The 57,671-nt window shown below is 56.0% G+C and carries 52 protein-coding genes (2 of these 52 cut by a window edge); 5 read left to right on the forward strand and 47 right to left on the reverse strand.

Translation table 11 applies throughout. The features are described 5' to 3' along the window. Positions 1-1,112 carry the 3' portion of an iron-containing alcohol dehydrogenase gene (locus AC0YNU_RS02945; protein WP_475752945.1) on the forward strand. The gene continues 55 nt to the left of window position 1, outside the view, so only the last 1,112 of its 1,167 coding nucleotides appear in the window; the start codon falls outside the window, past its left edge; it ends in the stop codon at positions 1,110-1,112. Positions 1,113-1,224: 112 nt separating this feature from the next. On the opposite strand, the gene murA is transcribed toward AC0YNU_RS02945, so the two are convergent. From murA to AC0YNU_RS03005, 12 genes are all read right to left on the reverse strand, one after another. Continuing rightward, positions 1,225-2,520, reverse strand: coding sequence for a UDP-N-acetylglucosamine 1-carboxyvinyltransferase (gene murA, locus AC0YNU_RS02950; RefSeq protein ID WP_475752947.1), 1,296 nt, complete (start codon positions 2,518-2,520; stop codon positions 1,225-1,227). Beyond that, on the reverse strand, positions 2,507-3,316 hold the full coding sequence (locus AC0YNU_RS02955) for a DeoR/GlpR family DNA-binding transcription regulator (RefSeq protein WP_475752949.1): 810 nt from the start codon (positions 3,314-3,316) through the stop codon (positions 2,507-2,509). The genes murA and AC0YNU_RS02955 overlap by 14 nt, the downstream gene beginning before the upstream one ends. 333 nt (positions 3,317-3,649) lie before the next feature. Beyond that, positions 3,650-4,690, reverse strand: coding sequence for a stalk domain-containing protein (locus AC0YNU_RS02960; RefSeq protein WP_475752950.1), 1,041 nt, complete (start codon positions 4,688-4,690; stop codon positions 3,650-3,652). 278 nt (positions 4,691-4,968) lie between these two features. After that, positions 4,969-5,880, reverse strand: a complete 912-nt coding sequence (locus AC0YNU_RS02965; RefSeq protein ID WP_475752953.1) for a sugar phosphate isomerase/epimerase family protein — start codon at positions 5,878-5,880, stop codon at positions 4,969-4,971. Beyond that, positions 5,877-6,647: a Cof-type HAD-IIB family hydrolase gene (locus AC0YNU_RS02970; RefSeq protein ID WP_475752955.1), complete on the reverse strand. Its 771-nt coding sequence runs from the start codon at positions 6,645-6,647 to the stop codon at positions 5,877-5,879. Before AC0YNU_RS02970 ends, AC0YNU_RS02965 begins: the two co-directional genes overlap by 4 nt. Positions 6,648-6,710: 63 nt before the next feature. Further along, positions 6,711-8,213 carry a hypothetical protein gene (locus AC0YNU_RS02975; protein ID WP_475752957.1) on the reverse strand — a complete coding sequence of 501 codons (1,503 nt, stop codon included), beginning with the start codon at positions 8,211-8,213 and terminating at the stop codon, positions 6,711-6,713. A 64-nt stretch (positions 8,214-8,277) separates the two neighbouring features. Then, the gene (locus AC0YNU_RS02980) at positions 8,278-9,891 is read right to left on the reverse strand and encodes a type 2 periplasmic-binding domain-containing protein (RefSeq protein WP_475752959.1); all 1,614 of its coding nucleotides are present in this window, start codon (positions 9,889-9,891) and stop codon (positions 8,278-8,280) included. 85 nt (positions 9,892-9,976) lie between these two features. Then, positions 9,977-10,852 (reverse strand): carbohydrate ABC transporter permease, encoded by an 876-nt coding sequence (locus AC0YNU_RS02985; protein ID WP_475752961.1) that lies wholly within the window; start codon positions 10,850-10,852, stop codon positions 9,977-9,979. A gap of 60 nt (positions 10,853-10,912) precedes the next feature. Further along, positions 10,913-11,875 (reverse strand): ABC transporter permease, encoded by a 963-nt coding sequence (locus AC0YNU_RS02990; RefSeq protein ID WP_475752963.1) that lies wholly within the window; start codon positions 11,873-11,875, stop codon positions 10,913-10,915. Positions 11,876-12,052: 177 nt separating this feature from the next. Beyond that, complete coding sequence (locus tag AC0YNU_RS02995; protein ID WP_475752965.1) at positions 12,053-14,380, reverse strand: helix-turn-helix domain-containing protein; 2,328 nt, start codon at positions 14,378-14,380, stop codon at positions 12,053-12,055. A 205-nt stretch (positions 14,381-14,585) separates the two neighbouring features. After that, entirely contained in the window at positions 14,586-15,566 is a 981-nt protein-coding gene (locus AC0YNU_RS03000) for an Ldh family oxidoreductase (RefSeq protein WP_475752968.1), read from the reverse strand. 270 nt (positions 15,567-15,836) lie between these two features. Beyond that, positions 15,837-16,727: a helix-turn-helix transcriptional regulator gene (locus AC0YNU_RS03005; protein WP_475752970.1), complete on the reverse strand. Its 891-nt coding sequence runs from the start codon at positions 16,725-16,727 to the stop codon at positions 15,837-15,839. A gap of 243 nt (positions 16,728-16,970) precedes the next feature. Here AC0YNU_RS03005 and cysC point away from each other — a divergent pair, with 243 nt between their 5' ends. After that, complete coding sequence (gene cysC / locus AC0YNU_RS03010) at positions 16,971-17,582, forward strand: adenylyl-sulfate kinase (protein ID WP_475752972.1); 612 nt, start codon at positions 16,971-16,973, stop codon at positions 17,580-17,582. A gap of 46 nt (positions 17,583-17,628) precedes the next feature. Here the strand turns inward: cysC and AC0YNU_RS03015 are convergent, their stop codons facing one another. From AC0YNU_RS03015 to AC0YNU_RS03165, 31 genes are all read right to left on the reverse strand, one after another. Next, positions 17,629-19,431, reverse strand: a complete 1,803-nt coding sequence (locus AC0YNU_RS03015; protein WP_475752974.1) for an ABC transporter ATP-binding protein — start codon at positions 19,429-19,431, stop codon at positions 17,629-17,631. Positions 19,432-19,443: 12 nt separating this feature from the next. Beyond that, positions 19,444-20,385, reverse strand: a complete 942-nt coding sequence (locus AC0YNU_RS03020; protein WP_475752976.1) for an aldolase — start codon at positions 20,383-20,385, stop codon at positions 19,444-19,446. Positions 20,386-20,486: 101 nt separating this feature from the next. Then, on the reverse strand, positions 20,487-20,627 hold the full coding sequence (locus AC0YNU_RS03025; RefSeq protein ID WP_161700761.1) for a paeninodin family lasso peptide: 141 nt from the start codon (positions 20,625-20,627) through the stop codon (positions 20,487-20,489). Between the two features lie 29 nt (positions 20,628-20,656). Next, a complete protein-coding gene (locus AC0YNU_RS03030) occupies positions 20,657-22,597 on the reverse strand; it encodes an asparagine synthase-related protein (protein ID WP_475752978.1) in 1,941 nt (646 codons plus the stop codon). 151 nt (positions 22,598-22,748) lie between these two features. Continuing rightward, positions 22,749-23,861: a nucleotidyltransferase domain-containing protein gene (locus AC0YNU_RS03035; protein WP_475752981.1), complete on the reverse strand. Its 1,113-nt coding sequence runs from the start codon at positions 23,859-23,861 to the stop codon at positions 22,749-22,751. A gap of 56 nt (positions 23,862-23,917) precedes the next feature. Next, positions 23,918-24,331 carry a lasso peptide biosynthesis B2 protein gene (locus tag AC0YNU_RS03040; protein WP_475753945.1) on the reverse strand — a complete coding sequence of 138 codons (414 nt, stop codon included), beginning with the start codon at positions 24,329-24,331 and terminating at the stop codon, positions 23,918-23,920. Between the two features lie 43 nt (positions 24,332-24,374). Beyond that, positions 24,375-24,671 carry a lasso peptide biosynthesis PqqD family chaperone gene (locus tag AC0YNU_RS03045; RefSeq protein WP_475752983.1) on the reverse strand — a complete coding sequence of 99 codons (297 nt, stop codon included), beginning with the start codon at positions 24,669-24,671 and terminating at the stop codon, positions 24,375-24,377. Beyond that, positions 24,668-25,618, reverse strand: coding sequence for an HPr kinase/phosphorylase (locus AC0YNU_RS03050; RefSeq protein WP_475752985.1), 951 nt, complete (start codon positions 25,616-25,618; stop codon positions 24,668-24,670). Before AC0YNU_RS03050 ends, AC0YNU_RS03045 begins: the two co-directional genes overlap by 4 nt. A 110-nt stretch (positions 25,619-25,728) precedes the next feature. Then, complete coding sequence (locus tag AC0YNU_RS03055) at positions 25,729-25,863, reverse strand: paeninodin family lasso peptide (protein ID WP_475752987.1); 135 nt, start codon at positions 25,861-25,863, stop codon at positions 25,729-25,731. A 31-nt stretch (positions 25,864-25,894) separates the two neighbouring features. Next, entirely contained in the window at positions 25,895-27,823 is a 1,929-nt protein-coding gene (locus AC0YNU_RS03060) for an asparagine synthase-related protein (protein WP_475752989.1), read from the reverse strand. Beyond that, positions 27,820-29,067 carry a sulfotransferase family protein gene (locus tag AC0YNU_RS03065; RefSeq protein WP_475752991.1) on the reverse strand — a complete coding sequence of 416 codons (1,248 nt, stop codon included), beginning with the start codon at positions 29,065-29,067 and terminating at the stop codon, positions 27,820-27,822. Before AC0YNU_RS03065 ends, AC0YNU_RS03060 begins: the two co-directional genes overlap by 4 nt. 6 nt (positions 29,068-29,073) lie before the next feature. Then, the gene (locus AC0YNU_RS03070; protein ID WP_475752993.1) at positions 29,074-32,010 is read right to left on the reverse strand and encodes a chitobiase/beta-hexosaminidase C-terminal domain-containing protein; all 2,937 of its coding nucleotides are present in this window, start codon (positions 32,008-32,010) and stop codon (positions 29,074-29,076) included. A gap of 22 nt (positions 32,011-32,032) precedes the next feature. Beyond that, positions 32,033-33,373 carry a UDP-glucose dehydrogenase family protein gene (locus AC0YNU_RS03075; RefSeq protein WP_475752995.1) on the reverse strand — a complete coding sequence of 447 codons (1,341 nt, stop codon included), beginning with the start codon at positions 33,371-33,373 and terminating at the stop codon, positions 32,033-32,035. 176 nt (positions 33,374-33,549) lie between these two features. After that, complete coding sequence (locus tag AC0YNU_RS03080; protein WP_475752997.1) at positions 33,550-34,920, reverse strand: sugar phosphate nucleotidyltransferase; 1,371 nt, start codon at positions 34,918-34,920, stop codon at positions 33,550-33,552. A 14-nt stretch (positions 34,921-34,934) separates the two neighbouring features. After that, positions 34,935-35,891 carry a polysaccharide pyruvyl transferase family protein gene (locus AC0YNU_RS03085; protein WP_475752999.1) on the reverse strand — a complete coding sequence of 319 codons (957 nt, stop codon included), beginning with the start codon at positions 35,889-35,891 and terminating at the stop codon, positions 34,935-34,937. Positions 35,892-35,945: 54 nt separating this feature from the next. Next, the gene (locus AC0YNU_RS03090) at positions 35,946-36,521 is read right to left on the reverse strand and encodes an acyltransferase (RefSeq protein ID WP_475753947.1); all 576 of its coding nucleotides are present in this window, start codon (positions 36,519-36,521) and stop codon (positions 35,946-35,948) included. A gap of 27 nt (positions 36,522-36,548) precedes the next feature. Next, positions 36,549-37,889: an oligosaccharide flippase family protein gene (locus AC0YNU_RS03095; protein ID WP_475753001.1), complete on the reverse strand. Its 1,341-nt coding sequence runs from the start codon at positions 37,887-37,889 to the stop codon at positions 36,549-36,551. A 31-nt stretch (positions 37,890-37,920) separates the two neighbouring features. Beyond that, entirely contained in the window at positions 37,921-38,808 is an 888-nt protein-coding gene (locus AC0YNU_RS03100) for a glycosyltransferase (RefSeq protein WP_475753003.1), read from the reverse strand. Then, positions 38,805-39,848, reverse strand: coding sequence for a glycosyltransferase family 4 protein (locus AC0YNU_RS03105; RefSeq protein ID WP_475753005.1), 1,044 nt, complete (start codon positions 39,846-39,848; stop codon positions 38,805-38,807). The genes AC0YNU_RS03100 and AC0YNU_RS03105 overlap by 4 nt, the downstream gene beginning before the upstream one ends. Positions 39,849-39,850: 2 nt before the next feature. Beyond that, entirely contained in the window at positions 39,851-41,071 is a 1,221-nt protein-coding gene (locus tag AC0YNU_RS03110) for a glycosyltransferase family 4 protein (RefSeq protein WP_475753007.1), read from the reverse strand. Next, positions 41,068-42,378 carry an O-antigen ligase family protein gene (locus AC0YNU_RS03115; RefSeq protein ID WP_475753009.1) on the reverse strand — a complete coding sequence of 437 codons (1,311 nt, stop codon included), beginning with the start codon at positions 42,376-42,378 and terminating at the stop codon, positions 41,068-41,070. Before AC0YNU_RS03115 ends, AC0YNU_RS03110 begins: the two co-directional genes overlap by 4 nt. A gap of 32 nt (positions 42,379-42,410) precedes the next feature. Next, the gene (locus AC0YNU_RS03120; protein ID WP_475753011.1) at positions 42,411-43,667 is read right to left on the reverse strand and encodes a glycosyltransferase family 4 protein; all 1,257 of its coding nucleotides are present in this window, start codon (positions 43,665-43,667) and stop codon (positions 42,411-42,413) included. 20 nt (positions 43,668-43,687) lie between these two features. After that, positions 43,688-44,344: a sugar transferase gene (locus tag AC0YNU_RS03125; RefSeq protein ID WP_475753949.1), complete on the reverse strand. Its 657-nt coding sequence runs from the start codon at positions 44,342-44,344 to the stop codon at positions 43,688-43,690. 19 nt (positions 44,345-44,363) lie between these two features. Continuing rightward, positions 44,364-45,263 carry a UTP--glucose-1-phosphate uridylyltransferase GalU gene (gene galU / locus AC0YNU_RS03130; RefSeq protein WP_475753013.1) on the reverse strand — a complete coding sequence of 300 codons (900 nt, stop codon included), beginning with the start codon at positions 45,261-45,263 and terminating at the stop codon, positions 44,364-44,366. A gap of 267 nt (positions 45,264-45,530) precedes the next feature. Then, positions 45,531-46,178: a CpsD/CapB family tyrosine-protein kinase gene (locus tag AC0YNU_RS03135; protein ID WP_475753015.1), complete on the reverse strand. Its 648-nt coding sequence runs from the start codon at positions 46,176-46,178 to the stop codon at positions 45,531-45,533. Further along, entirely contained in the window at positions 46,159-46,908 is a 750-nt protein-coding gene (locus AC0YNU_RS03140) for a YveK family protein (protein ID WP_475753017.1), read from the reverse strand. Before AC0YNU_RS03140 ends, AC0YNU_RS03135 begins: the two co-directional genes overlap by 20 nt. 274 nt (positions 46,909-47,182) lie before the next feature. After that, on the reverse strand, positions 47,183-47,851 hold the full coding sequence (locus AC0YNU_RS03145) for a response regulator (RefSeq protein WP_475753019.1): 669 nt from the start codon (positions 47,849-47,851) through the stop codon (positions 47,183-47,185). Positions 47,852-47,856: 5 nt separating this feature from the next. Beyond that, positions 47,857-48,555, reverse strand: coding sequence for a sensor histidine kinase (locus tag AC0YNU_RS03150; protein ID WP_475753021.1), 699 nt, complete (start codon positions 48,553-48,555; stop codon positions 47,857-47,859). A gap of 740 nt (positions 48,556-49,295) precedes the next feature. Beyond that, a complete protein-coding gene (locus AC0YNU_RS03155) occupies positions 49,296-49,841 on the reverse strand; it encodes an acyltransferase (RefSeq protein ID WP_475753023.1) in 546 nt (181 codons plus the stop codon). Between the two features lie 354 nt (positions 49,842-50,195). Further along, positions 50,196-51,410 carry a lysophospholipid transporter LplT gene (gene lplT / locus AC0YNU_RS03160; RefSeq protein ID WP_475753025.1) on the reverse strand — a complete coding sequence of 405 codons (1,215 nt, stop codon included), beginning with the start codon at positions 51,408-51,410 and terminating at the stop codon, positions 50,196-50,198. Between the two features lie 178 nt (positions 51,411-51,588). Further along, positions 51,589-52,500, reverse strand: coding sequence for a helix-turn-helix transcriptional regulator (locus AC0YNU_RS03165; RefSeq protein ID WP_475753027.1), 912 nt, complete (start codon positions 52,498-52,500; stop codon positions 51,589-51,591). 102 nt (positions 52,501-52,602) lie between these two features. Here AC0YNU_RS03165 and AC0YNU_RS03170 point away from each other — a divergent pair, with 102 nt between their 5' ends. The 3 genes from AC0YNU_RS03170 (at position 52,603) to AC0YNU_RS03180 (ending at position 55,120) form a co-directional block, all read left to right on the forward strand. After that, positions 52,603-53,067: a VOC family protein gene (locus AC0YNU_RS03170; RefSeq protein ID WP_475753029.1), complete on the forward strand. Its 465-nt coding sequence runs from the start codon at positions 52,603-52,605 to the stop codon at positions 53,065-53,067. Between the two features lie 132 nt (positions 53,068-53,199). Then, the gene (locus AC0YNU_RS03175; RefSeq protein ID WP_475753031.1) at positions 53,200-53,904 is read left to right on the forward strand and encodes a FadR/GntR family transcriptional regulator; all 705 of its coding nucleotides are present in this window, start codon (positions 53,200-53,202) and stop codon (positions 53,902-53,904) included. Next, positions 53,885-55,120, forward strand: coding sequence for a CynX/NimT family MFS transporter (locus tag AC0YNU_RS03180; protein WP_475753033.1), 1,236 nt, complete (start codon positions 53,885-53,887; stop codon positions 55,118-55,120). The genes AC0YNU_RS03175 and AC0YNU_RS03180 overlap by 20 nt, the downstream gene beginning before the upstream one ends. Positions 55,121-55,294: 174 nt before the next feature. Here the strand turns inward: AC0YNU_RS03180 and AC0YNU_RS03185 are convergent, their stop codons facing one another. From AC0YNU_RS03185 to AC0YNU_RS03200, 4 genes are all read right to left on the reverse strand, one after another. After that, the gene (locus AC0YNU_RS03185) at positions 55,295-56,032 is read right to left on the reverse strand and encodes a DUF4247 domain-containing protein (protein WP_475753035.1); all 738 of its coding nucleotides are present in this window, start codon (positions 56,030-56,032) and stop codon (positions 55,295-55,297) included. Between the two features lie 15 nt (positions 56,033-56,047). After that, on the reverse strand, positions 56,048-56,554 hold the full coding sequence (locus tag AC0YNU_RS03190) for a DUF4178 domain-containing protein (protein WP_475753037.1): 507 nt from the start codon (positions 56,552-56,554) through the stop codon (positions 56,048-56,050). Positions 56,555-56,581: 27 nt separating this feature from the next. Beyond that, positions 56,582-56,986, reverse strand: coding sequence for a DUF350 domain-containing protein (locus AC0YNU_RS03195; RefSeq protein ID WP_475753039.1), 405 nt, complete (start codon positions 56,984-56,986; stop codon positions 56,582-56,584). Between the two features lie 200 nt (positions 56,987-57,186). Further along, positions 57,187-57,671, reverse strand: the 3' portion of a protein-coding gene (locus AC0YNU_RS03200) for a PspA/IM30 family protein (RefSeq protein WP_475753041.1). 187 nt of this gene lie beyond the right edge of the window; 485 of the gene's 672 nt are visible here — the last part of the coding sequence; the start codon falls outside the window, past its right edge; its stop codon occupies positions 57,187-57,189.

The raw sequence follows: 57,671 nt of genomic DNA on the forward strand, positions 1-57,671 counted from the left end.
CCGCGCAGTTAGGCGAACTGGTCGAGCCTTATGGAAAGACGGTTTTACTTGTATATGGGTCAGGCAGCATAAAAAGAACCGGCTTGTATGACCAAGTCATGAGCCAGCTCGATTCCATCGATGCGAAAGTCGTAGAATTGTCAGGCATAGAACCCAATCCTCGGCTGACCTCCGTCAAACGTGGGATTGAGCTTTGCCGCAGCGAAGGCGTCGATTTCATTCTGGCCGTCGGCGGCGGAAGCGTGCTGGACGCTGCCAAAGCCATCGCGGCAGGCGTGCGGTATGACGGCGACGTATGGGATTTCTTCATGCAGAAAGCGACGATCGCGGACGCGCTTCCGATGGGCGCGGTCCTGACGTTGTCGGCGACCGGTTCCGAGATGAACGGCAATTCCGTCGTCTCGAATTGGGAGACGAAGCAGAAGCGCTCCTTCGGCAGCATACATACTTACCCCCGTTTCTCCATTCTTGACCCAACCTTGACGTTTTCCGTTCCGCGCGACCAGACGGTCAACGGAATCGTGGATATCATGTCGCATGTGTTCGAGCAATACTTCTCGCTGACGGAGGATGTACCGCTGCAGGAGAGACTGTGCGAATCCATCCTGCAGACGGTAATCGAGAATGCGGAGCTGGCCTTGGAGAAGCCGGACAGTTACGAAGCGCGCGCCAATCTGATGCTCTGCGGCACCTTGGCGCTTAATGGCGGCTTGATCAGCGTCGGCATGGCCAACGACTGGGCATCCCACGGAATCGAGCATGAGATCAGCGCGATCTACGATATTCCGCATGGCGCGGGACTGTCCATCGTATTCCCGAACTGGATGAAGTACGTGTACACGGAACGCGTCGGCCGATTCGCGCAATACGCGGAGCGCGTATGGGGCATCGAGCGCGGAAGCAAATCCGACGAGGATCTGGCGCTTGCTGGCATTTCCGCGACGCGCGCTTTCTTTACCCGAATCGGCGCGCCGGCGACGCTGTCGTTCTACGACATCGACGAAGAGCATTTGGACGTCATGGCGCGGGAAGCGGTGCTGTTCGGGCCGATCGGCAATTTCAAGAAGCTGCATGAGCAAGACGTGAAGGAAATACTGGTCATGGCGCTGTAACAGTAACAACGGCCGGACCTGAAGAAGCCAATATTCTGCCCGGCTATTGCCGGTGGAATATTGGCTTCTTTCATTGTTGCGTCTATCATGACTATGGATGCAGCCTTATTCGTTAATTGCTTTGTTGAAGCGCGCCGCCGATGACGACTTCCTCGGAATCAAACAATTCGATATTCGCTCCCAGCAACCGGAAGGCGCCTACGGCATCCTCATAGCCCCTGTCGATATGCTGAACGCCGGCGATCGTCGTCGTTCCTTCGGCGCATAAGCCCGCAAGAATCAAACAGATGCCCGCCCGTACGTCCGAGGCATGCACGAGCGAACCGCGCAGCGGGGCTCCGCCGTTCACGAACGCGACGCCGGAGCGTACCTTGATGTTCGCCCCCATGCGGTTGAGCTGATAGGCATGATTGAACCGTGCCGGATAGATGCGCTCGCCGATGATGCTTTTACCCTGCGCCTGCGTCAGAAGAGCGGTCAACGGCTGCTGCAAATCGGTCGCGAAACCGGGATACATCGCCGTCCGAACGCGAGTCGCGCGAAGCGGTCCCGCGGCATGCGCCGTGATCGAATGACCGTCCGCTTCGATTTCCATGCCGATTTCGCGAAGCTTGAACATGCAGGAGGACAGATGCTCCGGAATGACGTCACGCACGGTAATGCTACCGCCCGTCGCGCCTGCCGCCATCAGAAAGGCGCCTGCAATTAGCCGGTCCGGGATAACGGTATACTCGCAGCCCGAAAGCGCCGTCACGCCTTCAATCCGAATATGATCCGTACCTGCTCCGACGATTCTGGCTCCCATCCGGTTCAGCAGATTCGCCGTATCCGTAACCTCGGGATCGCGGGCGGCGTTCATCAATACCGTCGTCCCCTTAGCCCGGACAGCTGCCAACATCGCATTGATCGTCGCACCGCTCGTAATCATATCGAAATACACGACCGCGCCTTTAAGCTCTGCCGCTTCCACCGTATAGTGCCGGTCGAAGAACGAGAACGAGGCTCCCATATGCTTCAGCGCTTTGATATGCTGATCCATCGGGCGGCTGACGAAATCATCGCCGCCGGGATAGCCGACGGACACAGAGCCGAATTTCGCCAGCAATGCCCCGACGAAATAGTATGCCGCCCGGAAAGACGAGGATTTAGCAGGATCCAGCGCCGTCCTGTCGATGAAGCGGGGATCGATAATGACGGTGCCTTTTGCAGGACGTTCGAATTTCAGTCCGATTTCGCTTCCCAATTCGTAGATGACTCTCAAGTCCGCAATCTCGGGAATGCCGTGCAGCGTAACCGGCTCATCAGCCAAGCAAGTGGCCGCCAGCAGAGCGAGTGCGCTGTTCTTGGAGCCCGGTATCGTAACGCTGCCTTGCAGTGGCGCGGATCGTTCAACTTTAATCGCTCTCATGGCCAGCCCCTTCGCTCGGATCTTCATCCGCAACTATTACTTTGACGTTTCTGCTTTCGATTTCACGAATCACTTTATCGGATGCGCCCTGGTCGGTTATCATCAGATCGATCTCTGACAGCTGGACGGATGTCGCGAACATCCGGATGCCGATCTTCTCGTGCGGTGCCAAGCATACCGTTCGCCTGGACGCCTCCGCGACGGCGCGCGCAAAAGCCGCTCCCTCCGGCGTAGACGTACTGACTCCGTTCGGAGCGATTCCGCCGCCTGTGATGAAGCCGATATCGAAATTGAACTTGCCGAGCATCTCGAATGCGATCGTATCGATCATGCTGTCCCCGTTTGACCGAAGCTTGCCGCCGATGAGATACGATTCGATATGATTCTCGCCACGAACGGCTTCCGCGATGGTCAGGGAGTTCGTAATGATCGTAAACGGGAATTCCGCGGGCAAATACTTCAGCATGCCGAAGTGAATGCCCGCACTGCCGATAAATACGGTATCGTTCTTCTGGATAAGCGATGCCGCGTATTTGGAAATCGCGTTCTGATGCGGCGCCCCTTCTCCGTACCGGGCGGCGCGCGGCTGAGCCAGCGTGCGCACCTTAGGCAGCGGCGCAAGCGGAATGGCTCCGCCATATGTTTTCTGCAGCAAGCCCTGCTCCTCCATGATCGTCAGGTCCCGCCTGATCGAATCGATGGACAGCTGGAACTGGCCGGCAAGTTCTTTGGCGACGATTCTGCCGTCCTTCGCAAGCAGCTCCAAAATATGCTGCCTTCGTTCCTCGGCTAACATATCCAACCTCCATGTCGTTCTGTTCATTGGTTAATCTTTCATGGCCTATTCACATCCTATTCCGTATTATTCATGATTGTCAACGTATTATTCGTATTCTTTAACGTTTCTTCATTGTTTCATGATTATTAACCCTGCCTTGGGCGGACGAAACAAAAAGCCGCAATCCCCTCACGTTGAATGATCGTGCTTGAGACGTCGGATTTCACGGTCATTCGTTTTACGGTTACTCTATATGGTCTCGACTTGCTTGCGCAGCGGTAACACTTCGAGATTTGGGGTGGTACTACGTTTGTCAGGCTTTAAAAACTCCAGCGCAGCAAGGCTTTGAATCTATGAAAACACCCGTCTAGCCGTCACGAACCGGTCCTTCCACTGCCCGTCGAACGTCTCGATATGGACCCCGAGCTTGTCCGAATACGTGTGCAGGATTTTGCCGTCTCCGGCATAAATGCCGACGTGTCCGATATCGAGACCGCGCGCGCCGAAGAACAGCAAGTCCCCTTTTCGCAGGTCTTCGAGCTTGACTTCCCGGCCTTCCTTCGCCTGATCGTAAGAGACGCGGGGAAGATCGATCCCGAGCACTTCGCCGAATACGCGCTTGACGAACGACGAACAATCGAAGGCATCGGTCTGATCGGAATCCGCGCCGAATTCATAATGCGTGCCGATAAACGACGAGCCGAACGCGATCAGCGCATCCGCTTGCTTCATAACCAAGTCCGCGCTCGTATAATTCGAATACTTGGGCTTCGCCGACATAAACCCGATCTTCCCGTCCTCCGTCTGCACCTCGAGCCAATTCGCGTCGACGGCGCGGATCACGTGGATCCGCTGGCCTTTCGCGAGCATCCGGACGAGCGATGCATCCGCCTCGGAATTCGGCTCGGTTCTCAGGTTAACGCCGTATGTAATCTCCGTCTCGAACGTATGGGCGGACGATATGCTGATCGAGCGGGCGTATGCATGCCATTGGACGACATTGCCCAACATCTCGCTTACGAACCGCAGCGGTACCATGGAGAAACCGCCGATCAATTTCCCCGGCACCGGAAGCGTCAGCTTCTCTTGGTTCTTATAAGCGACGCTTTCGCCCAACCGATAGGTGATGACCGCGCCGTCCTTCAGCGCCGTCACCGACTGCGTGCGCTCGTCCCATTTTACTTGGGCCCCTTCCGCTTCGAAAACCGGACGCAAAGGCACGTAGCTGACGCCGTTCTCGATGACGGGCGGCGCGGAAAATGCCAACGGGCGACCGTCCAACAGCATCGTGGGCGGCTGCTCGCTCGCCGCATGCGCGTTCTTGGCTTGGACCGTCGTGATGGTCAGGGCCAGCAAGGCGACCGTTGCGTATTTAATTGTGCTTTGTTGCATTCCTTGGACATCCTTTCCAACCGAGATAATAGTTAGACGCGAATGCGGGCCGGTTTGTTTTGGTCTTTTTTGCATTGGATGCTTTTACCACATTCGGCGCATATGACTGGGAGCGGGAACCTATATAACGAAGAAAGCCTATGAATTCCGCCGCGATGGCCGATCATAGGCTTTCGATGCTGACGACTATGCGGTGATGTCGCTGCCTTTCGGCGTCTCGTGCCTTAGCGTGTCGAGGTGCGGCCGCGATGCTGCCCTCGATCCGCCGGCCTTTCTCTCTACCCGATCAGCAGCCCGCCCTCCGCCGACTCGCGCGGGAATGCGCCGGTCAGCTGCTTGGCCGTCGATACCGCGAACTTCAAGGCCTCATCCATGAGCGCTAACGGCACGGGACGGAAGAATCCATGTATTTCGTAGGTAAAGTCGCCTTGGTAGCCGGCATCCGCCAGCCCCGCCATCACATCGTCCCACTGAACCGTGCCTTGGTGCGGAAGCAGATGCGCGTCGGTCAGCCCATGATTGTCCTGAACATGGATGGTTTTGAGCAGTGCGCCCAGCACGCGAATCGAATCGCCTTGGCGCAAGCCTTCAATATGCGCATGTCCCGTATCCCAGCAGGCGCCGAACAGCGGATGATTCAGACTGCCGACCAGCTCGGCCAATTCTTCAGGCGCGGCGCAATAGCTGCGCAGCGGCCGTCCGCCGCCTCTTGGACGGTCGAACATGTTTTCGAGCGCCACGCCGACGCCCGTCTCTTCCATGACAGGCAGCAGCCGCAAATACGTGCTGCGGTTAAATTCCAATTGCTTTGCATACGACTCCGCGCCAACAAGCGTCATATTCCCCGGATGCAGGACGACCCACGGCGCGCCCAATATCGCGGCCGTACGCAGCGCCCGCTCCGAATAAGCCAGATAGGAATCGAGATCAAGCCCCAGCTGCATGCTGTCGAAGGCTGCGCCGTGAATAGGTCCGTGCGTTTGCGTGAACGCCGCGCCATGAAGCTCTGCCGCCTCGCGGATCCCCTGCGCCCAACGTTCTTCCTCCGTCCAGGTCATGCCGAGCAGGCGGGATACATAATCGGTATAATTGAAATCCAGCGCCTCGAAGCCTGCCGCCTTGCATCTGCGAATCGCATCTCCGATCGGGTAGTCCGTATCGAACATATGAATGGATGTGGAAATTTTCATTTCGCCAACTCCTCCTTATGATGGTCTTGCAGTAAATACCGCCGCACAATCCAGGCTACCCCGTCTTCCTCGTTGGTCGGTCCGATCAGTTTGGCCAGGCGCTTCAACTCGTCCTCTGCATTGCCCATGGCAATCCCAAGGCCGGCGGCTTGAATCATCGCCGCGTCGTTCATGCCGTCTCCCACCGCAATGACCTTCTCCATGGGAATACCCCATTGTCCGGCCAGCTCGGCGATGCCCGACGCCTTGCTCACGCCTCTGGCGTTGATCTCGCATTGGTATGGATTAGCCCGGCTGACCTCCACCTGATCCTGCCATTCCTGCACGCTTTGCCGGATGCGTGTCATTATCGCATGGTCCCGGGACTCGACCGCGAACGAGAACCATGCAGCTTCCTCCGGCTCCGGAAACGGAAGCCCGGCGTTGCTGTAATAGCTTCCCTCTCTGGCATGGCCCCAGTGCAGGACGCCATGCTCCTCCGCCGCAACGCGCAGCCGGCGGACCCAAGGCGCCTCCAGACTGCGCTCGCTCAAGAGCTTCCCCGGCGCAAGCCAGTTCTGGGCGCCGTTGGCGCAAACCATTGGCGTGCTCAGGTCGAGCTCCTTCATGACCGGAAGCAGTTGATCCACCGGCCGGCCGGAGGCCAAGATCACGAGGCAGCCGAGCTCCGAGGCTTGGTGCAGCGCTTCGCGGGTCGCAGGGGCCAGCTCCCCCCGGGGGTTAAGCAGCGTGCCGTCGATATCGAGCGCGATGCAGGTATAGGTCATGGAATCGCCTCCTAGCCCGTTCGCATGGATGCGCAGCGTTCTTCGCCGCATGCCGATGCGCGGTTAATTTTTGGTCAACGAGAAATCATCGTATTGTGCCCAGGCGCCTGCATTGCCGCTGGCCGAGATCGCCAGCTTGACCGAAGCGCCTTCCGGAACGCTGATCCCGCCGATGCTGTATTCCGTCCAGGTTGTGGTGGTTGGCAAATTCAACTCTTTGCTCAACGTGCCGTTCACGTAGACCTGCAGCTTTTTGGACGTGAACGTGTTGCCGCCCCGGTGCCAGACTTTGGCCGTGTACGTTCCCGAGCTCAGCCCGGAAGCGGAGGCGTTCTCCAGCAGCGTCGTATAAGCGCTATCGCTCCAGGACTTGGCCGCCTTGGAACCGGAATGCACTTCCGCCGGTTCCGTAGCGATGCTGATATTTCCGGCATACGTCCAATTGCTCCACTCCGACTCGAAGCCCGGGTTCAACAGACCGCCGGCCGCCGCCCATGTCCCTTGCGCCGCATCGATATTCCAATTGGCATAGCCGTTGATCGTAGGCGACCCGTCAGCCGCGAAGATGAGCGGGTACCAGGCGTACGCGCCCTTGCTCATGTCGCCGCCGGAATAATTGCTCCACCGATCGCCGCAGTAGACGTACGTGGTTCCTTGCGTTCCCTGAACCTCCAGCACGAAATCATGCTGCGTGTTGAACGAATCGGACGAGGAGGGAGACGTCGCCACCACCTTGCGCGCCGACCAGGGCCCCGCCATGCTGTCCGCGGTTCGATACGCCGTATCGCTGGATTTCCAGCCCCGGGTATTGGAGGTGAAATAATAATACTTGCCGCCTCGCTTGAAGATGGCGGCCGCCTCGCGAATATCGCCGTTATCCCACGTACCGCCGGAGAATTCGCTGTAATTGCCCGCATTTGGCGCCAGCGGCGTCAGAAAATCTTCGGACAGCTTTAGGATCGCCTGCCCTCCGTTGGTTTGTCCCTTATCGAAGGTATACAGCAGATATGCGTTGGTTCCGTCCTGATAGGCGCCCAGATCACCCATGCTGTAGAGCGTGCCCGACGCGTCCGGCAGCTTCTTGATCAGACTGGCGCTTTGATAGGTCCAAGCATTCCCGGCCCCAAGGTCCGTCGCCGTCAGGAAGGCAAATTGGTTGCGCACTCCCGTCTCGTGGCCGCCCCATTCCAGCACCATCACGTATTTGCTCGTCGCCGCGTTCCACATGACGTACGGACGTCCCACCCAATCGCCGGATTGGAACGGAATACTCGGCATGCCCGGCGTGATCCGTCCGCCGCTTTGCTTGGTCCACGACTGCAGGTCCGTCGAGGTATAGTGGTTGATCGCATAGAAACGATAATCTCCCGCGCTCCCGAAATCCGGTCCGAACCAATGATACAAGCCGCCGGCTTTAATAATGCCGCCGCCCTGGGCTTTGATCGGATTACCGTCGGTATCCACCCACTGCGTATCGTTATGAATCGCGGCCGAAGCCGCGTATGCGGAAGGCATTCCCTCGAACATGAAGCACAACATGAGCAGCACCGCCATTGCTTTTTTCATTTTCGACCATTCCTCCATCGAATAAGGTTCGTTATTCGTCCGTCGGTCTCATGGCGTAAAGGTTCTATTGGATGCCCTTGAATTCCTGATACTGCTTGGTCCATACTTCCGTCAATATGTCGCCTTCGATCTTCATGTAGTCCTCGACGGCCTTGTCCCAGCCGGCCTCGTCGATCGCTCCGATGATGTACTGAATTTGCGATTCGGCGATCTTCGTAGCGCCGTCGCCGGTCAGATTCTCTGCCGGCGTTCCCGTCAGCGTGAACGGAATGGCGGCATCGAAGGGCTCGACGAACTTATAATCCTTGTAAATGTCTCTCATTCTATACTCGATCTGGCCGGGCTTGTCGTAATCCGCGGGCACGTAGGTCGGCCAAATCGCCGGGTCGAAGAAGTCCGCCAGGTTGTAATAGCCGGCATAGCGTTCCGAGGCGTTTTCCAGCAGCGTGAACGTATTTTTGCTCTTGTCCACCCACTCCCAGTTCTCGCCCTCGACGCCGTTCCAGGTCAGCATGACATTCTCCGGCGAAGCCAAGGTCCAATCCAAATATTTGATCAAGAAGGCTGCGTTCTTGCTCGTGCTCGGAATGAGCAGCGTGGAGGAATATTTCGGATTGCTTCCCCATGCCGGCGTTCCCGTCGCCGGCGCGTCCTCGAGCGGCGGCAGCGGATCGTAGGACACGTTCGGGTTGGTCTCGTTCATCGTGATCTGATTGCCGACCATGGAATTGAACCAGCCCGAGTAGGCGCCGACTCTGTCCGCCAGCACGAGATCCTTGATCTGATTGGTGTTGATGGTCGCGAAGTCCTTCAGGATATACCCTTTGGCATACCAATTCCGGAACGTGGTCAGCATCTCCTTATAACCCGGGGCGCTTACGGCCGGAATGACTTCGTCGCCTTTCAGGTATCGGGTGGATTCGTCCCCCATGAAGTAGGGCTGGAAGATCTGGATGAGCCCGTTCAGGTTCCAGGAGTGCAGCAGCGGAATCTCGTCATGCTTGCCGTTTTTGTTCAAATCCGTCTTCTTCACGGCATCCATGTAGGCTTCGAATTCGGCCATCGTGTGCGGCATTTCCATGCCCAGCGCATCCAGCCAGTCCTTCCGGATCGTCGGCGCGTAGCCGGTCGGGAAAGACTCTTGTCTCGGAATGCCCCAGATGACCCCGTCCTTGTCCTTCATCACCTCGAGCGCGTCCTTCATGTATTTCTGGATATTGGGCCCGTATTGGTCGATCAGATCGTTCAGCGGCATGAGGGAGCCTTTATCCTTCAGCGCCGTCCAGCTGACCAGCTGTCCTTCGATGAAATCGAATTTCTCTCCCGAGGCGAGCAGCAGATTGATCTTGTCCGGATAGACATCCCGCGGAATGACCTCCGCATCCAGCTTGATTCCGGATTGTTTCTCGATGATGTCCAGCACCTTCTGGTTGTCGGTCCCGTTCTCGCGGGTGCCCAAGCTTCTTCTGACGATTTTCAGCGGTTCGGTTTGCACCGGCTGCTCGGCTGGAGCGGCATTAGCACCCTGCGGAGCATTCGCCGCATTCGACGCATTCGACGTATCGGTTTCTTCGGCACTGCTGCTGCTGCTGCTGCAGCCGCCCAGTACGGCTAAGGCCACCATGGAAGTCAATACCAGCGTGATCATACGCGTCTTCTTTGGCAAGGTCCTCTTCATATGTTCTCTCCCACTCCCAAATCGATTGTATTGTTGCTGCCTGCAGGCGATACCGGCCGGATCAAGGCGTTCTGCCGCAATCCATTCAGCCCTTGATCGAACCTACGGTGATTCCTTTGACGAAATAGCGCTGCAAAAACGGGTACACGCACAAGATCGGCAGCGTCGTTACGACGATGGTCGCCATGATGACGGACTGCGCCGGCGGATTGACTTCCACGACGGCATCCGACCGGATCATATCGTTCAAATTCGTATTGTGGATGATTTCCCTCAGAAACACCTGAACGGGCCATAAACCACGGTCATTGATGTAGATCATGGCGTCGAACCACGAATTCCAATGGCCTACCGCGTAGAACAGCGAAATGGTCGCGAGCGCGGCGGTAGACAAGGGAAGAATGATTCGCAGGAAAATGACCAGCTCGCTCGCGCCGTCCATTTTGGCCGATTCGATCACGCCCTGGGGAATCTGCATGAAGAAATTACGCAGAATCAACATGTTCCATGCGCTGATCAGTCCGGGCAGAATGAGCACGGCAAAATGGTTGTACAATCCCATCGATTTAACCAGCAGGAACAGCGGAATCAGGCCGCCGCCGAACCACATCGTAAAGGCGATAAGCATGGTGAACGCATAGCGCAGCGGATAGTCCCGGTTGGACAGCACGAAAGCCAGCGCCGCCGTGAACAGCATGTTGCAAAACGTTCCTACGAGCGTCCGCAGAATCGTGATCGAGTAGGCATTTACGATATAAGAACCGGATGAAAAGACATACTTGTAGCCGGAAATATCCCAAACCGTCGGCCAGATGGCGAACGGATGAGCCGCCCTGTCCAGATCGGTCATCACCGAACGTCCGAATACGAACAACACCGGGTAAAGCATGACGAGGCACACGAGAATCAGCATAATCGTGTTGCACGCGTCGAACAGTTTCTCACCTAACGTCTGCTTCAAGACACGCCTCCTGTACACTGAAGCCTTGCGGCAAAGTCGGCTCGCCGCCAGCTTGGGCGACTACCATAAGCCATCGGAGCCGAGCCGCTTGGCGGCCCGATTGGCCAGCACGACCAACGCCAGCGCCACCACCGATTTGAATAAGCCAACCGCGGCCGAATACGCAAACTTCGCCTCTACCAACCCTTGTCGATAGACGTAGGTATCAAAGTTGTCTGCAACGTCATAGACCGCCGGGCTGTAAAGATTGAAGACTTGCTCGAAATGGCCGTCCAGAATGTCGCCCATGCCGAGAATCAGCATAATCGCCACGATTTCCTTAATGCCTGGCAGCGTAATATAAACCATCTTGTGCCATTTTCGCGCCCCGTCCATAGCAGCCGCTTCATAGAGCTCCGGATCGATGCTGGCCATGGCCGCCAAATAGATGATCGTTCCCCAGCCGACTTCCTTCCAAATATTCGTCAGCACCAGGATGATTCGGAAGTATGCCGGATCGCTCGTGAAGGCCACCGGCTCTTTGCCCATCAGCTCCATCAACGCATTGACGGGCCCGCCGGTCGGAGTCAGCAGCTGCAGCACCAGTCCTGCGCATACGACCCATGACAGGAAGTGCGGCATATAGCTGATGCTCTGAACCACTTTCTTGAACCATAACCCCCGCGCTTCGTTAATCAGCAAGGCCAGAATAATCGGGGCGGGGAAAGCAAAGATCAGCAGATACAGGCTGAGCACCAGCGTATTGCGCAGCAGCCGCCAGAAATAGATGGAGTGGAAAAACAGATTGAAATTTTTCATCCCCGCCCAATCGCTATGGACGATGCCCTCGAAGCCGCCCATGCCCTTGTAATCCTTAAAGGCAATGACGATGCCATACATCGGCAGATACTTGAAGATCAGAAAGTAAAGCATGCAGGGCAGAGCCAGCGCGTGCAAATACCGGTATTTCCAAATCCAGGTCGCTGCCTTCCTTCTGGCTGTGCCGATCGAACGTTTCCTGCTTGGTGCGGCGATCGTGTTCATTCTTGGTTTCTATCCTCCTTTCCGTTTCGTTGTCCGACCCCGTCTATCGTAGCCACCGCGCAGTCCGAACGTAAATCGGAATATCTGACACTGCGTACCAAATTCTCGTAATCCGCGTCCCACAATCGCAAACAATGTGCCACCGGACGTTCCGCCAACAGAAAAATCCTTGATTGCTCAAGGATTTTCGATCCAATCGATATGATAGCCTTTGACGTATTTGCCCGGGGTAATCCCCTTGATCTCCTTGAAGATCTTGATAAAATACTTCGAGCTGCTGAAGCCTACCCATTGCGCAATGTCCTTGATCTTGAGATCCTCCTCCTGCAGCATGGAGCAGGCTTGCTCGATCCTCGTATTGTTGAGGAGCTGGACGAAGGTGCTGCCCGTATGCGCTTTAAGGATTTGATTAATGTACGTCGGACTCAAATTCACCTGCTCGCTTACCGACTCCAGCGTAATGTCCTGCATATAATGGTCCTTGATGTAATTGGCGATCCGTTGATAATACTTGCTGGATCGGGTCGTTTTATTGGCTTCGATCACATCGATGATCGTTTGAATCAGGCCGCTAAAGAAGATTTCCACCCGCTCCTTGCCGTTCAGGTTGCTGAGCCTGTCGATGCTGTATTCCTCGCCGTAAATTTCGTCGACGGGCAAGCCGAGCTCGTTGATGAGCGCCATGAACGTGCTGTTCAGATGGAACACGAACTGGTACATGTTCTGGTAGCGTCGGTCCTTGCTTATGCCGCCCGCCATCTCCATGAACAACCCGAGCGCCTCGTCCTTATTGCAGGCGCGAATATTGTTTTTGAGCAGCTCCTCTTTGTCGTAGGGATAATTGTACGCCGTCTTGTCGTCGTTTCGGATGTCGCTGGTCAGCATAATGTCCGTTCGGCTGTACAAAATTTTGTATTTCAGCAGCTCCCGCACTTCGCGGTAGTTCCTGGAGATGTGCAGCAGATCCGTAGGCTCGTCGCTCACGATCGCGGTGAAGGATACCTGCAGGCGGTGAAGCAGCTGCTGCTGCAATTCTCTGATTTTGGCCAGCAGCTCGCCCGCTCCCGCCGAAGGGCTCTCGAGCGCCACGACGAGTTGATTGCTGTGGTTAACCAGACTGAAGCTTGCGATGCCCTGTCTGGAGCCGAAGTAGTCCGTGACCGCATCGAGCACGGAATAGAGCAAGATGCTGTCATTGCGCGCCTTGTAGCCGCCGGTCCCCTCGTCCACGTCCAGCTCGAGCAGCATCAGTGTCAGATTCCGCCGGGGAATATCCAGGGCGAATAACCTTAGGTTATCCTCGATTTCCTCCCAGCTCGTATATACACCCCAGATGAGATTGTTCAGAATCTTCTCTTGGAATACAGGAACCGTCAGCTCCAGCTTCTCCTCCAGCTGATCGTGATTGTCCAGCAAATCCAGCACCGCATCGCGAATCACGCCGAGCTCGTTGCCCTTGCCGAGGATGCGGCGCGTCCTTGCGCGGATATGCTTGCGCAGCTCGTCCACCGGCTTCACCGCGCGCATCGTGAACAGCAAGGAGACGATGAGGCTGAAGGCGAGCAGGACGAAGCTCATCAGCAGAATGATATTGCGGATCATATGGATGCTGCCGGTGATGCCGCCGAACGGATACATCGCCACGTAGGTCCAGCCCCTGTTTTCCGCGGTGTTGTACACGACGAGCTGCTCCTTGTCCCCGACATTCGAAACGAAGCTGCCGCTCTTGCCGTCAAATGCGTTCTGAAAGCTCGGCCGGGTGCGGATATCCGTATACAAGTCCTCCTTAAGCCCGGATACGATGACCTCCTTCTTGCTGTTGAGCACAAGGAAAGGCGTCTCTCCGCCTTTGGGAATTTGGGCATGCAGCTCCCGGTATACCAAGGATTGGTCGATATTGATAATCAGCGCACCGTTGTAATTGTTCGCCCTATCGAGCGGCAGATGAGCGTACACCGAGAATACGTCCAGCGTCAGCGGGCTGTTGTTCCAGAATTTGACGGGATGCGTGTCCGACACGATCAGCGTGCGGCTGTCATTTTTGTACCAGTTCATAAAGTCCAGATCGGGAAAATTGGCCGCGTCGGATATCCCGTACTCGGTCGAGATCACTTTATCGTTCTTGGCCAGATACAAATAAACGGAATGCACATAGCGATTGGAAGCTTTGATCTGATTGATCTTCTGATTAATATAGTCCCAGTCGGCGTATTGTTCGTCCTTATCGGCGCTGGCCATAATCTGGTTCAGGCGGCTGTCATTGTACGACTGCTTGGAAATATCGATGATATTATTGACGACCAGCTCCACGGAGGCGGCGAATTGATCCAACGCCTGCTGGTTGGACTCGCCGAAATCCTTGATCACCATGCCCTTGGCTTCCCGGTAGTAGACCGTACCCAGAATTGCAATCGGTACCAGAATCAACACCGTAATAAACAGCTGAATTTTCAACATCAGGATCCGATCTTGAATCAATCGGCCGACGGCTTTGAAGCTTCTCACGCGATGCCTCCACCCTGAAAAGAAATACATTGCACAGCGTCATTTTACTTGTCCAACATTTGCCTTGCGTTAAAGGAATGACAAGTTATTGTTAAGCATCATGCGCTGCCGCCTTTGTACGTCAGGTGAATGCCAATAAAAAAAGCCTCCCGGCAGCATACCGGGAAGCGTCGTTGCGAAGCAATTTATCTAGCTTCACTACCTATTAAAGCGGAAGCTCCATACCGAATTCACGCGCGGCCTGCTCCAGTACGCTCCTGTGCTCCTCGCCGACCGGAATACCGTTTTGCTCCCATTCCCGTTCACGCTCCGCCTCCAGCACACCAGGCAGGACGGCCCGGTCAAAGCCAGGGAGCGGCTGCATCTCTGCCGTCAGCTGCATATACCGGTCCATCTCGTATTTAAACGCATCCACTGAGCCGAACTTGGCGGCATCCAATGCGATAATGAGCGATCCCTGGTTGGCGCCTTCGTATTTATAGGCCGCCCGCTCGCGTTCCACTGGCACGCCAGCCAGAAAACCGCCCAATGCCTGACACATGAAGCCGAGCCCCATGCTCCGGAATACCAAGCCCGGGGTCTGACGGATCGCATCCGCCCGGTGGGGAGAATCTGCATACAGATCGTGCATCGCACCGAAATCGAGCACCATAGCTGGCGCATCGCCTGCCGGCACGGCGAACGACATCGGCGATCCGCCTGCCGCCTGCATGATGGAATCCTCCGGATTCAACTTCAGTTGATGACCGGAGGTCACGTACCCGACTAGATCATGCTCGGCCAGCACGCGGGAATAAATGCCAGCCGCTCCGATATGTCCATGATTCCGGGTGACCGCGGCGGCGATTCCGCATGCCCGGCACTTCTCGACCAGCAGCTCGGCCGCTCGGTAAGCGGGAAAATAGCCCAAGCCTCCGTCGCCATCGACCAGCAGCGTGGCGGGCGTCTCGCTGATCACCTTGACCTCGGGATTCGGATTAATCAGCCCGTCGCGCATGATGCGCGCATATGTCGCAACCTGCCGCGATCCGTGGCTGAAAACGCCGCGCAAATCGTTCTGAACAAGCAGTTCCGCAAGAAACCGGCTTTTCTCTTCCGGCATTCCGGTCTTCTGGGCTAAGGAAGCAACGGCATTCTTCATTTCCTCAGAGGGTACCCTATCGTAATGATTAGGCAAGATATTCATTGTATTCGCTCCTTTGGTAGTAGGAACAGCGCAGATAAGGGCTGTCTATTGAATGCTACACTTACGATATTACCCTTTGTGTAAACGGACGACAATGAAACGCTACTAAAAGGCGATTGCAGCCTAAGGTTGACTCTTGCGAGGTAGCGAGCAGCTGCGTTAAGCGGCACGACAAACAGGCACGGATGCGCGCATCCGTGCCTCGTCACTTCTAACAACCCCTTGACAGGTAATGCGATAACCTGGCATTCCTATAATCACGACCGTCGGCTAAGCTTCAGGCTCATCCCGTAATCCGGACCTCGTCGAAGTGCCGGTAAACCGCTTCCTGTAAGACAGCGGCGTTATGCCGACATGCTCGGCGAAGGAACGCGAGAAGTGTGGCGTCTGCTTGAAGCCGGTCTCGTCCGCGATTTTGGAAATCGGCCAATTCGTCTTCATCAGCATCAGCTTCGCTTGGTCCATTCGGTAGGAAAGCAAATATTGCTGCGGCGTGCAGTCGAATACTTCGCCCATGCAGCGCGCGATATAATTGGGATGCAGCCCCATGGCTTCGCCCAGCTTGCCGTTCGTTACGGTTGTACGGAAATTCATTTTCAAATAGGCGGCCGCTTCTTCCGCGACGGCGATCGGCGCTTTGGCCGCGTCGCTTCGCCAGCCCTCGTCGAACAGCTGCAGCAGATGAAGGAACCATTGCTGGCGCTGCCAGAATGCGGCATGCGAGGTTCCGAGCGCCGCGTCGTGCAGCTTGCTGAATAAGGAGATCGCTTCCTCCGGATAAGCAACCGTCATCGTCTTCGGCAGCCGGATCGCATACGAATAATAATCGCCGCGGAGCGTGCCGCAGCTGGTCCCTTCGTGCTCTTCCCAAGGTCCGGCCGTCTGGAAATGCACCCAGTCGAATACCGTATCTTCCGAGCAGGGCCGCGTCGGGTAATGCCACAAATCCGGCCGCAAAATCAACATCTGACCGGGACCGACTTCCCAGGTGTTCGATTCCTCGCCGACATGCAAGGTACCGCTATGTACAAAAAGCAAATCGAATACGCCGATATTCCGGCGATTCGGATGCTCGCCGCCTTTCGGATATGTTCCGCGATTGGACTCGATGAAGTAAGGCAGCGGCGGAGATAGAAAGGTAAGCAGCGGTTCGGACGACAAGAGTAAAGCCTCCCTGTGATGGTTTACGCCCGTTTATTTTATCAGACATAACCGGCGCGAGGAATACTCTAATCCAAAAAAGAAGCATCTTCCTTCAAATTTCCGGGCGCGACCTCGGAACGGCGTTTCAAAATGATTCGGAAGCCTCATTATTGCCGGCGGCGGTAACATGGCGGACACTCTATGATAAAATAAATCGAATCGTAGAGAGAGACATCGAAGCAAAGCAGAGGAGATGAAATCATGCAGCACAAGAGCAGCAATATTTCGTGGCAGCATTCCATGATCGCGAGACAGGACCGCCGCGAGAGAAACGGACACAGCAGCTGCGCGCTCTGGTTCACGGGCTTGTCCGGCTCAGGCAAATCGACGCTGGCCTTCGCGCTCGAGCAAGCGCTTCATGCCAGGAATATCGCCTCCTACGTCTTGGACGGGGACAATATCCGGCACGGCCTCAACCGCGACCTCGGCTTTTCGGACGAGGACCGCAAAGAAAACATTCGACGGATCGGGGAAGTTTCGAAGCTGTTCGCGGACGCCGGCCTGTTCGTCCTGTCGGCGTTCATCTCGCCGGACGAGAAGGACCGCCAAATGGTCAAGGAGATGTTTCAGCCTGGGGATTTTATCGAAATCTACGTGAAATGCTCGCTCGAGGAATGCGAGAAGAGGGATCCGAAAGGATTGTACAAAAAGGCAAGAAGCGGACAGATCAGTAACTTTACGGGCATCGACGGAAAATACGACGTCCCCGGGAATCCCGATCTGATCATGGATACGGAGAAGATGACGATCGACCAGTCGCTGGCCGCCTTGCTAGCCTATCTCGAAGAACGGAACTTACTCGCAAGCCGGTGAGCACCCTTCTGCCCCAGCTTGCGGGTCGCCATGTGTGTAGATCGGATTATGCGTGTACCCCCGCTTGAAACTCCAGCAGTTTGCTGAACGTCCCCTTGGTATCCGCGGAGAGCTGCTGATAGCCGCCCCGCTGGATCACCTGTCCGTTATCCAAGACGAGGACTTGATCCGCGTTGCGAATCGTCGACAGCCGGTGGGCAATGACGATGATGGTCGTTCTCCCCTTCAACCGATCGAGCGCGTACTGGATTTTCGCTTCGTTCTCGCTGTCCAGCGCGCTGGTCGCCTCGTCCAGAATCAAAATCGAAGGCTTTCTCAGAATCGCCCGCGCCAGCACGATCCGCTGCCGTTCCCCTCCCGAAAGCCGCACGCCGCGGTCGCCGAGGACCGTATCCAGCCCTTGAGGCAATTGCCGCACGAATTCCTCCGAAGCCGAGAAACGCAAAGCTTCCCACATTTGTTCCTCTCCGGCTTCCGGAGCCGCAATGAGCAGGTTTTCCCTGATGCTGGCATGGAACAGGAACGGATCCTGCGAAACGTAGCTCACGGACCGTCGCAGCGAGAAACCGTCGTCGTTCGATAGGCGCATTCCGTCTACCAGGACTTCGCCTTCTTCCGGCTTGATGAGCCCGATCAGCATATCAATCAAGGTGCTCTTGCCGGCGCCGGATTTGCCGACGATCGCCGTCATGGTATTCACCGGGACCGACAGGCTGATATTATGCAGGGCGTAGGACGAACCGCCGTTGTCGTACCGGTAAGAAATGCCGCGGCATTCGATTCCTTCTGCCATGCGCAATGGTTTGACGTTAGCTACGGCGTCGAAGGAATCCAGCTCCTTGGCAGCCGCGCATTCCCGCTCCAAATCCGCCAGGCTCTTGAACGCCGGCAGCGATTGGGCGATCTGCTCCCAATTAGCCTGCAGCGCCGAAAATTTCGGCCAAAGCCGGGAGAAAATGACGATGATCAGGACGAGACTTTCGGCCGGCACGTGGAACGCTTCCAAGGACAGATAAACGAACAGGGAAATGAGCACGACGGAGGCGACCTTATAGACGAACTGGGAGGCCGACTGCGTTTTGCCGAATTGGACCAGATTATGCTCCATCCGGCCGCACAGCGCGCCGAACCAAGACAGATGCTGCGCTTCGGTCATGTTGCTCTTGATGTCCTTCATGCCATTAAAATGATCGGTCATCCCGCCCATGTACTGCTGCGCCAGCTCCGTGGTCTTATCGCCGATGTTCTTCGACCGCTTGATGAACTTGCTGGAATAGACCGCCACCGCCAGGCCGCAAATCAGGACCATGGCCGTCAGCTTCGCCGAGAGCCACAACGCGAAGCCGATCTGTACGGCGGTAAAGAGAAGCGTCGTCGTTAATCGCAGCGCGAGATACGTGCTCATGCTGACGCGCAGCAGCTCGTTCGTCATGACGTGCGTGAAATCCGATCTGCGGTTCTTCAGGAAGAACGCCCAGTTGGCCTGCAGCAAGCCCCGATAGATATCCTCCCGCAGGTAGCGGATGAATCCGTGCTGAATCTCCAAATTCAAATTCGTTTGCTTGCGCTGCATCAGCGCCTGACCCGTAATCAGCAGCGTGAATCCGCCGAGCAGCACGGCGAGTCGCGCCTCTTCCGGAATCGCCTTCAGCGGCTCGACCAAACCGGAAACGAACGGGATGCCGCCGGTGTCCATGCGGAAAATGCCGATCAGGCCGAGCGCGGGAACGAGCAGGAAAATGCCGATGCCCTCCAGGAAGCTGATGACCGTCATGCCGATCAGATTGACATAGAGCTTGACCCCGGCATATTCGCGCAGTTTGTTGATGTATCTCAGCAGATGCTTCACTACGATCTCTCCTTATCCATGCGAAATCTTCGTGTCTTCATTCACCGCGGCCAGAATGCGGCAGACCAGCTCGTCAACGTTAAATCCCGCGGCCGGCCTGCGCAATTGGTACATGCCGATGCGCTCGACGAGCGATACGGAGGTCGAGAAATGCCGATGGTCCAATCCCAGCTCGGAAATCAGAAACTGCCGGTAGGTATGGTAACGTACGGTCGGCAGCCGCTCCAATCCCCGCAGACGACGAAGCTCCGTTACGTCCTCGTCCGTTATCACGAGTTCGAAGATGCCTGCCAGCGGCACGGGTTCCTTCCAGAACTGCGACGGCACGGGGATCGCGAATTTGGTCTGGTAGAGCGGCAGATAGCGGCCGGATTGCATGCCGAGCTTATCGATGCTTTCCTGCCATAGCTTTTGCTGCGGGTAGGCGGGAATGACGAAGGGCATGCGGTCGCGGTTAAGCGTAACCGCGATGACGTCATCGGTCAGGAGAGGGTAGCCGAGCTTCAGAAAAGCGGCGGCCAGCGTCGATTTGCCCGCGCCGGAATCGCCTACGAACGCATAGGCCTTGCCGTCGATGACGACGGCGCTCCCGTGCAGCGGCAGCAGCTGGCGCTGGAACAGCAGCGCGCCCATGCAGGTGCCGAGCAGGTACAGCCGAATGGCGGTTTCCGCTGCCCCGGCCGCGGGAGAAACGCCGATCCGGTTTCCTCGGCGCACGCGGTAAATGCCCGTGCCTTCGATGTTCAGCATGAATTCGCCGTCGCCGAACGCATAGCAATCGTCGTTGCCGCTTCGCTCGTTCCAGGCGGCCGACAAGTCTTCCAGCTCGATACATACATCCGCTTCGCCGGTATGTTCGTCCTGCCGGAGCAGCTCCGGCAGGACGATTTCGCTTGCGATCGTCAGCCCGAATGCCTTATAAACCGTTCGCGACGCAGCAGGGTTTGGATTCAATTTGCTCACCTTTTCTTCAAGTAAGAGTCGTTGCAAACGATGAAACGGCCCTTATACGCATGGTTCCGCATAAGGGCCGTTTCATCGTTTAACGCGGGCATTTACGATTCATGGGCATGTCCGTTATTGCTGCCTTTACCGTTCTTGTCCGGAAATACGCCGTTCGGTCCGCCCATCGTCTCGTTGACGTCGAGCACTTCCAGCATCGGCTGCTGCCATGCTTTCAAAGTCTGCTTTTCCATTGGTGTTCACCTCCCCTCAGTGCGGCTCCTCACGCCAATTGCCGCAGGAACCGCCAGGCGATCAAAGCCCGCATCAAGAGCCTGGCATCGGCATCGTAAGCGAATTCCGGCTTGGGGGCCGGGCCGATTTTCTCGAGCGAAGCCTTGATCTGATCCACGTTCAAATAATGCGCGGCGGCGGGATCGCGGCATAGCTTCCGCAGCTCCTCGGTAAAACAGCTCCACGCGGGCAGCATGCGGTGGATCCAATCCGCCCCTTGGACGCCGCGGACGCGCTGGTTCAGCCGCACGTCGTCCGGCAAATACGAGGCGGTCGCCCTGCGGACGAGCGAACGGTCCATGCCGTTCTGGACGTACTGCTCGATCGGCACGGACAGGCAGAAGCGGACCACCCGCGGATCGGCGGTCGGATCCCTTTCCCACACGCCGTAGCGCAGGGAAAATTTGGTGACGGAAGTTCCTTGGTGATTGGAGGTCGCCAAGTTTCCGAACTGATAGTCCCTCGCCTCGAACTCGTCGAACGCGCAGCCGTCCAAGCCGACGTCGTGCTGCTTCAGCTTCTCGAACACGCCCGTTCTTGCCGCGAAGTCCGGATGGATGACTTGCGGCGTTGCGTCCGCCGGATTCGCGGCGTTCGCGGATCTCGCCGCGAAGGGAAAGGCCTGTTTGCCGAGAATGGGCAGCAGCCGAGACCGGCCGATATTCATGCGCCGCCCGTAGTGCTTGAGCTCGCGGTAGAACCGGACCCAGCGCAGCTTCCTAAGCAGCCGGGCATAATAATCCATCGCCGGTCCCCAAGAAATGGTGTAATTCCCGCGCGCGCCCGTCAGCAGCACGGAAACGCCGTCCTGCTGCGCCCGTTCGAGAATCCCTTTGATCCAGAACGAGTTCTCGAAGAACTTATAGGGCGCTTCCAGGAGACCGATCAGATCGTCGATCTCCCCGAACGAATCCCGGTCGCCGAAATTCAGACCGTTGTGCGCGATATTCCCGACATGCCGGACGGTGGCTTGAATGTATGGACTTTCGTCGGCCACCATCCTTCTCGGCGTCCAATCCACGAAGTCGGCCGATGGCACGTAACTGTAAGTATGTAAGGTTTTGCCTTCCTTCCGCAACGGGTCCGCGGCAAAGCCGATGACCGCGCCGGAGTCCAAGCCGCCGCTCAAGCTCGCGCCGACTTGGCGGAACGTCCTGAGCCGCGAGGAGACGGCTTCCCGAAACACGTCCCGAAACGCTTCCTCGTATTCGCCGTTCGACTTCAGCCGCAGCGTCTCCCGGGGCGTTTCGAGCTTGTCGTACTGCCCAAGCGTCAGCTTCCCGTCTTCCACCGCAAGCCAGTGCGCGGGAGGAAGCTGCCCGATATCGCGGTACGCCGTGGCGTTCACGTCGACGGTATCCAGAATGACGGGGATCGCGAGAAATTCCGAGAACCAGGATTCGTTCACCTTCTTCTTGGCGCCCGACAGCTCGAACAACGGGTTGATCACCGTGCAAAAGGCAATCCGCCGTTCCTGCCGCTGATAATACAACGTCCGGTTGCCCAATAAATCGCGGGCGCCGAACAGGAGCCGCTTCCGCTCGTCCCAGATGACAAAGGCATAGTCGCCGATCAAGTAACGGGGGGCTTCCCTGCCCCACTTCAGATAAGCGGCGACGATCAGCTCGCTGTCCGTCATCCCTTTCCGCAAGGCGTAATCGATCTGCAGCCGGTCGAACAATTCCGCCCGGTTATCGATGATCGCGTCGGCGGTAATAGCCAGCCGGCTGCTCCCGTCATAATACGGCAGCCGCTCATGAACCGATTCCGGCGTAATCCATTGGGCGTGACAGCCCAGAAATACGCTCCCGCCATGCCAGGTTCGCGCGTCGTCGGCCGGGTACCGCTGCAGGGCTTGCATCAGCTTCGCGCCGTCTTCCGTCGGTACGCGTTCGTCGTCATAGCATAGAATGCCGGCTATTGCGCTCATGATTTCCTCCGATGGTGCCGGATCTCGCCGTCGCGGAATCCGGTTATCCGGTCCGGCAGCCAAGACCGCGATCTTCTGCTTTTCGTAATAACAGTTCGAATATTCGCTCTATTATATGGGGGTCATCCAATCTTCGCCCTCTCCGCGCGCCTTACGCTTCCTGCTTCATCTGCCGCCATATCCAGACGAACGGCCGTAAGGGGAAGTACAGAAAATGCAGCGATTTCGGAAGCGGTAGCGCCTCCGTATCCCTAAAGCTGGGGTACAGCTGGCTGATGATGTAAACCGACTTTTGCCGCTTCGTCTTCAAAGCCAGCAAGTAGCGCTTGTACACTCTGTCCAGCTCCTTGTCGCCGGGAGAGAACGAGACGATGTCCCGGATGAAATAGAGCGATCGTTCCGCCAGTTCCCGCCGATGGGAGCCAGAGAGCATCGGCCCCGCTTCGGTCGGAATCGGCGTCCGGAACAAGCCGGCGACCAATGTGAGCGCCTGCCCGCCCAACTGAAGGCACTGGTAGCGGCGCATAAGCGGAATAAGGGTGCCCCAATCCAGGCTTCGGCGCGCCAGCCTGTCGATGTCCGCCAGCCAGCGCAGCCGAAACCAGCCGTGGCGGGCGCCGTGCGAAACCAGGTACATGAAGAGATCCTCGCTACCCAGCAGGCAAATGTCCCGCTTGGAAAGCGGGCTGCGCCTTCTCCGGCTCCAGAGCTCCTCGAACGACGGCTCCTTCCCCATGTCGGAATTGAGCCGCCAATGGATCTCCACCTGAATGCCCGTCTCCGGGTGCGTAAAAGAAATATGGTGCATCTTCCACTTCCAGTTGAACAGACGCGGACCATGGTCGTCGCTCCGATAGCCGAGTCGCAGCAGCTCCTTCTCGGCGGCCTCCACGCTCTTCATCGGAACGAGAATATCGAGATCCTTGGACGTGCGGAGCGAGAGATCGCCGTACAAATCCATGGCGAGCACCGGTCCCTTCAAGACCAGCGGCAATATGCCGTTCTCATGAAGGGATACGCAAACCCGTTCCATTTCCCCGCAAAGCCGCAGCATTCGAAACGTATTCCGCGTGAAATCGCGATGAAGGGCTTGCAGAACATCGGCAGGAATCAATTGGCTGGTCTTCAGCCGGGCGTACAGCTGCGGATAAACCCGGTGATGCCGGATCAGCTCCAGAAATTGATTCCAATCGATGTGCGGCAGCGATGGCATAACCGATTGATCCGCTTGTAAATCGGCATCCGACCGCATGAACGCCAGCATGATGTTTAATTCCTCCGGAAAAGCACTTATATCAAGCGTGCAATCGTAATCCATATTCAGGCACCTTCCATCCTCTCCGCGGGTTTGTCCGATCCGAATGCGGCCACCGCCGTGAACATCCGCATTTCCTCGGCTCCGGTCACATAGAAGGGCCCGCTTCGAAGCCAAGCGTGCGCGATCATCTTCCCTTCGCCGTCCCTTGCCGTTCCCAAATAAAGCGTGCATTCGATCCTTCGCCGTTCCAGCATTTTTTTGGCGGCGATGGCTCTCACCATGCATTGGCTTTCCCATAACGTGTGGCGGCTCATGACCCGGACCGCCTGCGCGACGCGGCGGATCGTCGTTTCGTCCGCCGGGTCGTGAACCAGCGGCGTTTCCAGCGCGCGTCTCCCCAAGGATGGCGCGATCCGGGAGAAAGGCAGCGCTTTCATGACGCGTGCCAGGGCCAAATAAGCGAGCGCCTCCAGCATAAGCCGTTTTTTCTCGCCGGGCAGCGACAAAAACTTGGCCAGCTTACGCTTCACCTTTCCGGACCTCGATCAACGCTTCCGCATGCAGGTTCTTCAGAAAAGCCCCCACCTGTTCCTCGCAAGACTCGCGCTCGACGTCGTATTCGTCCATAAGCGCGTCGACAAGCTGCTTGACCGGGATCGGCGAAGCGATCAGCTCCCATACCCTGCCTCCGATCGCGCCAAGATTGTAATACTTGCCGGAGCTTACGCTGAACATGACCTTCTCTCCGCTCATATCGCTGACGACGCTGCCTGCCGATTGCACGACCGTTTGTTCCACTAGTGTTAAATTCGTCATATGCCTATCTCTCCTTCTCTGATGGTTTGGATGATTGCGGATACGAGCCGACGGGCCGTGAAGCCTTCCTGCGGCCTGCTTAATTGGTACATCTTCGCCTGCCCGGCGATGCCCGCCGCTGCTTTGAAATGCCACGCCTCCAGCCCGAGCCGATGAATCAGCCTGTTCCGGTACGTATGCTGCATCGTAACGCGCAGCCGTTCGAGCTTCGGCAAGGGTCTGACGATAATCGTCTCCCCTTGCGGCTTCGCGAGCTCGAACGCGCCCGCAAACGGAATCGGTCCCTCGCAAAACCGCGCGGCGGCCGGCACGGCGAATTTCGCCGTTTCCCGGTAAATCGTGCGATAGCTCCCGCTTTCCTTGCCTAGGCCCAGCCCTTCGATGCTTTCCTGCCACAGCTTCTGCTGCGGGTAGGCTGGCGCAACGACGGGCAATCCGCCGTCTTCCGACCAGGCAGCCGCAATGACGTCGTCGCTTACGAGCCGGTACCCCTCGTCGATGAAAGCCGCCGCGAGCGTCGATTTTCCGGCTCCCGAATCGCCGATGAAGGCATAAGCCTTGCCGTCGATCTCGACCGCGCTTCCGTGCAGCGGCAGCACGCCCCGGAGCATCAGCAGCGCTCCCATGCAGGTGCCGAGCAGGTAAACGCGCACTTTCTCCGGATCGGCTCCCGCAAGAGGCGACACCGTTATGCGTTGTCCATCCTCGATGCAGTAGAAGGCCGTCTCCGGAATCAGAAACAGAAACCGGTTCCCGATGCGCGCGAAATTGCTGCCGGCAGCTTCCAGCTCGTCCCCCAATCCGTCCGCGACGCCCATTGCAATGACGATATCCGCGCCTGCGCGATCATCGCCGACGGCGGATAAGGGCAGCTCGGGCAGCGGGATTTCGCTGGAAATTCGCAAGCCGAACGCTTGATAAACCGTTTGCCTCACCGCAGAAATCATAACATTCACTCCTTTCGCCGTAATGTCGTAATGAAGAAGTGTCCTTGTACGATCCTTCTTGGATCATACAAGGACAATTGGAAGGAATTATTATATGGAGGAGAAGAGGCCTAGCTAGGGTTGTAGATGTCCATATCGTCCGTCGTAACGAAGTCGATTGTCGTATTGCCTTTGCCATACATCGTTTCGCTTACTTCGAGGGATTCCAGCGTCGGAACCGCCCATTCTTTTTTCGCGTTTGTCATGTTTTTTCACCTCCCTTCAGTAATTTACGTTTCAAGGCAGCCGTTTCAGGAACCGGTAAATGATCAGGCTCCGCATCAGCATGCGCAGCTCCGGACGGAACGCATGCTCCGGACGAGGTTCCCCGCCGAACTGCGCCACGGCTTCCTTGATCCGGCCGACATGGAGATACTGCTCCGCGACGGGGTCCGCGCAAAGCTGCAGCAGCTCGTGCTCGAGCGGTTTCCAGACCGGGATGATGCGGTGTACCCAATCGGCTCCCTGGATGCCCCGAACGCGTTGGTTCAGCCGCACTTCGTCGGGCAGATAATGCTTCGTCGCCCTTCGGATCAGCGCGCGGTCGAGGCCGCCCCCGACATACTGCTCCACCGGCACCGAGAAGCAGAAGCGGACGACCCTGGGGTCGCAGGTGGGATCGCGCTCCCATACGCCGTAGCGCAAGGACAGTTTCGTCGCCGAGGCGCCGTTCTTGTTCGCGACCGCCAAGCTTTGCAGCTTCTCCTTCCGGACCTCCAGCGGATCGTGGATCGAAGCGCCGATCCCGCTGTCCCGAAGCTTGGCGAACACGTCGGTCCTCCTGGCAAAATCGGGATGGATCAGCATCGTCGGAATGTCCGGTCCGTTGTCCGCGGCAGCGGCCGATCGCTTCGCAAGGACGGGGAAAGCTTCCTTGCAGATGATGGACAGCAGCCGCGAGCCCGCAATTCCTTTGTTGGCCCTGTATTGCCGGAACTCCCGCATGAACTGCAGCCATTTCATCTTGCGGAGCAGCAGCGCGTAATAGTAGATCGCCGGTCCCCACGAGACCGTGAAGTTTCCTCGCGCCCCGGTGAGCAGGACGCCCGCGCCCTGTTGTCCGGCTTGCTCGTGCATCCCTTTCAGCCAGAACGAATTCTCGAAAAACTTATACGGCGTCTCGAGGATATCCAGCCACTCGTCCACCTGGGACATCGGGGTCACGCCCGCGAAATCCATGTACGCTTCCGAGATGTTTCCGGCATGGAGGGCCGTCGCTTTCATGAACCGGCTTTCGTCGGCCGTCGAGCTCGCGGGCGTCCAGTCGGTAAAATCGCCTGTCGGGACGTAACTGTACGTATGCAGCTGCTTCCCCTCTTCCCGCAGCGCGCGGGCCGCGAAGCTGGCCACGGCTCCCGAGTCGAGTCCGCCGCTTAACGTCGCCGCCACTTGGCGGTGCGTTCGGATCCGCGACTTCACCGCTTCCCCGAACACGTCCCGGAACGCCTCCTCGTACTCGCCGTCCGATTTCAACCGCAGCATCTCCTTCGGTTCGAGCGAGCCGTAACCGACAAGCGATAGTCGGCCTTCCGAGACGACGAACGCGTGCGCCGGAGGTACTTGATGAATATTCCGGTACGGCGTGGAACCGGCGTCCGTCGATTCGTACATTTCCGGAATCGCCATGAATTCCGCGAGCCAGGATTCGTTCAGCTCCTTCGCCACGCCCGGCAGCGCGAACAGCGGGGCCATCGTCGTGCCGAAGGCAAACCGCCGGTCATCGCTGAGATAATACAGGCAGCGATGACCGAACAGGTCCCTTGCGCCGAAGAGCTGTCGATTCGCTTCGTCCCAAATGACGAAGGCGAAATCGCCGATCAGGTATTCCGGCGCCCCGCGTCCCCATTTGCGGTATGCGAGCAGAATGAGCTCGCTGTCGGTCATGCCGGCGCGGCTGGCGGGCTGAACCTGCAGCAGGGCGAACAACTCCGCGCGGTTGTCGAGCATCGCGTCCGAAGCGATCGCGAGCCGGCGTTCCGCATCGTAATAGGGCAGCCGTTCGTGCACGGACTCGGGCGTGATCCATTTGGAACGGCAGCCCAGAAACACGGGGCCGTCCGTCCATGTCCGAGCGTCGTCGGCATCATAGCGTTCCATCGCCTTCATCATGCCGCCGCCTTCCGCAGGCTGCCCGTCGAAACGGAGCATGCCGGCGATGGCGCTCATTTCTTCCTCCCGTCGCCGGTCAACAAGGCCGACGCCAAGGAAGACAGCCGGCTGCCGAAGGGGACGAGCGACTTCAAGCGATCGATTTTTCTGTTCGTGGCGTCAAGCTGCGCTTTCAGCCGCCGCTGCTCCATGGCGCCGAGCTCCAGGCGCTTCTCGAGCGCGCGCACGGTCATCTGCAGCCGAATCGCATCCCCGTGCTGCCCGTCAGACCCCGCGGCCGGTGCCGCCGCTGGCGCGGCCCCGCTTCCCGGAGCGGCGGCGGACTTCAGCGCGTACCCGTCTTCCCATCTGCAGCCGGTCGCCTCTGCCAATTGCTTGGTCCGCAGCGCGATCAGCTCCGCGTCCGGCTCATTCTCGAAACGCACGCCCGTCAGCTTCTCGGCTTCCTCCAGCTCTTCGGCGTAGCCGAGCTCGCGGAAGATCCGCGCCCCGAGCGTGCGGCCGTACAGTTCGATCTCCGGCTTGTCCAGCACGTCCTTCCAGATGTGGAGGGATTCCCGATTGGGCTCCTTATGGTTCGCCACGAAAGGATCGCCTACGCCCATGCTGAAGTAGAGGTCGGACTTGGCGGAGTTCATGAAATTGCCGTACGTCTCCATGCCCTCTTCGTACGCGATGCCGAGAAACCGGCAAACCTCGGTTAATTCCGTTCTCGGATCCGCCACCAGTTTCTCGTAATGAAGCCGATGCGCGTACGGGTTGTCTCCGGCAAAGTAATGATAATACCGGAACAGCCCGACGGTCAGGTCCGCGATTTTCATATCGAAGTCCGGGTGGCGGAGGCTTCCCCCCAGATTGAAGCCCGAACCCCTCTGCTGGTTCACTTTCTTGTTCGAGGCGAGGACCGCGAACGGGTTCCGGATGAGCCAGATTCGTCTGGATTGCGGGAACAGCGCGTCCAGGAATTCAAGCAGATAATAGTACCGGGGCGACTTGTCGATGACCAGCTCCGCTCCTGAGCTGCTCTGCAGCAAGCCGTTGTAAGCCTGAAGCGCGAACATCCGGCTCGCTTCCTCGAAGGTGTCCTGCGGCAGGATGCCGTTGTAGAACTGGCTGAGAATGCCGGTTCCCCCGTAAGCCCTGCGCTGCGGCGACCGCAGATCGTAGAGGCTCATCAGAAACCACATTTCCTGCGTGGCGAACATTTTGCTGTGATTTTGCAGCATCACCGTCGCCAAGGAGCTTCCGCTTCTGGGCGTGCAGAGCAGAAACACAAGATTGTTGCCGTTCGAATCGACCAAAGCAGTTCACCCTTTGTTGAAGTCGTAGTAGAATTTAGGCCGTTCCTTGAGCATCAGCTTGTAAATATCGTCGTTCGTAGCCTTGATGCCCGTCAAGTAATCCTTGTATGGCCGGTCGGCGACGTTGACGAGCCCGGAGTTGTAATGCTCGCCCCATTCTCCCTGCCAATACCTGCCGAGGCCGGCCTGGTCGACGTAATTGAACAGGTGCGCGCCGACGACGTAAGGCAGCGTGGCGACGCCTTCCACGTAATTCCGGTAACGCATCCCTCGCTGGAATTGATTCGACGCCGAATTCGGAAGTAGCGGATTCAATCCCTGTTCGGAGGTGCCGTAACCGAACTCGCTGAACAGGATCGGTTTGCCGCCCGACTTGTCGTAGACATCCTGCAGCAGGTCCGTCTCGATTTTGTAGCTGTAATAATTGATGCTGATGACGTCCACGTATTTGCCTTCCGTCTCGGCAAGCGGCTCCCGGTACTTCTCGTTGTGGAGGGTCGTCGTGATCCAGCGGTCGCCGAGAAGCAGATGATTGGGATCGTATTTGCGGTAGATTCGCGAGACGGTCCCGAAGAACGTATCCAGGTAGTACGCGTAGAAGTCGTCCATGTCGCGCCAGGACGCCGACGTTTTGACAGGCATATCGGCCTCGTTCAAATCGTCGAACGAGTCGAACTTCGTGCCCCAGGCGGCGTTATATTTGTCGATGGTCTGATACTTGTCGCGCATCCGCTGGACCAGCTTCCCTTTGATGGCAGCCGAGCTCGCCTTCAGCTTCGGCACGTTGGTGTAGAACTTGTGAAAATCGTACTCGTTGTCGATGAAGTACCCGATCAGCATCCGGTCATCCTTATTCGGCGTCAGCGCCTTCCGGAACGCGTCGTCGATCTTCGCTTCGGCATTCGGCGCGAAGATGTCGAAGATCGAGATGCCGTTCAGCTTGGCCCAGCTCATCGAACTCAGCGGGAGCATCCGCACGTACGGCATTTTGCCCTCTTCGCCGTACTTCACGGGCGAATAGCTGCCGACGCCGTTGAACCCCCACTTCTTTAACCTCTCGACCGCTTCCATGTAGATGGAGTGCTCGGTCGGGAACGTGCCGGTCTTACGGTAGACGTTGGCCATGTAGAAGGAGAAATTGTCCTTCCCGATGAAGGCTTTCTTGTACTCGCCATCGAACGAAGGAATGGATTCGAACTTCTGCTCCCGTCCCGCTACCTTCGTATACGTTTCGTTGGCCGTAACGCCGTTCACCGCAAGGCTGAAATAGAGATCGCCGTTCGGCGCGGTCATGACTTTGCGTCCGTCCAGCTGCTGGACCGCGAAATATCCTGTCGCCTTCAGGCCGTATTTTGCCGCGCTGCCGGCAAGTCCGCCGTAATCGTCGCGGTCGGAAGGCGCGCTGACGTTGTCGTAATACGCTTCGTCACTGCTAGCGACATCGGCCAATTGCTTGTCGCTCAATACCTTATCGGCGAAGCTCGCTTTCTTCATCTGGCCGTATTTGTCGACTACGATTTCGAAGCCGGCGTTAAGCGAGAATTTCCGAATCGGGCTTGGGAACAAACCGTCCTTCACCGCGTACGCCTCCACGACGTTGTAACCGGCGAGATCGAGCGGCGCCTGGTAAGGCAGGAAATCGGGTCCCTTGTTCAACCGGTAATAGATTCGCGCTCCTTGCGTCTCGGTCGACAGCTCGGCCTTGGACGTACCGCCGCTCTGCGTCGAAGCCAGCTTGACGGAGGCCGTGTTTTGATTGATCACGACCTTCGACACTTGAGGCGACCAGGAATTAGCCGATCCGTTCAGCATGATTTTCAAATACCGCGTTCGCGCGGGCAATGCCGAAGCCTCGAAGGCATAGGGCTGCCAATTGCTTTGCGAGTAGCCGGCCGTTTCCGCGGAAGCGGAAATCTCCTTATACTGCTTGCCGTCCGTCGAAGCGAAAAACCGCTGGTCCTCGACCGGTACGCCCGTAAAGAAGCTGCCGTAGACCGTGAAGGAACGAATATCGTAATCCGTCCGGTAAACGATATAGCCCGGTCCCATCGCGGTGCGCGCGATTCGGCCGCCGTCGTTATCGAAGTATCCGGGGTCGTTCTTCGCCAAATACATATTGGAACGGCTGGCAGCCTCATTGAAGTTATCAAGGTTGTCGATCATGCCGACAGGCGCCGCGGCCGATTCTACCGGCGTATACCGATAGGTCGAGACGATGCTGGCCGCCGACTTTCCCGTTCCCGAATGGTTGACGGCGGTGGTCTTCAGCGTCATATTGCCGAGAACCGGTATCGGCGAGAAGTAGTGCTTGCGCGTCTTCGAGCTGCGCGGGTCGCTGCCGTCGGTCGTGTAATAGACCGTCTCGCCCGCTTCCGCCCGGTTCAGCATGATCATCCGGCCGTAGGGCACCGTTCCCGACGGGACGCTCGCGTCCACGGTCGTTGGTCCGTTCAGCACGACTTTCCCGATGGACGAAGAAGGGTTCGCGCCCCCTCCCGGGAAGGTGATTTTCAAGTATTTCGTGCTTCCCGGAAAGCTTCTTGACACGTATTCGACGGTATTCCCGCCGCTCTCGTGAATGTCCGGCGTGATCTCCCTGTATGCCTTGCCGTCGCTTGAAACCGAAAAGGTCGGATGGCTGTATTTCTGTCCGGTTGCGTAATACGCGTAAATCGAGAACGAGCGAAGGAAGCTTTTGTCCGCCGTCCGGTAGATCGCGTATTCCCCGGCAGCGCCGCTTGGCATCATCCGCGTCGAATCGAGCTTATCGCCCGGAAGGCTTTGCAGCTTAAGCGTATCCGAATGCCGGTACACCCCGTTCCAATTGGCGAGCGAATCGACTTCGATTTCATAGGCGGGCGGAATGGCGTCTCCGAGCACATGCGCCGGTATGATCCCGGCGATGATGCCCAATGCCGACAGGCACACCAATTTCTTTTTCACGATTTTTTCTCCTTTTGCCCCTCTAATCGATCAGGGCCGACATTTCCTCCTTGACCCCCTGGTTCAAGCGCGGGCGGCCGATCGAATAGTAAACGAAAGATGTTTCAGCCAAATCGGCTTCTTTGAAAACGTTCCGTCCGTCGATCAGTATCGGCTTTCTCAGAATCGATTGCAGCTGCTTAAGGTCCGCATGCACGAATTCGTCCCACTCGGTCAGCAGGCACAGCGCGTCCGCGCCGGTCGCGGCCTCCAAGGCATCGTCGCACCACATCACGCCGTTGTCCCCGTAGATGCTGCGGAAGTTTCGCATCGCGATCGGATCGTACGCTTTCACGTGCGCGCCGGTGCGGATCAAATATTGGATGATTTCCAAAGCCGGCGATTCCCGGACGTCGTCGGTATTCGGCTTGAAGGCCAATCCCCAGACGGCAATCGTCTTCCCCTGCAGCTCCCCGTCGAAGATCGACTCCAGCTTCCGAATGACGCTCATCCGCTGATCCTGGTTGACTTCGACGACAGCGCGCAGCAGTTTGAACTCGTAATCGACGTGGCCCGCGATTTGGATCAGCGCCCGCGTGTCCTTCGGGAAGCAGGAACCGCCGTAGCCGATCCCCGCTTTCAGAAACGCGTGGCCGATCCGTTTGTCGTAGCCCATGCCTTCCGCGACAAGGGTGACGTCGGCGCCGACCTTCTCGCAAATGTTCGCGATCTCGTTGATGAACGAGATTTTCGTCGCCAGGAACGCGTTCGACGCGTATTTCAGCATCTCCGCGCTGCGGATGTCCGTCACGACGATGTGCTCCGTCAACGGACGGTGCAGCTGCACGAGGATCTCGGCGGCGCTCTCGGAATCGGCGCCGATCACGATCCGGTCGGGGTGCATCGTATCCTGCACGGCAGATCCTTCCCGCAGAAACTCCGGCAGCGAAATGCTGTCGAACCGCTCGCTCGTCCGGCTCCGGATCAGATTGCCCACGCGCTCGTTCGTGCCCACGGGCACGGTGCTTTTAACGGCGATGATTTTATGCCCGTTCATCGCCTGCGCGATTTCGATGGCCGCCTGGTCGATATAGGACAGGTTCGCTTCGCCGTTCGGGAGCGAAGGCGTGCCGACCGCGATGATGACGATCTCCGACTGCTCGACCGCTTCGCGCAGATCGACCGTATAGCGCAGCCTTCCGGCAGCCGAATTCTTGACCGAAAGCTCCTGCAAGCCGGGTTCGTAAATCGGAATGCCCCCGTTCTGCAAGGTCTCGACTTTCGCCCGGTCTTTATCGACGCAGACGACCCGATGGCCGAGCTCCGCGTAGCAGATTCCCGACACGAGACCGACATAACCGGTGCCGATGACTGTGATGTTCATTCTCTTCAGCTCCTAAAGCGTTTTGCGGAGCAAAACGCGGCATCGTAAGCATAAGCTTGGCGTTTTGCGGAGCAAAACGCGGCATCGTAAGCATTAGCTTGGCGTTTTGCGGAGCAAAACGCGGCATCGTAAGCATTAGCTTGGCGTTTTTCAGAAAACGCCGTAAGCCTTGTTCTCTATACACGGCACAATTGAACGATTTCGCTCCAATCCAGCTCGAGCCGGACGATGTCCTCTTCGATGAGCTGCGATCCGGTTTGGACCTCGATGATCTCGATATCCGCTTCCGCCCGAATGCTGTGCTTGTTCTCTTTCGGAATCGAGATAACGTCGCCTACCTTGACGGAGAAGCGGTGCTCGTTCAAGATCATGTCCCCGTTTCCGGCGACGACGGTCCAGACCTCGTCCCTCAGGCTGTGGTACTGGTAGCTCAGGTTTTTGCCGGACGTGATGAAGATCCGTTTCGTAAGCACCTCCCGGCCGTCCGGGAAGCGCATGTAATCCAGCACGCGGTATCGGCCCCAGCGCCGCTCTTCGTACATCGGGCGCTGATCCGAATGCTTCATGACTTCCTTGATTTGCGGGCTCGCCGCTTTGTCCGCGACCAGAATGCCGTCGGGGCTCGCCGCCACGATGACGTCGGACAGGCCCATCAGCGTAATCGGAATATCCAGCTCGTTGATGACATGCGTATTGAGCGAGCCTTCCGTAATGATGCCTTTGCCGATCAGCGGAGTCTCGATTTCTTCGGTCAGCGTGTTCCACGTGCCCAAGTCCTTCCAAGGCCCGTCGTATTGGACGGCCGCGACGCGGTTCGCGCGTTCCACCACTTCGTAATCGAAGCTGATTTTAGGAAGTTTATCGTATTGTTTCAACATTTCTTCGTATTGGATCGGCAGTTCGTTCGCGATCAGGATCGTAATGAGAAAATCCAGCTTGAACGCGAACACGCCGCAGTTCCATAGCGCGGATTGGCGAATCATCGCTTCCGCTTCTTCCTTGACGGGCTTCTCTCGGAAGCTGTGCACGTCGACGAAAGGCCGATCGGCTCCGGCTTCCTCTTTCGGAATGATGTAACCGTATTTCTCCGACGGATAAGTCGGCTTCACGCCCATGAGCGCGAGATCGGCATCGGAATGGTCCAGCACGTGCTCCAGCCGCTTCAGCGCTTGGAAGAACGAGATCTCGACGTACGGATCGACAGGCATGACGACGATCGTTTCGTTCAAATTCACGCTTTCGATCGAATACAAGTACGTGGCCGCGAGCGCGATGGCGGGAAACGTGTCCCTTCGTTCCGGTTCGACGATCAGGTTGATGTCGCTGCCCAGCTGACTGTAGATCATTTCGACCTGCGACTTGCTGGTGGCCACGTAAGCATGATTTTGCAAATCGGCTTCTTCCAGCTGCCCCCAAACCCGTTGAATCATGGATTCCAGCTTTCCATCGTCGTTCTTAAGGATTTTCAGAAACTGTTTGGAACGGGAGTCGTTCGACAGCGGCCACAGTCTCTTGCCGGATCCGCCGGAAAGCAATACGATTTTCATACGATTCCTCCATTCTATTTACCCGAGGGATCCGCCATCAATGTCGCCGACGCGATGCCTCCGGTCCAAGTGCGATAGTAGCTGGCGTTCTTGCCGTAAGAGTTGTCCAGCAGGATGTTCGGCTTGTCCATGAGGCAGGAGAGAATATGGCCGTGCAGCCTTGACGTCTGTATCGTTTTATAGTTGCCGAACCGGCTGACCGCCTTGTTCACGAGATAGTCGGTGTACTTCCCCCAGAATTTGCTCAGCGGAAGTTTGCCGCTGCCCTTCTGCAGCATCTTATTGAACACGCGGATCGATTTATGCTCGACCCCGTTGAAGAGCGTCGCCCAGTCCAAGTAATCGCCTTGTCCGGAGGCTTCCAGCCGCTCCTGCTCTTCCGTCTTCTCGATGTCGGTGCGGAGGAAGCAGAGGAGCTCCTTGTCCGGCATGTTCTTGCTGCGTATCGGCCAGAGCTGGTGCGCCATGTCCGGAGACAGATAGACGTTGCACGTCGTAAACTTGACCATCGCCATCTCCTGCGACAAGGTATCGCGCACGTAAAGGTGCAGGTCCTTGTGCCGGTTGAACACCGCCGCCGTCTTCTCGAATTCGGCCTCGTTCTTGTAGAAGATCGTCTGCGGCAGCATCACCACGCGATGTCCGGGATAGTCGGCCACGATCTTCTCGCGCAGCTTCTGATGCGCCGGATACAAATCGCCGAAGTTGCCGCCGCCGTGCAGCACGATGATATGGTCCTTCGGAATGGCCAGGCCGTTCGGAAAGTCCAATACGCTGTAACGGCCCTGCACGTGGATGTGATGATCCTTGAAAAACACTTCGGTTCCTTTCATGATGAGCAGATCCCCGCCGTTGCCGTGCACTGGATAATCGATGTAATAAATTTTGGAATGGGGCGGGATCACGCTCAAGATGTGCCGTAGCCGGTTTTTGAGCTCATCCATCGGATGAGCGAACTGTGCGGTTTCCATCAATCCGTCTCCTTCTCCTGTGGGCATTTCTTCTCTCTTCCGGGTCCGAGCCCGTCAAATATGCCAGCTTACGTTCTCTTTGATCGGTTTTGCCGGGACTCCGGCGACAAGCGCGTAGGCGGGCACGTCCTTCGATACGACCGATCCGGCCGCCACGACGGCGCCCTTGCCGATCGTTACGCCTTTGAGAATAATCGCCTTGCTGCCGATCCACACATGGTCGCCGATAATGGTCGGCTTCGTTTCCGTCATCCCTTCGATGCGGTGCGTATCGGTGTCCATGATGGCAACGTCCCAAGAAATGGCGCAGTGGCTTCCGATTTTCACGTGCTTCTTGCAGATGATCTCGGTTCTTCGGTTAATGAAGGTATGGTCGCCGATTTCGATGACCGCTTCATTGGAATCGAGGTAAAAGCCGGTATTCCGAAACAGCAACACGTTGTCGCCGAGAATCAGCTTGGCATGCTTGGCCTTCGAGACCGTCACGCCGCCGGCGACCCGCAGCAGCTTCCCGCATTGGTCGACCTTCCGCCTGAACAGCAGTCCGAGCAGGATACGATAGCCGTATTTCGCGTAATCCTTGACGCGTCGCTTTCGTTTGTTTATTCCGGGCCCTTCGGCCGCAAGCATGTTTTTCACGTCGTTTCCTTTCGTTCGCTAAGATGGCATGCTGCGCGTTAACCGCTTGAACAGAAAGCGGAAGTCGTCTTTGTCAAACAGAATGGCGCCGATCCTTACCTTGAACACCACCCGCATCGCCGCGATCGTAATGACGATCCGGATGACCGCGCCGAGCAGCAGGGCGAACGCGATGCCGGTCAGCCCGTACAGCGGCGTGAAGACGAAGAACAATCCGACCGTGATCGCAAGCGCGACGGCCTGCCGGATCACCACCAGTCCGGGACGGCCCATGGCGTTGAAGGACGAGGCGAGAATCCACGACCCCCCGCCAAGAATGCATTCGAGGGAGAGCAGATAGAACGCGTTGCCGGCTTCCAGAAACTGTGCCCCGAACAGGAGGCCCAGGAGGAACTTGCCGATGATCATGCCCGGGATGACCGCCGCCGTCATCAGCAGGAACGAGAGCCGAAACGCCCTGCCGACCGTCGCGATGACCTTGTCCTTGTCCATGCCCGTGACCTTCGGGAAAATCACGTTCGAGATCGCCATTTGCACGACATTGAACACGCGGGATAGCGTATAGACGACCGTGTACAGACCGAAATCCTTCGGCCGCAGCAGCGACAGGATGATTAATTTGTCGCACTGCCCGTACAGCGTGCCGAGCAGCTCGACGCCGAACACCCTTCCCCCGTAGCCGAACAATGCCTTGAATACCAGGCGGTCCATGCGCTTGACCCAGTTGAAGCTCATTTCGCGGCGCAGCTTGTACAGCGACCAGACGATGACCATCAAGCTGGTGGCGCAATACGCGAACGACGCGTAGGAGACCGTCAATTTGCCGAATCCCCAGAGGATCAGCAGCCCGGCCAGGTTGCTCAGCGGAACGTACAGCCGGAGTCCGTTGTACAGGCTGAATTTATCCATGCTTTGCGTCAACGCCGCCAGCAAATTGACGGCAAGCAGCATCGGCAGCGTCAGCACGGTATACCATCTGGCGATCTCGACCACGGCGTCCGAATATTGCCCGAGCCACACGGGGAGATAGATCCAGGCCGCGATGCCGACGATTAGGCTGACGGGAATCTGGAACAGAAACCCTGCCCGTACGTATTCGGTCGCTTGGCCCGAATTCATCCTCATATTGAAAATGAGCGAGGTCGGAAGGCCGAAGCTGACGAGACCCGACAGCAAAGTCGGCCAGAACAAGATCGCCGAGAGTTCTCCTTTTCCCACGACCCCGAACAAGCGCGCCGTCACGATGGAGGTCAAGGTGCTTAAGATCATAATCAGCAGGTTGGCGGCGCTCGTATGCAGAATCGTTTGGAACGCTCCGCCCCCGGTCAGCCTTTTCTTGACGGCTTGCAGATTCATCATGTGTTCGTCATCCTTAAACCGCATTTTCTTTTCATGGATACATTTTCAGCACGCCGCGGAGCTGTCCGTTGCTGTACCAAATTTTGCTGACGTTGCGGAAAATCTTCCGTTTGTCGTAGGCGAATACGATCGTAAGCAGTGCGAACAGCGGCATCTTCACGAGCGATTTCAGGAAGATTCCCGCCTTCTTCTGCGAAGATACCGCGCTGCTGACGCCCTGCCAGTGAATGCGTCGCAGCAGCCACTTTCGGCTCATCCGGCTGCGGGGAATCTTGTGCAGCACGGAAGCATAAGGCGTGTAGTAAACCGAGTAGCGGGTACGAATCCGTCCGATGAGCTCGGATTCTTCGCTGGATAGCAAATTGCTGCCGACCCGGCCAAGATCCTCTCTGAACGGTTCCATCGTGTCGAAGACCGACTTGCGGAAGGACACGTTGGCGCCGAACGGCAGATCCGGCTTCTGCATTTCCACGATTTCGTCCGCGTAGTCCAGAATCGTGTACAGCGTCCGGTTCTCCTCGGGCAGCCAGTGCGGGGCGCTTCCCTCCCACGCCGGCTCGATCTTGCCGCCGACGCAGCCGATGCGCGGATCGCTGTCGAACAAGGCGACGATGCCGCGGATCCATTCTTCCGACGCGATCGCATCGTCGTCCAGGAACATCACGTACTCGCCGGCGGCTTCGCGAATCGCGCGGTTTCGCGCGACGGAGAGGCCGAGCCGCTCTTCGTAAACGTAGACGATCGGGACTTCGACCAGCTTCTGGAACTCTTCCACGACCGCCCGGGTATGATCGGTGGAACGGTTGTCGACCACGATTACCTCGTAAGGGACGCTGCAGTTTTGTTTCATCAAGCTGACGAGCGCTTCTTTCACGTCCGCCGCCCGGTTATGCGTGCAAATCGCTATGCTTGCTTTCATGCGTTCACCTCGTGCCTCTTCGTACCGGTATAGACCTGGATCATTTTGCCGGCTATCCGTCCCCAATCCAATTCCCGGAGCTTGGCCGCGATGCGTATCTCCGTTTCCTTCGCGTTCATGTCCATGGACGCACGGAGGGCATTGCGCAAGCCGTCCGGATCTTCCGGGTCGTACAAAATGCCGCATCCTTCGGATACGTATTCGCCGAGAGCGCCCAGTCTTGGCGCCACGACCGGCTTCTTATGGGACAGCGCAAGAATAGCGCTCCCGGATGTCGTGATTTGTTTGTAAGGAAGGACGATCACGTTCGCCGCTTCCAGGAAATCGGCAAGCTCGCGGTCGTCCACGAACTGCGGGTAGATCCGGATCCTGCCGTCGCCCGTCCGGTCAACGAAATCGAGGCTGTACCCCGCGTCGACCTGACCCGCGATGAGCAGTTCGCAGCCGTCGTGTCCCAGGGACGAGAATGCTTCGACGAGCTTATCGACCCCTTTGTACGGGTTGATCCGGCCGATGAACAGAAACACGAACCGGTCCGGGGCGATGCCGAAACGCTTGCGGATATCCGTGCCCTTACGGGAGTAAGCATCCACGTAATGACCATGCGGCGTAACCACGAGCTTGCTTGCGTTCACGCCGAACGTGGAGGCGACCTCCTCCTTGACCGATTCGCTCAGGACGAAAGCCCGATGGCAGACGTTCAAGATGTATTTCCGCATCAGGAGGTCCCAGCGCGTCTTGCCGCCATGCGGCCAAACGTTGTGGACCGTCCAGAACAGCCGCACGCCCTTCGTTCTGTAAAACAGCAGCAGCAAGGCGAAGAACAGCGATTTCACGATCGTCAGCGGAAAGGCGGACGCCGTATACGAATTGCTCGGCCAGTGCAGATGCACGATGTCTCCCCTACGGGGCTTGAAGGCCGCCTTCTGGTCGTAGTGCTCGACCCGCAGTCCGGTTTGCTCGATCGACCGCGTCAGCAGCTCGCTGTATTTGTTATGTGGGCTCTGCTTGGGCCACATGTAAACGGTCGGCTTACCCATCTTCACGACCTCCCGTCAACGGCGGTCAAGGCATATGCGGGGCTGCCCAATTTCGTCATGCGCGCGTAGAGATCCAGGTGCTTATCCAGCAGCGATCCCTTCGTAAACCCGCTGCAATGCTTCAGGCATTCCGCTTGGATGCGTCTCTTCTCTTCGCCGGGCAAGCCGTGGAACGCCACGATTTTTTCCTTGATCGCATCCGCGCTCCCCGGTTTGAAGAGGAAGTCGGCCGGGTTCCAGACGGCGTCCGGTATGCCTCCGACGGCCGAAGCGTAGACGGGCGTGCCTACTTGATACGATTCGATGATGACCCGCCCGAACGGCTCCTCCCAGATGGAAGGTACGAACGTGACGTCGGCCTTCGCCATGAAGCTTCGCGCTTCCTTCGGCGTGACCTTGCCGGTGAACAGGAAACGGTCGTCGCTGCCGCAAAGCTCCGTCAGCTTCTGCCGGAAGCCTCCATCACCGCAAATGATGACGTGTTCCACCATCTCGCGCGGGAGCGACTGCACCGCTTCGACCAATTCGCGGACGCCCTTCTCGGGCTCGATTCTTCCGAAATAGCCGATGCGAAGCGGCTTGCGGTCGAACTCCTTGTCCGCGCCGGCGATATCGCCGTCCACGACGTTCGAAATGACCAGCTTGGCCGCGTTTGGAAAGAGCCCGTCATCCGTATGGCGTTTCAGGATGTGCGAAGAGATGCCGACGACCGCGGACACCCGCTTGCTGACGCCGCGGGAGCTCCACTGATACATCCGCGCCAGCGCCGGGTTTCCGATCGGGGAGCTGACCGGCGAGAGCAGCGAATAATCCCGGAGCGTATGCACGATCGGCACGCCCGGTTTCGCGGCCGTCCAAATCGCGGCGCCGAACCCTGACAAGTTCTGGGTGTGGATCAGATCCGGTTCGATCCGCGCCAGCAGCTGGCGAACGGCGCGAATCTGCATCGGATTGTACAGGTCGATAAGGCGCCGGCCCGTTTTCTTCAGCGTCCCGGCGTTGTTGCCCTCCCCGATCCAGTACAGATTGTTGTAAGGCAGGCGGTGAACGGTTACCCCGTTAATGAACTCCGACTCCACGCCGGCGCTTCGCCCTTGCGGACCGACCGTCAGCACGTGGACTTCCGCCGCCGAAGCGAGCGTCTCCGCCAGGATTTGGGTCGATATTTCGGCGCCGCCGATAATATGCGGCGTATAAAGACTGTTTACGATGACGATTTTCATGCGATCCGTTTCATTCCCTTCATGCGCTGCGTATCCATTCCAACTTCCCGTACGGCCGGCAATCCATCGAAGAAGCCGCCGCGGATGAACCCGATTAACAGCCAATAGTTCACGAAGGAATAGGAATCGAAATTCATGACGAGCGATACGCACAGCGCAAAAGCGAATTTGGCGTACGGATTCGCTCCGGCGCTTCGCAGCACCGATCCCATAAAGCCGATGAGCAGAATGGCGCCGATCAATCCTTCCTCGGCGAATACTTTGGCCAGCAGGTTCCGCGATGTCGCCATTTCGGGACGATTGAATACGAGATCGGACACTTCCTTGAATGCGAGTCCATCGCTGAAATGCTTGAGCAAGAGACTTGCGAAATCCTTGTAGTAGAAGCCGCCTCCCACGCCGAAGATCGGGTGGTGGGCGAACTCAATGAACCCGATGGCCGGGAAAAAGACGCGGATGAAGAACGAGTTGTCCGCCTTGACCATATGGCTGAAATTAAATTGAAACCGGTCCGTGAAATAGCCGCTGACATGCAGCGCTTCAAGCAGGAACGGCACGCCGATCGCGACGACGAGCACGCATACGCCGAGCACCAGCAGCATTTTCCCGCGGTTCTTGCTCGTAATGAGCACGTAGATCAGCAGCGCCGTAAGAATGACGCTGTACGCGTATGCCGAGAACGACAACACGACGAGCACTGCGGTGCCGATCAAGAGCGGCAGCTGCCGGCGGTACCCCTGCTTGAACAGGAACAGCATCAGGAGTCCGCCGCTGAGCATGTGGATGGCCGCCCATGAAGGCTCGCCCGACAGCATTTGAATCCGTCCCTTGTACACCTTCTCCGAGAAAAGCCCGGTGAACGCTCCCGAGAATCCGCTGTGGACGACCAACGCGTCCAGCAATTGCAGGAAACCCGCGGCGATCGGCGGCACGAAGGCGACCAGCACGCTTTTGGCGATCCAGCCGATAAGCGCGGGATCCTCTTTGGTCTGCTGCGCAATATACACCGACGTTCGGTACATCGATAAGCCGAATACCAGCGTTATCACATGCTTGAAGCTGCTTCCCACGTCCTCGTAGCCGATGGATACGGCCAGCGAGTGTCCGGCGCTGTACATCGCGAAGGCGAGCAGGAAGAAGTCGCCCGTCTTGAACCGGTAGTCGGTAAAGAGCAGCAGGAACGACGCGGCGAACATCGAAAACATCGATAGCGGACGATAGACCGAAAAGTGGAAATACGGCAAACTGTCGTACGAGAGCAGCGCGACCGAGAAGAGGAACAACGCGATAATGAGCTTTCTAACCATGGCTGCTTTCGCCGGCGTCGCTTTAAAGGTGGTTAGGATAGAATCAGCTCCATGTTCTTGAGCGTAGCGGAACTGCTGAAATGGCTGGCCACATAACGGACCGAATTTCGCGACACTTTGTTGTTAATCTCTACGTTGTTCAAGAGCAGCATCACGTTGCGTACGATCTCCTCGTCCGACTCGCAGACGAACAAGTCCTCTCCATGACTCGCGTCGATGCCTTCGATGCCGATCTGATTGGTCACGACCGGAACGCCCCAGGACATGGCCTCGACGATCTTCGTCTTAATGCCCGTCCCGAACAGCATCGGCGCGATCATCATCGCCGAATCGCCTACGATCCGCTTCATGTCGTCCACTTCCCCGGTCACGGTGACGCCGGGATGCGTCTCTTGCAGGCGCAGCACCTCGGCGGTCGGATTTTTCCCGACGATGTAGAAGGTCGTATCCGGCGCCTGCCTTTTGATGGTCGGCCATACCTTTTCGCAGAAATAAGCGACGGCGGAGCTGTTGTGCGGGATATCCATCTTCCCGACGAATACCAGTTTGTTGCGGTCGTAACGCCGCGGCCCGATATTCGCGCGTTGATCCGTTTCGAACTTCATCGGAATGCCGTAGCAGGATTCGTGACGCGTGAGCTTCTGGAAGCTTTCCGCTTCGACCGGCGAGGTGAAGACGAGATGATGGAAGCGTGCCGCCACCCGCCTTTCGTACTTGGCAAGCAGCCTGCTTTCGAAATTAATCAGCCATTTCTGAATGAACTTCAGATCCGCCAGCTTTTTCAAACCGCCGGGCAGTTTGTTCGCGAAGCCTCCGAATACCGACGGAATGTATTGAAACCATTCGAGCTGCCGCTGGTAGCGCAGCGACAACAGATCGTCGTAGCTGAGCACCTTGCGGCCTTGTTCGTCCGACAAATATTCCGCGACCCGCACCATGTCGTATAATAGAAATTCCGGCTGTTCGGCCTTGATGATGGCTTTCACTTTCCGGTGCGTTTTGCGGGAATAATAGACGGATACCTGAAGCGGCCATTTTCTGAGGAGCAGCGAATACAGCGCGACATTGAACAATTTCTCGGCCAATCCCGGCAGCTCGAGACATTCCAGCCGATCGATTTCGTCCGGCCGATCCTTCAGGTATTTGACATCGTCCACGAAGGATAAGTTGATGAGTTCGCTGTCGGGATAAATCTCCTTCATTTGCCGAATGTACTGCAGAAGCATATTTTTACGTCCGTCCGTATTCGGAAAGGGAAACCGGTTCGTAATAAACATGATTTTTTTCATTGCAATCCCCGTCCCTTCCGTTAAAAAGCATCCTTCGCCCCGATGAGGAGCTTGAATGTTTTGAAGATGATCTTTAGATCCCCCGCAATGCTTCTGTTCTGGATATACTCCAAATCAAGCTCGACCATTTGCTTGAAACTAAGCGCATTGCGCCCGCTCACTTGCCAGAGGCCCGTGCAGCCCGACGTTACGGTCAAGCGAAGTTTGTCGTATTCCGAATATTCCGCCACTTCTCTGCGCAGCGGCGGCCTTGGTCCGACCAGCGACATGTCGCCGATCAACACATTGATCAGCTGCGGCAGCTCGTCGATGCTCGTTTTCCGGATGAATTTCCCGACTCGCGTGATGCGCGGATCGTCCTTCATTTTGAACATCGCGCCTTCAATCTCGTTTTGGCTGATCAAGTCTTTCAGCTTCTCTTCCGCGTTCGATACCATGGAGCGGAATTTGAACATTCGGAACGGCTTCTCGTCTTTGCCTATTCGGGTCTGGTAGAAGAATACCGATCCTTTCGGATCTTCCAGCTTGATCAGCAGCGCGATGAGCATGAACAGCGGCAGCAGAAACACGATTCCCAGCAGCGCGCCGGCAATATCGAGCATCCGCTTGACCACGATATACGAACTCAAACCGCCGTCCTTCGCCAGTTCGCGCCGAATCGAATCGTATTCCGACATCTTCATGACCGTCTCCTGATCATAGTGCTGGACCATTGTATCCACTCACTTTCTCTCGTTCCAGGATGCTTTCAAGCGCCTTGACGAGGGTGTACTTGAGCTCGTTGTTACGCAGGGCGAATTCGATCGTCGTCGTGATGAAGCCGAGCTTCTCGCCGACGTCGTAGCGAATGCCTTCGAAATCGTACGCATAGACGCCTAAGTCTTCGTTCAATTTCTGTATCGCGTCGGTCAGCTGAATTTCGCCGCCCGATCCGGTCTCGTGCCTGCCTAAATATTCGAATATTTCCGGGGTCAGCACATAGCGGCCCATGATTGCCAAATTCGACGGTTCTTGTCCTTTCGGGGGCTTCTCCACGAAACGATTCACTTTATAGAGACGTTCGAATTTCTCGAGCGGGTCCACGATGCCGTATCGGTCCGTCTGTTCGGAACTGACGGTTTGCACGCCGATGACCGATTTGCCCGTGATTTCGTATTGCTCGATAAGCTGTCTCGTACAAGGAACGTCGGACTGGACGATATCGTCGCCGAGCAGCACCGCAAACGGTTCGTCGCCGATAAAATTCCGCGCGCACCATACGGCATGCCCGAGCCCCTTCGCTTCTTTCTGACGGATATAGTGAAGCTCAACGTTCGAGGATTGCTGGACCTTCTTCAGAATTTCCAGCTTCCCTTTCTCCTCCAACGATTGCTCCAGCTCAAAGGCGATGTCAAAGTGATCTTCGATTGCCCGTTTCCCTTTGCCCGTGACGACGATAATGTCTTCGATGCCGGATGCGATCGCTTCTTCCACGATGTACTGAATGGTCGGCTTGTCGACGATAGGAAGCATTTCTTTCGGCATTGCTTTGGTTGCGGGCAGGAATCGCGTTCCGAGTCCAGCCGCGGGAATAATCGCTTTTCTCACTTTTTTCATATGATTTCACCCTATCCGTTTTTTTCTTTCTATCTGTCTGTCTGTTCATGATGCTAAAAATACGAGCTATGTTTTCTCCATTACGAGTAAACATAGCTCGTATTTTTAGATAAATCATGGAGCAGCGGGCATCTAACCCATCCTCTCATCACACCATTGACGATGAACGTCTAAGGCCGATTGACCCACAGCATGACCGAGTGCCTCCGGTGATAGAGGAGCAGGAGACATTTCCTTATTGCGGGCATGAGCTGGATTTGGCGCCGATCAGGTGCGGCCGACTTGATTCAATACCGCGCCGATGATCTTTGCATGGCCATAATCCAAAGACGCTTTCGCCTTTAATGCCATTTCGTTTTTTAATTTTCCGGCTTTCATGACCAGCACGACGCCGTCGCTCTTGCTGGCTACGACCAGCGCTTCCGAGAACGCGTTGACTGACGGCGTATCGATAATGACGATGTCGAACCGTTCCTTCGACGATTCCAGCAGCTTCGTCATGAACGCCGAATCCAGCAGTTCCGCCGGATTCGGGGGAATGGGTCCGGCCGGAATCACCTTGAGATTCTCGATGTTCGTCGGTTTGACGATATCGTCGAGCTCGTATCGCTCGGCGAGCGCCGTGCTCAATCCTTGCGCATTGGACAGACCGAAGATTTCATGTTGGGCGGGCTTCCGCATATTCGCGTCAATGACCAGGACCTGTCTGTTTGCCTGAGCGTAGGTCACCGCGATATTGGCCGCAACCGTGCTTTTGCCTTCCTCGGGCAAGGCGGAAGTAATCGCGATGGTTTTCAATGCTTCGCCCCGACTCGAGAATTCGATATGGGTCCGCAGGCCGCGATAAGCTTCCGAAACCGTCGAAGCCGGGTGCGTCTCCGCAATTAGACTCCGTTTAAGAATCGAGCGTGACATCTCTTCCACCTCCCAGACTCGTCATTTTCGAGCGCTTGTGCCGATCGGCCAGATCGCGTTTCTTCACTTTGGGAATCGCCGCCAATGCGGTAATGCCCAGCAGCTCCGCGATTTCCTCTTCACTCTTCACCGTGTTGTTGAGTTGGTCGAGGATGAAGGCAATGCCGACTCCGACCATCGTCGAGAGGATGAACGCGACGATGACGTTCGTCGTCGGATGCGGCGATACCGGCAACCGCTGCTTCGTCGTATCGGCCCAGTTCAGGACGGACACGTTGTCGAGCTTCATAAGCGTCTTCACTTCCTGCTGAAACACTTTCGAAGCGGCATTCGCCATGTTCGCTGCCCGTTCGTAAGATCCGTCCCTGGCGGATATGGACATGATCTGCGTTTCATTGACGGCGTTGACGCTGATTTTAGCGATGAGTTCTTCGGCGGAGGCGTGCAAATCAGGATATTGAACCGCTACTTTCGCCATGATGCGAGGCGTCCGGATGATTTCTTTGTAAGTTTTGATGAGCATAATGTCAGAGCTGATGGATCCGACATCGGCAGTCGTGCTCTTCGGGTTCGACTGCAAACTGCTGACGATCAGCTCGGCGGAGGCCTCGTATTGCGGTCGCAGGAGATGGGTCGAGTAGTAGCCGACCGCCGTGCAGCTGACAACCGTGATCAGAGCGATCATCCAGAGCCTTTTTCGAATAAAACTCCAATATCGTAGCAATTCCAAGCTGTTTCCTCCGATACCGATTTCGTTCATTGAGGAATGAACAAAACTATTTTTTCTGAATATTCTGACTTATGTTGGTAATTCTCTTGCCCGTTTCAGCACGTTTATGCTTTTTCCGCAAGTCGTTCTACAGGTTCCATTCCGCAAAATTCAACAAGTCTCTTGGTTCTATTTCATTCTATAGCTACGAAGCCTTACAAGACTATTACGCGCCAGGATGATTTTATTTCTACTCCGGTCGTACGCCGTCCGGGCACTAACGGACCACCCTTTGTTACACTTTAGTAGCAGTAGCGCCCAGATTCTCCTCCTCGCGATCGTCCGGCGGCGTATATGCCGCCATACCGCGCGACTGCGCATAGAGGGCAGCTTGGGTACGGTCGTTCAGGTTCAATTTTTGGAAGATGCGGCTGACATGCTTCTTGACCGTAAACTCGCTGATCATCAGCTTCTTCGCCATGGCGCCGTTGGACAAACCTTCGCCGAGCGAGATCAATACTTCTCTCTCCTTCGGCGTGAGCTTCTCGAGCGGATCGTCCGCTTCCTTCCGGATCAGCACTTCCATGAGCCCTTGATCGAAGTATTTGCGGCCGCGGTCGACCATTTTGATCGCGAGCAAGAGCTCCTCGGGCATCGAATCCTTGAGCACGTACCCGTCGGCACCGCTCTCCTCGGCCCTGCGCACATCGAATTCCGCCGCGGACGAGGTGAGCATAATGAAACGGCATCCCGTATGCCCGAAGCTTTCCACCAATTCAAATCCGGTTCGGTCTCCGAGCCGGATATCGACGATCGCCAGATCGGGCTTCGTCTTGTCGATAATTTGCATCGCATCTTCGACCGATTCCGATACGCCGACAACTTCGATTTCTTCTTCGTTTGCAAGTACGGCAATGAGCCCTTTACGGACCAATGGATGATCGTCAACTATAACGACTTTCATGCTTATCACCCGCTTTTCGTAGTTTGAGTTGTTAGTTCTTCATTCGTGCCGGCCGCGTCGGACAGCGGCAGCCATAGAAGGATTCGGGTTCCGATTCCTTCCTTGCTTTCGATTTCGAAGGTGCCGCCAAGGGATACGGCAAGCGCATGCATATTACATAACCCGAATCCGGGTCCGGTCTTGTTCAGTTTGGATCTGACGTCGAAGCCGCTTCCGTCGTCCTCGATCGAGAGTTTGACGGCGCCCTGCTTCATGGTCAAATCCACGCGAACGCATTTACTGGCGCCATGACGGATCGCATTGCCCACGCCTTCAAGAATGATGCGATACAATGCTTTTTGGTGGTTGATGGACAGGAGACCGCCGGACTGCGGGGCATGGAAAAGGATTTGGATGCCGTTGAGCTTGGCCTGGTTGGCTAATTGCGATTTGACGATCCCGATCCAAGTGCCATTGCCGTTCTTGGACGCGCTAAGGCAGTTAATCGTGGCGCGCAACTCGCCGGAAGCCGTCGAGGCCGCTCCCTGGATTTCCTTCAGCTGCTCAAGCTTTTGCTGGTCGGTCATATCTTTCCAATCGTTCGACATGGAATGAATCGCATAAATGATACCGAACAAATGCTGGGAAACGCGATCGTGAAGCTCTTCGGCGATCCGGTTGCGCTCCTCGATAAGAAGCCGTTTTGATTCGATCTGAATTGCCATCGTGATCATCACCTTTCTTGCCGTTTATTCAACACAGAATTCCGGTTGTACAATCAGCACGCCAGTGACCATGCCCTCTCCGAGACGACCAGCGTCTCACTTGCGAAGTATGAGAGAACCCTAATGTTCTCGCCATATATCCTCAAATTCGGACAATTCGTTATATTCCCAACATACCTTGTAGAAATTGACATGGACATACTACAGGAGTACCGAATTTATTCATCGAACATCCACACATGAACAGTGACCTTAGACTCAATTACCATGAATGAACTTTGTCGATTGATCTCTTTTTTGCATGCAAGGGGAGCTTCCGCGGAGCCGAAGCGAGAAATTGCCGAAGTGCTGGCTGTGAAAGAAAATTATAATAATTGAAACCGTTTTCATAAATTCCTTTTTTCGCCGTTACGGGATGTGTCGGACCGCAGGCCTCATTACCCATGCGGAATCCCGATTTCATGGGCGTTTGCAGAGGCGTCGAACGAAAGCGGTCGGTGCCGGAAAATTGTTACGTACACAATTTGGACACATATTTTGGATTCGACAACCATTAGAACCTTATATTGTAATTGAATTTTATACCATTATTTACTGAAAGAACCAATCGTTACTCAGAATGCGGTATCTGCTATGGTCCTTTTGCGCAACAACTAGGGGGTACAATGAGATTTATGAGAGAAAAAACGCCGGCTCACGTCCAAACGAGAGCCGGCGTTTTCATCTACATCCGAAGTCTTCTACTGCCTGATCCATCCCGTCGGAATATCGAGCTCCCGGATGACTCTTGCCGGCGTTCCGGCGACGAGCACATTTCGGGGCACGTCTTTGTTCACGATGCTGCCTGCGGCGACGACGGAATTCTCGCCGATGGTCACGCCCGGCAGAATCGTGCACCGCGTGCCGATCCAGACGTTGTTGCGAATGATGATCGGTTTGCCGGCGCCTTGACTGTCGCTCGCATCCAATTGATGATATGTACTGTCCAGAATGCTCGTGCGGGGACCGATTTTGACATCGTCTCCGATGGTCACGCGCTGGCGAGCCGCGATGCCGACCCCCGCGTTAATGAACGTTCGGTCGCCGATTTCCAGTAATGCGCCTTTATCCACGGTTAGCTGCGTTGCCCAGGGCCGGCCAACGAACCTTACCCGTTTCCCCATTCGAATGGTCCCCGCTTTGTTTACGTAGAGCTTCCCTTTAATCCAAGGAAGATCCCTTAGCAAGTGGCTGCCTTTTCCAAATCGGATTAACCATTTGAGCTTCCTGATCGTGTTGACGAACATGATGATTGCCCTCCATTTGCAGTTTGAGATTCGGCATCCAATTACCCGAGCTCGTACCGGTTTGAACCATTCGACTAGCTTATGTTTCCGTAAAGCAGCAAAATAGCCTCTCATTTTTTGCCGCGGCCGCGGCAAAATGAGAGGCTACTTTATATGATCTTAGTAGAAGTTTTAGTGAAATTTTATAATAGGTTTACGAAAACGCAAGATACGACTCACTCCGCAGTCTCAAATACCACGTAAAAGCTTGCTCCGTCTTCGAATATCCCCTACTTTTGGATAAGGATTTTCCCGCTTTTTCCGATCTCCGGACATGCCCGCAAACGTGTTTCTTCTATAATAAGTGTCGCTTTGCTAGGAAGCCTGCTTGCGTCCGGCGTTGCGCTTGCGCCGTCCTCCCGTAATGCTCGGCAGCTGCGTCGCCAGAAACAGGATAAACAGCAGCAGCACGAGACCGATTCCGATCACGGAGCCATTCACGGAGACGTTCATTTGGCTGAGCGTCAAATAGATGGTCAGTCCGGATACCGTGAGAATGTTCTCGCTGAAATTTTGCACGGCGATCGTTTTGCCTGAGCCGATCGTCGATTTCCCTTCCTCCTGAAGCATCGTGTTCAGCGGTATGACGAAGATGCCGCCGAAGATGCCGATCAGGAACAGCAGGATGATCGTCAGCCACAGCTCGTAAGTGACGGTGGCCAGCATGACCGATGCGACCATGAACAGTCCGTAAAAGAATGCCCGGTGCAGCTTGCCGGCAGGAACCAGCTTTGGCGTCAGGAACGCGCTGAAGACGACGCCGATCGCCGTAATGCCGATCATCATGGACTGCTGATCCGTATCCGTAATGCCCAGATTCAGCGGCAGCCATGCGATCAGCGCAATGCGAAGCACCGCAGCGGTCAGCCAGAAGGAACCCGTGCCGATGAGCGAGAATCTTGCCCGCGGATTGCGAAACATCGTCCCGAAATCACGCAGGAATTGCATCGCTTCCCTCCCGTAACGCAGACTGGCATTGCCCGCCCTTGCCGGTATGAGGAGCGACATGAATAAGGACAGGAGGTAGACGCCAAGACAAGTCAGCACGGCCGGCAAATCGGAATTTTGCGCCAGGAAGCCGCCCGCGACGGTACCGAGCAGAATCGCCAATATCGTCGAACCCTCTACCTTCGCGTTGGCTCGAAGCAGCTCGTCTTCCGTATTCGTCAGCTCCGTCAGAATGCCGTATTTGCCCGGCGAATAGACGACCGCGCCGATGCCCACGAACACGAAACAAAGCGCAGGCGGCAGTCCGAACAGCAGGAGCGCGATGCCGATCGCTTTCAAGACATTGCCGAGCAGCAGCACGTTCGACTTCGCTTTCTTGTCCGCGAACGCGCCTACGATCGGCGCCAGCACGACGTATGCGGCAAGGAACGCGATCTGAATATAATTGACCGCGATATCCGGGTTGTCCACGCCTTGTCGCTTCACCATGCCGACGATCAAGAAAAAATTCAAATTATCCGCGAATGCGCCCAGAAACTGCGTGAACACAACCGTATTCAGCGGAGACAACCAACGTTTCATTTTCAAGCTCCTTCCCTATGTACCCGATGTACCATCCGCAATCATGACCTCCCCATCATACCTCAAAACGGCCGTGCGCTAAAAGAGCGATTCGCGTCAATTGCTTGAACGCGAGGTCTAGGATCGGTTATCGGGGACTACCGGAATTTGTCTATAAACCTTGCCGTAAGCTCTCCATTCAAGCATATCTATCCATCATTTCACTTAAAAACGTTCGGAATTCTTCCACGAACGGTCTCGGCTCTACGACCTTTAGATTCGTGCCGAAGCTTGCCAAGAATTGAAATCCCGTATTGTTTTGAGGGACATGAATGGTTGCCGATACAAATTCAGCGTTGTCGTTTTCAATGCTCTGTCGGCCGTACCTCTCAATGATCTGATCTTGTATGCTCGGCGAAATCAATGCCTGAATAGCGACAAGCTGCGGACGATAATCGGCTTCGCGTTCTTGTTCTGCTGCAAAATCTCTAGGGACGAATGTTTTTTCATCCGAATGAAGGTTATCGATTCGAGCTAGTTTAAACGTTCTGTATCCCATGCGCTGCAGACAAAATCCTTTCAGGTACCAACTCGTTTCGCTAAAATGAAGCTGATACGGCTCGACGATCCTAGTTGTCGCCATGCCGTTTTTATCCATGTAATCAAATGAAACCAACCTTTGCTTGACGATCGATTCTTGGCATGTCTTCAAGGTTTCAAGCAGCTCTGACCGTCCTTTCCATTCATAAAAGGAAAGTCGAATGGATCTATCCGGAGACGTCGGGCTAACCATCGCCTCTATTTTTCTTATTGTCGTTTCAACTTTGTCGCTCCATAGAATTTGTTCCAGTCCGCCGAGCGCTGCTAGTATATTCTCTAGATCGGAGCTGCTTAATAGACGTTTATCGACCTTGTATTCTTCCATAATGCCGTATCCGCCATTAACGCCGTGAGTCGCATAGATCGGGATGTTCGACAAGCACAGTGTTTCCATATCGCGCAGAATCGTTCGTTTAGAAACGTTGAATAATTGCGCGAATTCGCTAGTTGAAACGATATTTTTTCTCAGCAAAATCATGATGATCGAAATCAGCCTCTCGACTTTGTCCATAGTTCCCCCTCTTATTTCTCTGCCTCGTCTAAGAACGGCGACATAAAGCTGTCACCTATTGTAGATTATACTCCTTTTATCACAAGAAGGAGGTCGTGCTTTATGTCAGCTATCGCGTATTTAAACTTTGACGGAAATGCAGAACGAGCGATTGAATTTTATTCGGAGGCTTTAAGTTCAACCGAAGTCAAACAAGTTAAATTCAGGGATCTCCCGCAAGATTCTAACTATCCGCTCACGGAGAGCGAGTTAAATATGATTATGGAGTCATCGCTGGCGTTCGATGGCGGGAAAATCATGATGTCGGATCTATTGCCTTCCATGAAGTCCGTAACCGGCGAGCTGGTGAAAGGAAACCATGTCCTGATAAGTCTGGTCATCGATGATAAACAAACGCTCGAACGATACTTTAATCGTTTAAGCGCCGGCGGGTATGTGATCATGCCGTTATCCGATACGCCTTGGTCCTCCTGCTTTGGCATGCTGGTCGATAAGTTCGGGGTTTGCTGGAAGTTCAATCGCGATGCCGATCGGTTTCTTGACCGCATCCTTGCGAGTAAACCGTAATTCTTGGTGCATAAAAAATGGTCTTCCGTTGGAAGACCATTTTATGCTGCTTATTTAAGTGATGGTTTCAACCGAACAGAAACTATGTTACGATACAAACATCTAATCATCCTATGTTTGGAGGTTTGAATTGTGCTTCAAAAAATCAAATCCCTGTCCCTGGTCGATCAAGTCATCCTTCAAATCGAATCCTTAATCGAATCCGGCACATGGCCGATAGGGAAGAAAATCCCCCCGGAACCGGAGTTGGTCACTGATTTGAACGTCAGCCGCAACACGCTGCGCGAAGGCATCCGAGCGTTGTGCCACGCCGGAGTTCTGACGACCAAGCAAGGAGACGGGACTTACGTGTCTTCTGACAGCACGCTTGGCGCGGCTATTCAACGACGCGTTCGAAAAGCAGGTCTATTGGATACGCTGGAAGTTCGGCATGCGCTTGAACAAGAAGTGGCAAGGCTGGCCGCTGTCAGAAGGACGGATGAGGATATAGAGAAAATCCGGCATTATCAACAGGAATGCCGTTCGAATAGCGCTAAAGGGGATTTCAAGCGGTATGTGGACGCAGACATCAAGCTGCACCAAACCATTGTCGAATCGACCGGGAATCGGATCATGATCGACTTATATACGCATATTACCGAAGCCATTCAACAGTCGATCATCGATATACTAAACGAACAGTTCGCCGAGAACTTGCCGAAACATATGCACGATCAACTGGTTGATGCCATTGTCGCGCAGGATCCCGATTTGGCCGCGCAGGCCGTGCGGCAATCGATAAACGAATTCATACGTACAATCGAGGTGCAGGAAACAGATGGATTCACCACAACCTAAAATCCGTTCCCAAGATAGAAGCTCGTCGACTGCCGCTGGGGGACTGCTGTTCCTCGGAATGATTCTGATCGCGGCGAATTTACGCGCCCCGTTAACTTCTGTAGGTCCATTAATCGGCACGATCCGGGATGATTTGGGCATATCGAATACATTGGCGGGCTTGATTACCACGCTTCCTTTACTTGCGTTCGCATTGCTGTCGCCGGTCGCGCCGAAGTTGGCTCATCGGCATGGAACTTCTTCGGTTCTGTTCGGCGCCCTCTTCCTTCTGATCATCGGCATTGCCATGCGTTCCGCTTGGAATATCGGATTCTTGTTGGTCGGGACGGTCCTATTGGGCCTTGCGATCTCCATTTGCAATGTATTGATGCCGAGTCTGATTAAAGAGAAGTTTCCGATGAAGATAGGCATCATGATCGGGGTCTATTCGGTTGCGATGAATCTGAGCGGCGCGATCGCCTCCGGAATCAGCGTGCCTGCGGCCAATCAAACAGGATTAGGTTGGAAGGGGGCTTTGGGTCTGTGGGGCTTGCCGGCGATCATTGCCCTTCTCGTATGGATTCCGCAGCTAAGACGTCAACGGCAAAATGCAAAAACAATGGTGCTGAACAGCAAACGGGCGAATTTATGGAAATCTTCTCTTGCTTGGCAAGTAACCTTGTTTATGGGATTGCAATCCATGCTATTTTATGTCGTCGTTTCCTGGCTTCCGGATATTCTCAAAACCCAAGGCATCAGCGCGGATTTCGCGGGATGGGTACTTTCCTTAATGCAGCTTGCTCTGCTTCCCGTGACCTTCATCGTGCCCATTTTGGCCGAGCGCATGAAAAATCAAATGGCCCTTATGATCCTGACGGGGCTCCTTTTCTTCACCGGCATTGGCGGATTGCTATCCGGAAATCATCTTGTTCTTCTATGGGCGATTCTATTAGGGATCAGCTCAGGTTGTTCGTTCAGCCTGGCGATGGTACTATTCGGTCTGCGAACGACGAACGCGCATGACGCGGCCGAATTATCCGGGATGTCGCAATCGGTAGGCTATTTTTTGGCCGCGACGGGACCTATCTTATTCGGCTACCTGCATGACCTGACCAACGGTTGGAATGTCCCCCTCCTTGCCTTGCTTGCCGTATCGATCTTGATGCTTGTTTTTGGCATCGCTTCGGGTCGTAATCGATTCATAGGAGAAGAACGCGCAGCGTTACGAGATGAATGAAGCATGCCGGTCTGGATTTTAACGTGCAACCAGAATCGGAAAATCAAGCGATGAGAAATAACGCAGCCGGAATCAAGGATCAAAAAAAGCACGTCAGAGAAACTAATCGTTTTCTCGCCGTGCTTTTTGCCTTGCTTTTTGTCTTGCTTTCGCCGTGCTTTTTGCCTTACCGCCTCATCGTCGCCTGGACACTCTGCCGAACCCGACTCGCGTCTTCGGCTTCGATGATTTGCGCGGCGACAGCCAGCCGCCCGATTTCTTGCCGCTGTCGGTATCCCGCGTAATCTTTCCCTTCGAAGGGTTGCCGAGTACGCCGCCGGAACCCGACTTGGTGGACGAATCCGTATTTTTCGACCGTTTGAAGATGGAACCGGTACGTGTCACCGTCATCGGAGGAATGGCTTTTTTCTCCTGCGTTGACGGCGCACGGTAGGTACCGCCGGCCGGCTTGTACGTCCCGCGGTCATCGTAGCCGCGATAAGTTCCATGGCCGTACCGGCCATTATCGAACAGGCTGCCTATGACGCTTGCCACCAAATAGCCCTGGAGAAAGCTGGAGCTATAGTTATCCCGTACGTATTCCTTCGAGTCGACCTCGATCAGCGTATCTTCCGGCTTGGCCGTATCCTGCTGCAGATGAATGACCCGGTCGGAATACACGAGGAACATATGGTCTTTCTTCTCGGGCGATTCCTGCTGCGGCTTGGATTCGTCCGTGAGCGCCTTGGCGACCTCCGGCACGCTGACTCCCGCCGCGCGGTACACGTAAGACGTGCTCGCTCCGCTCCCGTTTACCGATTCAAGCGGATAATTCTCTTCGATCTTCTTATTGATGCCGCAAGCGGCCAGAAGCGGAAAGACGAGCGTGAAGACGAGCAGTAATTTGAGTACAAAAGAGCTCTTGCTTCGCATCGTTGTCCTTCCCTCCTAGTTGCCGCGGAGAACGCGGACATCGGCGGGCAGCACGTCTTCCCCTTCGTACAGCATAAACCGCCCGTCCTGCCATTCGATTCGAAGCAGATGCTGATCATCCGATTGATACTGCCACACATATTGCTCTCCGCCCTGAACGAACGGCGTTTTGCCGGCCGCGACGACGAATCCGGAATATTGCTCCTCCAGATGATAGACCCGGTCGTCCAGTTCAAGCTCCGTCGGCACTTCCTCGATGGAATCCAGACGTCCGTCGATCGGTTCGTACATCGCGTAGACCGTGCGCTCGCGTTCTTCGATCGTTAAATAACGAATGGCAGAGCCGTCCTGCAGCGTAAGGACGACGAGATTACGCTGGCGGTTTTGCAGCCTGCCGACGACCTGATACGTAACGAGCGACACCTCGCATACATCTCCGGGTCCAATCGACAGCATGCTCTTCTCCGCCTTGGGCGGCTCAGGCTTCGCGACGATATTTTTGATTCGTGAGAAAATTCCCATGACGATTGCTCCCCTTACGCTTCTAGTTTATAGACACGATCCGATGATGAGCGCTCCGGCCACATGCAGCGAGCCCGTGAACAGGGCGGTCGCGATCTGGTTCTGCTTCGTCCCTTCGGCCAAATCCAGCCCCGCCGTAACGCGCAGCGCGAATTCCACGAGACTTTCGATCAACAGGAGAATGACGAACGAGATCGCCGATACGAGCAGCGCTTCCCATAAATCGTCCGATGTCGCGATGGACCTTGACAGGATATAGGCTTGAGCGAGCAGCTTCATAATGAAGCGCGTCGTCACCGCGACATTCCCCTTCTTGATTTCTTCCAAATCCTTATACCGGGTAAATAACGAATCGACCGCCATCAGTACGATCAGCAGCACCGCGCCCGCACCGGTCCATACGAGTATGCCGAGCATATCATCCAAGTTCATGCGCCCTGAAACCTCCATTGACTAATGTGAATCCAATCTGCCTATGGCAAAATGCTCCAATCGAAGCTGGCTTCGAACGGAAACAGAAAAAACGTCCTTGGGCGGATGGAAAGCAGCTTGCATTGCTTTGCGATCCATGCCGGCAGACGTTCTTTCCAATAGCTAGCAGTTGAGGATACTTGCTTGCCGTTTAAGGCAAGTTACTCTTTTTTCTCGTATTGTTTCATCAAGGCCGCCAGCTCGTCGTCCACGGCTTTGTTCGTGCCGAGCGATTCGAACTCGTCGTCCAGCGATTTGGCTTTGCTGTTCATTTCGTTGCTTGCTTCGGCCTGCGCTTCCGCCTGAAGCATCTTCTCTTCCATCCGCTTCATGCCGGAAGCCGCGGTGTTGGTTCCGAAGCCTGCCATCGATTTGTTGATGTCCGCCTGCGCCTTGGCCGCTTTGTAACGGGCTACCAACGTTTCGCGTTTGTTCTTCATCTCCGTGAGCTGATCGCGCATCTCGCTGAGCTTCGCGCGGAGATTGTCCGCGGATGCTTTATTGGAATCGTAGCTCGTTTTGTACTCGTCGCGCTTCTGTTCGGCCGCTTTCTTCTCTTCGAGCGCGCGTCTGGCCAGATCCATGTTTTGAATGGAAGCCGCGGTATGCGCCTGCTCATTGCGTTTCTGCACGAGCGCTTCTTGTT

Source organism: Paenibacillus sp. J31P316, from assembly GCF_056269105.1.

What these genes read in the sequence shown, in the direction of transcription:
- AC0YNU_RS03025 (WP_161700761.1), bottom strand. Translation starts at nt 20,627, where the DNA reads ATGGAAAAGCAGACTTTGAAAGCATGGCAGCAGCCGATGCTGGAAGTG.
- AC0YNU_RS03165 (WP_475753027.1), bottom strand. Translation starts at nt 52,500, where the DNA reads ATGGACAAAGTCGAGAGGCTGATTTCGATCATCATGATTTTGCTGAGA.
- AC0YNU_RS03135 (WP_475753015.1), bottom strand. Translation starts at nt 46,178, where the DNA reads ATGTCACGCTCGATTCTTAAACGGAGTCTAATTGCGGAGACGCACCCG.
- cysC (WP_475752972.1), top strand. Translation starts at nt 16,971, where the DNA reads ATGCAGCACAAGAGCAGCAATATTTCGTGGCAGCATTCCATGATCGCG.
- AC0YNU_RS03095 (WP_475753001.1), bottom strand. Translation starts at nt 37,889, where the DNA reads ATGATGAATCTGCAAGCCGTCAAGAAAAGGCTGACCGGGGGCGGAGCG.
- AC0YNU_RS02970 (WP_475752955.1), bottom strand. Translation starts at nt 6,647, where the DNA reads ATGACCTATACCTGCATCGCGCTCGATATCGACGGCACGCTGCTTAAC.
- AC0YNU_RS03040 (WP_475753945.1), bottom strand. Translation starts at nt 24,331, where the DNA reads ATGCTGGAGGCGCTCGCTTATTTGGCCCTGGCACGCGTCATGAAAGCG.
- AC0YNU_RS03155 (WP_475753023.1), bottom strand. Translation starts at nt 49,841, where the DNA reads ATGTTCGTCAACACGATCAGGAAGCTCAAATGGTTAATCCGATTTGGA.
- AC0YNU_RS03035 (WP_475752981.1), bottom strand. Translation starts at nt 23,861, where the DNA reads ATGCTGGCGTTCATGCGGTCGGATGCCGATTTACAAGCGGATCAATCG.
- AC0YNU_RS03190 (WP_475753037.1), bottom strand. Translation starts at nt 56,554, where the DNA reads ATGGGAATTTTCTCACGAATCAAAAATATCGTCGCGAAGCCTGAGCCG.
- AC0YNU_RS03080 (WP_475752997.1), bottom strand. Translation starts at nt 34,920, where the DNA reads ATGAAAATCGTATTGCTTTCCGGCGGATCCGGCAAGAGACTGTGGCCG.
- AC0YNU_RS03110 (WP_475753007.1), bottom strand. Translation starts at nt 41,071, where the DNA reads ATGAAAATCGTCATCGTAAACAGTCTTTATACGCCGCATATTATCGGC.
- AC0YNU_RS03170 (WP_475753029.1), top strand. Translation starts at nt 52,603, where the DNA reads ATGTCAGCTATCGCGTATTTAAACTTTGACGGAAATGCAGAACGAGCG.
- AC0YNU_RS03045 (WP_475752983.1), bottom strand. Translation starts at nt 24,671, where the DNA reads ATGACGAATTTAACACTAGTGGAACAAACGGTCGTGCAATCGGCAGGC.
- AC0YNU_RS02960 (WP_475752950.1), bottom strand. Translation starts at nt 4,690, where the DNA reads ATGCAACAAAGCACAATTAAATACGCAACGGTCGCCTTGCTGGCCCTG.
- AC0YNU_RS03185 (WP_475753035.1), bottom strand. Translation starts at nt 56,032, where the DNA reads ATGCGAAGCAAGAGCTCTTTTGTACTCAAATTACTGCTCGTCTTCACG.
- AC0YNU_RS03000 (WP_475752968.1), bottom strand. Translation starts at nt 15,566, where the DNA reads ATGAATATCTTGCCTAATCATTACGATAGGGTACCCTCTGAGGAAATG.
- AC0YNU_RS03085 (WP_475752999.1), bottom strand. Translation starts at nt 35,891, where the DNA reads ATGGAAACCGCACAGTTCGCTCATCCGATGGATGAGCTCAAAAACCGG.
- galU (WP_475753013.1), bottom strand. Translation starts at nt 45,263, where the DNA reads ATGAAAAAAGTGAGAAAAGCGATTATTCCCGCGGCTGGACTCGGAACG.
- AC0YNU_RS03125 (WP_475753949.1), bottom strand. Translation starts at nt 44,344, where the DNA reads ATGTCGGAATACGATTCGATTCGGCGCGAACTGGCGAAGGACGGCGGT.
- AC0YNU_RS03030 (WP_475752978.1), bottom strand. Translation starts at nt 22,597, where the DNA reads ATGAGCGCAATAGCCGGCATTCTATGCTATGACGACGAACGCGTACCG.
- AC0YNU_RS02990 (WP_475752963.1), bottom strand. Translation starts at nt 11,875, where the DNA reads ATGAACACGATCGCCGCACCAAGCAGGAAACGTTCGATCGGCACAGCC.
- AC0YNU_RS03060 (WP_475752989.1), bottom strand. Translation starts at nt 27,823, where the DNA reads ATGAGCGCCATCGCCGGCATGCTCCGTTTCGACGGGCAGCCTGCGGAA.
- AC0YNU_RS03195 (WP_475753039.1), bottom strand. Translation starts at nt 56,986, where the DNA reads ATGAACTTGGATGATATGCTCGGCATACTCGTATGGACCGGTGCGGGC.
- AC0YNU_RS03055 (WP_475752987.1), bottom strand. Translation starts at nt 25,863, where the DNA reads ATGACAAACGCGAAAAAAGAATGGGCGGTTCCGACGCTGGAATCCCTC.
- murA (WP_475752947.1), bottom strand. Translation starts at nt 2,520, where the DNA reads ATGAGAGCGATTAAAGTTGAACGATCCGCGCCACTGCAAGGCAGCGTT.
- AC0YNU_RS03090 (WP_475753947.1), bottom strand. Translation starts at nt 36,521, where the DNA reads ATGCTTGCGGCCGAAGGGCCCGGAATAAACAAACGAAAGCGACGCGTC.
- AC0YNU_RS03145 (WP_475753019.1), bottom strand. Translation starts at nt 47,851, where the DNA reads ATGAAAGTCGTTATAGTTGACGATCATCCATTGGTCCGTAAAGGGCTC.
- AC0YNU_RS02965 (WP_475752953.1), bottom strand. Translation starts at nt 5,880, where the DNA reads ATGAAAATTTCCACATCCATTCATATGTTCGATACGGACTACCCGATC.
- AC0YNU_RS03150 (WP_475753021.1), bottom strand. Translation starts at nt 48,555, where the DNA reads ATGGCAATTCAGATCGAATCAAAACGGCTTCTTATCGAGGAGCGCAAC.
- AC0YNU_RS03180 (WP_475753033.1), top strand. Translation starts at nt 53,885, where the DNA reads ATGGATTCACCACAACCTAAAATCCGTTCCCAAGATAGAAGCTCGTCG.
- AC0YNU_RS03115 (WP_475753009.1), bottom strand. Translation starts at nt 42,378, where the DNA reads ATGGTTAGAAAGCTCATTATCGCGTTGTTCCTCTTCTCGGTCGCGCTG.
- AC0YNU_RS03120 (WP_475753011.1), bottom strand. Translation starts at nt 43,667, where the DNA reads ATGAAAAAAATCATGTTTATTACGAACCGGTTTCCCTTTCCGAATACG.
- AC0YNU_RS02975 (WP_475752957.1), bottom strand. Translation starts at nt 8,213, where the DNA reads ATGAAAAAAGCAATGGCGGTGCTGCTCATGTTGTGCTTCATGTTCGAG.
- AC0YNU_RS02980 (WP_475752959.1), bottom strand. Translation starts at nt 9,891, where the DNA reads ATGAAGAGGACCTTGCCAAAGAAGACGCGTATGATCACGCTGGTATTG.
- AC0YNU_RS03075 (WP_475752995.1), bottom strand. Translation starts at nt 33,373, where the DNA reads ATGAACATCACAGTCATCGGCACCGGTTATGTCGGTCTCGTGTCGGGA.
- AC0YNU_RS03105 (WP_475753005.1), bottom strand. Translation starts at nt 39,848, where the DNA reads ATGGGTAAGCCGACCGTTTACATGTGGCCCAAGCAGAGCCCACATAAC.
- AC0YNU_RS02955 (WP_475752949.1), bottom strand. Translation starts at nt 3,316, where the DNA reads ATGTTAGCCGAGGAACGAAGGCAGCATATTTTGGAGCTGCTTGCGAAG.
- AC0YNU_RS03050 (WP_475752985.1), bottom strand. Translation starts at nt 25,618, where the DNA reads ATGATTTCTGCGGTGAGGCAAACGGTTTATCAAGCGTTCGGCTTGCGA.
- AC0YNU_RS03100 (WP_475753003.1), bottom strand. Translation starts at nt 38,808, where the DNA reads ATGAAAGCAAGCATAGCGATTTGCACGCATAACCGGGCGGCGGACGTG.
- lplT (WP_475753025.1), bottom strand. Translation starts at nt 51,410, where the DNA reads ATGAAACGTTGGTTGTCTCCGCTGAATACGGTTGTGTTCACGCAGTTT.